General features: G+C 38.8%; 47 protein-coding genes and 1 tRNA gene. 5 read left to right on the top strand and 43 right to left on the bottom strand.

The window, feature by feature from the left end; translation table 11 throughout:
- From DRF67_RS20395 to DRF67_RS20310, 20 genes are all read right to left on the bottom strand, one after another.
- A partial coding sequence (locus DRF67_RS20395; protein WP_228435873.1) for a DUF6443 domain-containing protein occupies nt 1-531 on the bottom strand: 531 nt, incomplete at its 3' end.
- 5 nt (nt 532-536) lie between these two features.
- Nucleotides 537-3,917 carry a hypothetical protein gene (locus DRF67_RS20390; protein WP_115930139.1) on the bottom strand — a complete coding sequence of 1,127 codons (3,381 nt, stop codon included), beginning with the start codon at nt 3,915-3,917 and terminating at the stop codon, nt 537-539.
- Nucleotides 3,918-3,919: 2 nt separating this feature from the next.
- Nucleotides 3,920-4,840: a T9SS type A sorting domain-containing protein gene (locus DRF67_RS21875; RefSeq protein WP_228435872.1), complete on the bottom strand. Its 921-nt coding sequence runs from the start codon at nt 4,838-4,840 to the stop codon at nt 3,920-3,922.
- The gene (locus tag DRF67_RS21870; protein ID WP_228435871.1) at nt 4,731-5,558 is read right to left on the bottom strand and encodes a hypothetical protein; all 828 of its coding nucleotides are present in this window, start codon (nt 5,556-5,558) and stop codon (nt 4,731-4,733) included. The genes DRF67_RS21875 and DRF67_RS21870 overlap by 110 nt, the downstream gene beginning before the upstream one ends.
- A 297-nt stretch (nt 5,559-5,855) precedes the next feature.
- Complete coding sequence (hisIE, locus tag DRF67_RS20380; RefSeq protein WP_115930138.1) at nt 5,856-6,443, bottom strand: bifunctional phosphoribosyl-AMP cyclohydrolase/phosphoribosyl-ATP diphosphatase HisIE; 588 nt, start codon at nt 6,441-6,443, stop codon at nt 5,856-5,858.
- Nucleotides 6,440-7,192: an imidazole glycerol phosphate synthase subunit HisF gene (gene hisF, locus DRF67_RS20375; RefSeq protein WP_115930137.1), complete on the bottom strand. Its 753-nt coding sequence runs from the start codon at nt 7,190-7,192 to the stop codon at nt 6,440-6,442. Before hisF ends, hisIE begins: the two co-directional genes overlap by 4 nt.
- Complete coding sequence (gene hisA / locus DRF67_RS20370) at nt 7,185-7,907, bottom strand: 1-(5-phosphoribosyl)-5-[(5-phosphoribosylamino)methylideneamino]imidazole-4-carboxamide isomerase (protein WP_115930136.1); 723 nt, start codon at nt 7,905-7,907, stop codon at nt 7,185-7,187. Before hisA ends, hisF begins: the two co-directional genes overlap by 8 nt.
- A 2-nt stretch (nt 7,908-7,909) precedes the next feature.
- Nucleotides 7,910-8,488, bottom strand: coding sequence for an imidazole glycerol phosphate synthase subunit HisH (hisH, locus tag DRF67_RS20365; RefSeq protein ID WP_115930143.1), 579 nt, complete (start codon nt 8,486-8,488; stop codon nt 7,910-7,912).
- A gap of 2 nt (nt 8,489-8,490) precedes the next feature.
- Nucleotides 8,491-9,585, bottom strand: coding sequence for a bifunctional histidinol-phosphatase/imidazoleglycerol-phosphate dehydratase HisB (hisB, locus tag DRF67_RS20360; protein ID WP_115930135.1), 1,095 nt, complete (start codon nt 9,583-9,585; stop codon nt 8,491-8,493).
- Nucleotides 9,582-10,613 carry a histidinol-phosphate transaminase gene (gene hisC / locus DRF67_RS20355; RefSeq protein ID WP_115930134.1) on the bottom strand — a complete coding sequence of 344 codons (1,032 nt, stop codon included), beginning with the start codon at nt 10,611-10,613 and terminating at the stop codon, nt 9,582-9,584. The genes hisB and hisC overlap by 4 nt, the downstream gene beginning before the upstream one ends.
- A 220-nt stretch (nt 10,614-10,833) precedes the next feature.
- Complete coding sequence (gene hisD / locus DRF67_RS20350; RefSeq protein WP_115930133.1) at nt 10,834-12,108, bottom strand: histidinol dehydrogenase; 1,275 nt, start codon at nt 12,106-12,108, stop codon at nt 10,834-10,836.
- 10 nt (nt 12,109-12,118) lie between these two features.
- Nucleotides 12,119-12,976 carry an ATP phosphoribosyltransferase gene (hisG, locus tag DRF67_RS20345; protein ID WP_115930132.1) on the bottom strand — a complete coding sequence of 286 codons (858 nt, stop codon included), beginning with the start codon at nt 12,974-12,976 and terminating at the stop codon, nt 12,119-12,121.
- A 248-nt stretch (nt 12,977-13,224) separates the two neighbouring features.
- The gene (locus DRF67_RS20340) at nt 13,225-14,322 is read right to left on the bottom strand and encodes a glycosyltransferase family 4 protein (protein WP_115930131.1); all 1,098 of its coding nucleotides are present in this window, start codon (nt 14,320-14,322) and stop codon (nt 13,225-13,227) included.
- Entirely contained in the window at nt 14,319-15,095 is a 777-nt protein-coding gene (locus DRF67_RS20335; RefSeq protein WP_115930130.1) for a polysaccharide deacetylase family protein, read from the bottom strand. The genes DRF67_RS20340 and DRF67_RS20335 overlap by 4 nt, the downstream gene beginning before the upstream one ends.
- Before the next feature lies 1 nt (nt 15,096).
- Complete coding sequence (locus tag DRF67_RS20330; RefSeq protein ID WP_115930129.1) at nt 15,097-16,026, bottom strand: glycosyltransferase family 2 protein; 930 nt, start codon at nt 16,024-16,026, stop codon at nt 15,097-15,099.
- 6 nt (nt 16,027-16,032) lie between these two features.
- Nucleotides 16,033-17,202 carry a glycosyltransferase family 87 protein gene (locus DRF67_RS20325; RefSeq protein WP_115930128.1) on the bottom strand — a complete coding sequence of 390 codons (1,170 nt, stop codon included), beginning with the start codon at nt 17,200-17,202 and terminating at the stop codon, nt 16,033-16,035.
- Nucleotides 17,203-17,232: 30 nt separating this feature from the next.
- The gene (locus DRF67_RS20320) at nt 17,233-18,045 is read right to left on the bottom strand and encodes a 2,3,4,5-tetrahydropyridine-2,6-dicarboxylate N-succinyltransferase (RefSeq protein ID WP_002979694.1); all 813 of its coding nucleotides are present in this window, start codon (nt 18,043-18,045) and stop codon (nt 17,233-17,235) included.
- Nucleotides 18,046-18,128: 83 nt separating this feature from the next.
- A complete protein-coding gene (locus tag DRF67_RS21865) occupies nt 18,129-18,314 on the bottom strand; it encodes a methyltransferase family protein (RefSeq protein WP_228435870.1) in 186 nt (61 codons plus the stop codon).
- 2 nt (nt 18,315-18,316) lie between these two features.
- Entirely contained in the window at nt 18,317-18,736 is a 420-nt protein-coding gene (locus DRF67_RS20315) for a hypothetical protein (protein ID WP_228435869.1), read from the bottom strand.
- Nucleotides 18,737-18,912: 176 nt separating this feature from the next.
- On the bottom strand, nt 18,913-19,761 hold the full coding sequence (locus DRF67_RS20310; RefSeq protein ID WP_115930142.1) for an AraC family transcriptional regulator: 849 nt from the start codon (nt 19,759-19,761) through the stop codon (nt 18,913-18,915).
- Between the two features lie 88 nt (nt 19,762-19,849).
- Here DRF67_RS20310 and DRF67_RS20305 point away from each other — a divergent pair, with 88 nt between their 5' ends.
- Complete coding sequence (locus DRF67_RS20305; RefSeq protein ID WP_115930127.1) at nt 19,850-21,037, top strand: MFS transporter; 1,188 nt, start codon at nt 19,850-19,852, stop codon at nt 21,035-21,037.
- Nucleotides 21,038-21,198: 161 nt separating this feature from the next.
- Here the strand turns inward: DRF67_RS20305 and DRF67_RS20300 are convergent, their stop codons facing one another.
- The 3 genes from DRF67_RS20300 to DRF67_RS20290 form a co-directional block, all read right to left on the bottom strand.
- Nucleotides 21,199-21,570: a DUF2255 family protein gene (locus DRF67_RS20300; protein ID WP_115930126.1), complete on the bottom strand. Its 372-nt coding sequence runs from the start codon at nt 21,568-21,570 to the stop codon at nt 21,199-21,201.
- Nucleotides 21,571-21,679: 109 nt separating this feature from the next.
- Nucleotides 21,680-22,009 carry a LytR/AlgR family response regulator transcription factor gene (locus DRF67_RS20295; RefSeq protein ID WP_185142134.1) on the bottom strand — a complete coding sequence of 110 codons (330 nt, stop codon included), beginning with the start codon at nt 22,007-22,009 and terminating at the stop codon, nt 21,680-21,682.
- 14 nt (nt 22,010-22,023) lie between these two features.
- Nucleotides 22,024-22,596, bottom strand: a complete 573-nt coding sequence (locus DRF67_RS20290; protein WP_115930140.1) for a C40 family peptidase — start codon at nt 22,594-22,596, stop codon at nt 22,024-22,026.
- 143 nt (nt 22,597-22,739) lie between these two features.
- Between DRF67_RS20290 and DRF67_RS20285 the strand changes: the two genes are divergently transcribed.
- The gene (locus DRF67_RS20285) at nt 22,740-23,375 is read left to right on the top strand and encodes a hypothetical protein (RefSeq protein ID WP_115930125.1); all 636 of its coding nucleotides are present in this window, start codon (nt 22,740-22,742) and stop codon (nt 23,373-23,375) included.
- A 39-nt stretch (nt 23,376-23,414) separates the two neighbouring features.
- On the opposite strand, the gene DRF67_RS20280 is transcribed toward DRF67_RS20285, so the two are convergent.
- Nucleotides 23,415-23,783 (bottom strand): hypothetical protein, encoded by a 369-nt coding sequence (locus tag DRF67_RS20280; RefSeq protein ID WP_115930124.1) that lies wholly within the window; start codon nt 23,781-23,783, stop codon nt 23,415-23,417.
- A gap of 393 nt (nt 23,784-24,176) precedes the next feature.
- Between DRF67_RS20280 and DRF67_RS20275 the strand changes: the two genes are divergently transcribed.
- Together DRF67_RS20275 and DRF67_RS20270 are read left to right on the top strand one after the other, a co-directional pair.
- A complete protein-coding gene (locus DRF67_RS20275) occupies nt 24,177-24,860 on the top strand; it encodes a hypothetical protein (RefSeq protein ID WP_115930123.1) in 684 nt (227 codons plus the stop codon).
- Nucleotides 24,861-25,060: 200 nt separating this feature from the next.
- Nucleotides 25,061-25,432, top strand: coding sequence for a winged helix-turn-helix transcriptional regulator (locus DRF67_RS20270; protein ID WP_115930122.1), 372 nt, complete (start codon nt 25,061-25,063; stop codon nt 25,430-25,432).
- Between the two features lie 139 nt (nt 25,433-25,571).
- On the opposite strand, the gene DRF67_RS20265 is transcribed toward DRF67_RS20270, so the two are convergent.
- From DRF67_RS20265 to DRF67_RS20245, 6 genes are all read right to left on the bottom strand, one after another.
- On the bottom strand, nt 25,572-25,943 hold the full coding sequence (locus tag DRF67_RS20265; protein ID WP_115930121.1) for a DoxX family protein: 372 nt from the start codon (nt 25,941-25,943) through the stop codon (nt 25,572-25,574).
- Between the two features lie 256 nt (nt 25,944-26,199).
- A complete protein-coding gene (locus tag DRF67_RS20260; protein ID WP_123912798.1) occupies nt 26,200-27,942 on the bottom strand; it encodes a hypothetical protein in 1,743 nt (580 codons plus the stop codon).
- 808 nt (nt 27,943-28,750) lie between these two features.
- Entirely contained in the window at nt 28,751-29,635 is an 885-nt protein-coding gene (locus tag DRF67_RS20255) for a hypothetical protein (protein ID WP_115930119.1), read from the bottom strand.
- 181 nt (nt 29,636-29,816) lie between these two features.
- Nucleotides 29,817-30,605, bottom strand: a complete 789-nt coding sequence (locus tag DRF67_RS20250; protein ID WP_115930118.1) for a helix-turn-helix domain-containing protein — start codon at nt 30,603-30,605, stop codon at nt 29,817-29,819.
- A gap of 111 nt (nt 30,606-30,716) precedes the next feature.
- The gene (locus tag DRF67_RS21380) at nt 30,717-30,896 is read right to left on the bottom strand and encodes a hypothetical protein (protein ID WP_123912796.1); all 180 of its coding nucleotides are present in this window, start codon (nt 30,894-30,896) and stop codon (nt 30,717-30,719) included.
- Nucleotides 30,897-30,987: 91 nt separating this feature from the next.
- Nucleotides 30,988-31,061, bottom strand: a tRNA-Ala gene (locus DRF67_RS20245).
- Between the two features lie 578 nt (nt 31,062-31,639).
- Here DRF67_RS20245 and DRF67_RS20235 point away from each other — a divergent pair.
- Nucleotides 31,640-34,249, top strand: a complete 2,610-nt coding sequence (locus DRF67_RS20235; protein ID WP_115930116.1) for a TonB-dependent receptor — start codon at nt 31,640-31,642, stop codon at nt 34,247-34,249.
- A gap of 145 nt (nt 34,250-34,394) precedes the next feature.
- On the opposite strand, the gene DRF67_RS22065 is transcribed toward DRF67_RS20235, so the two are convergent.
- The 13 genes from DRF67_RS22065 to DRF67_RS20175 all read right to left on the bottom strand — a co-directional run bounded on the left by DRF67_RS22065 (nt 34,395) and on the right by DRF67_RS20175 (nt 47,877).
- The gene (locus DRF67_RS22065) at nt 34,395-34,550 is read right to left on the bottom strand and encodes a bacteriocin-like protein (RefSeq protein WP_449384856.1); all 156 of its coding nucleotides are present in this window, start codon (nt 34,548-34,550) and stop codon (nt 34,395-34,397) included.
- An 85-nt stretch (nt 34,551-34,635) separates the two neighbouring features.
- Nucleotides 34,636-35,115 carry a MarR family winged helix-turn-helix transcriptional regulator gene (locus tag DRF67_RS20230; protein WP_115930115.1) on the bottom strand — a complete coding sequence of 160 codons (480 nt, stop codon included), beginning with the start codon at nt 35,113-35,115 and terminating at the stop codon, nt 34,636-34,638.
- A complete protein-coding gene (locus DRF67_RS20225; protein WP_115930114.1) occupies nt 35,112-35,603 on the bottom strand; it encodes a GNAT family N-acetyltransferase in 492 nt (163 codons plus the stop codon). Before DRF67_RS20225 ends, DRF67_RS20230 begins: the two co-directional genes overlap by 4 nt.
- 245 nt (nt 35,604-35,848) lie before the next feature.
- The gene (locus DRF67_RS20220; protein WP_115930113.1) at nt 35,849-37,264 is read right to left on the bottom strand and encodes an efflux transporter outer membrane subunit; all 1,416 of its coding nucleotides are present in this window, start codon (nt 37,262-37,264) and stop codon (nt 35,849-35,851) included.
- Nucleotides 37,265-37,358: 94 nt separating this feature from the next.
- Nucleotides 37,359-40,505 carry an efflux RND transporter permease subunit gene (locus DRF67_RS20215; RefSeq protein WP_115930112.1) on the bottom strand — a complete coding sequence of 1,049 codons (3,147 nt, stop codon included), beginning with the start codon at nt 40,503-40,505 and terminating at the stop codon, nt 37,359-37,361.
- The gene (locus DRF67_RS20210) at nt 40,505-41,692 is read right to left on the bottom strand and encodes an efflux RND transporter periplasmic adaptor subunit (protein ID WP_115930111.1); all 1,188 of its coding nucleotides are present in this window, start codon (nt 41,690-41,692) and stop codon (nt 40,505-40,507) included. The genes DRF67_RS20215 and DRF67_RS20210 overlap by 1 nt, the downstream gene beginning before the upstream one ends.
- A gap of 1 nt (nt 41,693) precedes the next feature.
- Nucleotides 41,694-42,149: a transcriptional regulator gene (locus DRF67_RS20205; protein WP_115930110.1), complete on the bottom strand. Its 456-nt coding sequence runs from the start codon at nt 42,147-42,149 to the stop codon at nt 41,694-41,696.
- A 116-nt stretch (nt 42,150-42,265) separates the two neighbouring features.
- Nucleotides 42,266-42,778, bottom strand: coding sequence for a GNAT family N-acetyltransferase (locus DRF67_RS20200; RefSeq protein WP_115930109.1), 513 nt, complete (start codon nt 42,776-42,778; stop codon nt 42,266-42,268).
- A 212-nt stretch (nt 42,779-42,990) separates the two neighbouring features.
- Entirely contained in the window at nt 42,991-43,221 is a 231-nt protein-coding gene (locus DRF67_RS20195; protein ID WP_115930108.1) for a DUF2007 domain-containing protein, read from the bottom strand.
- Between the two features lie 61 nt (nt 43,222-43,282).
- Entirely contained in the window at nt 43,283-44,608 is a 1,326-nt protein-coding gene (gene lat, locus DRF67_RS20190) for an L-lysine 6-transaminase (protein WP_115930107.1), read from the bottom strand.
- 111 nt (nt 44,609-44,719) lie between these two features.
- Nucleotides 44,720-46,270, bottom strand: coding sequence for an L-piperidine-6-carboxylate dehydrogenase (gene amaB / locus DRF67_RS20185; protein ID WP_115930106.1), 1,551 nt, complete (start codon nt 46,268-46,270; stop codon nt 44,720-44,722).
- A gap of 472 nt (nt 46,271-46,742) precedes the next feature.
- Nucleotides 46,743-46,931 carry an Arc family DNA binding domain-containing protein gene (locus tag DRF67_RS20180; RefSeq protein WP_115930105.1) on the bottom strand — a complete coding sequence of 63 codons (189 nt, stop codon included), beginning with the start codon at nt 46,929-46,931 and terminating at the stop codon, nt 46,743-46,745.
- 79 nt (nt 46,932-47,010) lie between these two features.
- Nucleotides 47,011-47,877 carry an SPFH domain-containing protein gene (locus tag DRF67_RS20175; protein WP_115930104.1) on the bottom strand — a complete coding sequence of 289 codons (867 nt, stop codon included), beginning with the start codon at nt 47,875-47,877 and terminating at the stop codon, nt 47,011-47,013.
- Nucleotides 47,878-48,696 lie beyond the last annotated feature (819 nt).

Below are 48,696 nucleotides of genomic sequence, written 5' to 3'. Positions count from 1 at the left end.
TCTGTTCTCTACCCAGGTGGTTGTGGTTTCGTATTTCCTTACGTAGTCTACATGCACATTGACGTCATACTGAAACTTCACCGGTTTGGTATCCCAGGCCGTTCCCACCTGTTTTTGTTCCAGGATCCGGTCCAGGGGAGAGTTTTCAAGAGTTTTTTCAGCAAAAATCTTTTCCTGTCCATAAATACTTGGCTGAGTAGCATTGGCTAAAGGATTGGGAACGATGGCCCCGTTCAAGGTATTAGATTGGGGAACCGGTAAATAATCTTTGACCTGTCTTCCAAAGCCATCATAAACAATCGGAGTGACTACATCACGTCCAAGAGGGGATGCTTTGACATTAACGATTTGCTTTGGTCTTCCCAATCCGTCAAAATACTGAACCGTTTCAGCAGATTTGGTAGGGGAACTCCCATTGTAATCAAGATAGGTCTTGGTCTGGACATAGTTTTCCGTGTTGGCAAGAGGGCTGAGCTGTCCCTTTACTCCTCCCATCAGCAGTACTCCTACGGGAATCATTATTTTTTTCATTCGTTTTAGTTTTTATAGTTGTATCTGAATTCTTTTAACAGCTTCCCTGATACATTGTTTTCTCTTATTTCTTTCAGTCTGTTGGCAGTATCATAGAAATAAGCCTCCCTGATACCGGATGGCGGAGTGATACTTCTTACTCCGATCAATGGATCATAGGTATAGGTGGTGACCAGCGGCTGAAAACGGTCTATATTCATTTTAGTTCGGAATGTTTGCAGTACAGATAAAAAGGCCGTTTCATCATTATTAATTCCGGCATTCGCATCGATATCGGAAGCATTAACGATTTCTGTAGTGTCAGGATAATGCTCCTGTAACCATGCATAGGTGATTCCTTCCAGTTTGGCGATAGGCAGTTTTTTCTGATACCCCCAGATGATGACCGTTGGAATTCCTTTTGTAGTGTATTGAATCAGATTTCCATTGGTATCAAATTTATCGTAGGTCACTTCTGTTGAAGGTGCGTTATTTTGCAGGTTATAGGACACCAAAGATAAGGGCAGTACAAGGCCTGCGCTGTTATTTGTAATTTCAGCAGGTATTTTAGGATAGATGGTTTCTGTTTTTGAAATCGTTTTTGTACTGTTTCCAATAGTTTGGGTTGATATGCTCTCTAATGGTATCCCTATCATATTTTTACTCAGCATCAACTGATTATTCTTTTCGTGGGCATAGCTGTACAGCGTTTCATTAACACTCAAATCTGGGAAAGTGGTTTTTTGTGATGTTGTCTGATAGTGATTGGGGTTATTATTCAGGTATTCTACGGTTGTCTTTGCCGTTCCATTGTCAAAATTTTCTTTAGTGGTTACTTTTGACAGGTGATAATCATGGGAGATAAATTTGTACTGAAGAACTTCTCCAAACATACTAAGGTCCAGAGAAATAAGATAGGGAACAGGATCATTTACAGATTTTCCATAACAAGGATTATAACCTGTATTTTGTCTGATAATATCAGCAGCTGTACATTTGTACGTCTTTTTACTGATCATCTGAGGACTTCCATATTTAATTCCGGTAAAATTTAAAAATTCTTCTTTCTTAGTAGTATTATAGGAGTACTCATTTGTCACCTCTTTCAGGGTGCTTAACGTACCGTTCCTAAGCATTAGATCCTCGGTGCTTTTGACAAAGCCTTTATTCCAGCTTGAATTGGTGAAGTTTCCACCCCTATAGTTTCCGTTTCCAAAAATATTTGAAGCAATAGGATCATTCCCTGCCTGATAGTTGGTAAATCTTCCGCCTTTTTCAAAGTTGGCTCCGCCAAAGCTTTTGGTCACATACTCATAGCTTACGTTCTGAGATTCATTTCCAAAAAGAGGAATTAAACTATTTGAAAAAATGCTTACATACTTGTACGGAGTATATTTATAGAGCATTGGGTTGAGGTCAGTTGGAGGACAATAATGTACTCCATCTGTATATTTCCAGATTACCGGTTTGAAAGGACTTATCCCTGAGGATTTGTTGAGCTGATTTTTATGAGCATAATACCATTTTTCTATTTTTGGTGATGAAGAAACATTATCATAATGTTCTATTCGCTCTACCCTGTTGCCCCCCAAAGGAAGATTGGTCTCGACAACCATATCCGCGGCATCAAAATATTCAAAACGGATTCCGCCTCCAAAGCAGTTTCTCGATACACTTATTAACACCTGATATTCTGCTGAAGCATTTGCGTCAAGATAGAAGGCGTCAGGACCGCCAGGATAATAATAAGGACTTGGTTCATTTACATACCCATTAGAGGTGAGCCGGGTTAAACTCACATTTTGTCCCGTTGTAAGATTTTTAACTCGTATGTAGACCCGAACCTGATGGGTCATTGCGGAACAATCCTGGTTAAAATATGCTCCTCCTCCAAATTTTATTTTTTGAGATTTTCCAGAGTAGAAAGTTTCGGTAGCAGTTGCATTCCACGTATCACTGTCTGTAAGAACCGTCATGGTCTTTGATTTTAAAACAGCTGGTATGGCTTTTGGCCCCCATTCTGTATGGGGTTCATAGAATATTTTGCTGTATCCTTTGGTAGGATAAGTGATTTTTGACAGTAAGCCGGAAGGAGAAAGATTGATATTGAGACCCCTGTGAGCAAAAGAAAAATTGCTGTTTTCCAAAGCGGGACTGCTTATTCTTCCGATCAAATGTGAATTATAAATAGCGCCATTGTAATATCCCCAAAAGTCCTGTGCATTTGATAACCGCTTAGGGAGCACCTCGGGAGTGAGATACTCGAACGTATGTTGTTTTTTATTGATTTCAGAGTATACTTTAGTTAGAAATACCCTTTCATTAGGGGTAGCCAGATAATCCAGCTTATACGTCTCTATGACCCGGGGTGTAACACTGCTTTCGATCTGGCTGATCACTTCCTTTAAATAAGAACCGCGATTTGCCGAAATACTTCCTACGCCGCCATAATTAAATACCAGGACACTCTGGTCAATATTATTCCGTATTTTTTTCAGACGATGGCTGTTATAGGTTACCACATTAGAAGTCTGCCTCATTCCTGCTATTCCTACCAGTGGCGGTTGGCCCTGATCTGCCGGACAATTGATGGAATAAGAATTCTCAAAAAAACTGTACACATCGTTATTATTGACTGTGTACGTAAAAGCTTCCGGTTCGTATTCCAAAAAAACAGTATTATTCTTTGTATCTTCAATTCGGGTTAGAAAGTAAGCGGATTCATCAATCAGTTCCGGGGGTGATGGTGTGCTTCCGTGAACCCTGCTTTCGCTTGATTCGATAAGCGTAAAATGATATTGTATACCCTGAGGAGAGATGATTAAAAATCCTTGTGCCGTTTTTTGAATTTTAAAATCACTTTTCTTGTCCTGAATCCAGGTATTCACTCCGTGTTGTACAAACGAGGTAGAAAATACGTCAGGTATATTTAATCTGTACAAATCTTTTTCTGTATCAAAATTCTCGCTTAATGCAGTATGTTCAAAAAAGTTGAGTTGAAGACCCTTATATCCTGAAGCTGGATCAACCGTGTCATCATTTTGCCATAACGCACCATTTATCCTATCCTCCTTATCTCTTGCAATTCTGGAAATAACGCCATTGGCACTCAACGTCCATCCTAATCCGGCAATGGTGGTGTAATCATCCACTTTAATCCCATTGCTCGAATATTTCAGGGAAACAGGTACCTTGATATCCCCGATTGAATATTCGTACAGCGGAATATCCTGCATCATAGTTCCTGTATATTCACCGATGTTAATGTTTCCGTAGGTTCCTAAGCTGTAGGCATCCGGTGAAGATGGGAAGACTTTTAATGTGGCATCGCTATTATTATTGGAGGTTTGAGAATATCCGTTTAGGAATGCGGATAATAACAGTAGGGTATAAATTTTCTTCTTCATGGTTATTTTTTAATCAGTTTAGCATTTGCTGTTTTATTCGTATCTGTTTTTATGGTCACCAGATAAGCCCCCTGCACCAAAGCCTGGGTATTTATTTTCGTGACTTTATTCTTGGTCTTCAAATTCTGAAGCTGTCTTCCGCTCATGTCATACACCAGGATGTCTGCTTCTTTAAAATCGAAGCCGATTTCTACGTAGGCATAGTCGGATACAGGATTAGGATAGATTTTGATGTCATACTTAACGATCAGGTCATTGACCTGTTGATCACCCAGTTTCACGATCTTCCAGTTTTCTTTACCCAATTCTTCGGCACTGGTGCCGGCCAAAATAATAGAACCGTCACGGTTTAATTTCAGGTCTGAAAGCCTCTCTTCTCTTTTTCTGGACTTGCCGCTTACGTGTTTTCGCCACTGCTCGTTTCCGTTTCCATCCACATACAGCATCCAGAACGTCTCATCATCTTTTTCTATTCTTCCTTCTGCCTGGGTATAGCCGCCCAACAAAATCCCTTTTGTTAAGTCTTGGTTCCTGGTGCTTGTATCTTGACTCTGAATTACACTCATCCCCATCAGGATATCCCTGTTTTTGAAATTGTAGGATTTCTGCCACTGCTCCTCACCCCGTTCATTTAAGGCCATCACCCAAAGGTCGGTGCCTTCTTCGATGCCTACGGATTTATTGCCGGATCTTTCGGATCTGGATTCACCACCGATGACAAAGCCGCCAGGGGTTAAAGCTAAAGTTCTGATATGGTCATCTCCTTTTCCGCCATAGTTCTTTTCCCATTCTACTTTGCCGGTTTTGTCCAGCTTAACGATCCAGTAATCTCCTTCGCCATAGTTTTCTGTAGTTTTTTGTACTGATGTAAAATGTCGGGTGTCGGGTGTCGGGTGTACCTGAGTTGCCGGTACTTTGTACATTGGACATTGTCCCTTGTACAGCCGAGCTCCTCGAGTAGATCCCTAACAACGCTCCGCCATCTTTTGTGGGAATCATTTTCTCCACTTCATCAAGTCCTTTTCCTCCTAAAACTAATTGTGAAAGTTCTTTTCCATCCTTGTCAAGCCGGGTAATCCATACATCTTTGGAGCCATAGCCCTGGGCTGAGTTTTGGATATTTCCGGCTACAAAGAAACCAAGGTCTGTGGTTTGGATAACGGCTTTGGCTTCTTCATCGGCAGTGGAGCCTAAGGTTTTCTGCCACAGTTCATCTCCGAATTCATTAATTCTGATGAGCCAGATGTCGGATCCGCCTTTGGAATCATCTTTTTTATCAAGCCCCTTCCCTGAATACGAGGTACCGGATACCAAAAATCCACCGTCCTGAGTGGTTACGGTAGCGGAAAGAAAATCGTGATTCTGACCTGCGAAATATTTTTCCCAAACCTGTTCTCCCTGCTGGTTCAGCTTGACAAGATGAAAGTCATAGCCGTTGTTGGGCTTACTTCCCGCTTCCATTTTCCCTTTTCCTGACTGGATAGAGCTTCCTGTGATTAAATATTGCTGGTCGATGGTGGCGGTCACCTGGCTTAGAAAATCCTGGGTCGAGGATTCGATATCCCGCTGCCAGAGAATTTCCTGGGCATAGAGTCCCAAAATAGTGCATACCGTGTAAGCACCCATGTAGAGTTTTTTCATGATTTATGTTTTTAAAACGTTGGAATTTAATACTTTTTAAACATACCAAACAATATCACAATGAAGTATAGTGAATATTGATAATTACACAATTTATTTTAAGATATAATTTCAACCTCTTTTTTATTTAGCATTATTTATTAACAAGCATTTTAACAAAAAACCTTTGAATTTCTTCAAAGGTTTTAAACATATAGTATATTATTACTATTTTCTTTTGATAATTACAATTGAGGGAAACCGTAATCACCTACCCATTTCCACTTATCTATTCTGAAAAACTAATCATTTAAAAGTTTAGTGATCCCGTTCCAAAAGGGTCTGCTCAATATCCTGCAAAGAAAATTCTTTGGCTTTTAATAAGATCAGAAAGTGATAAAGCAGATCTGCGGCTTCATTTTTAAAAAGATCGCTGTTGTCATCTTTAGCCTCGATTACCAATTCTACAGCTTCCTCTCCTACTTTTTGAGCCATTTTATTGATTCCCCGCTGATAGAGTGAGTAGGTATAAGAGTCTGCTACTCTGCTGTCAATTCTCTGAGATACTTTTTCTTCCAGTTCATATAAAAAACCTTTAGAAACTTTTTCTCCAAAGCAGCTGAAACTTCCCGTATGACAAACTGTACTTCCGGGAATGGCCTTTATAAGGATCGTATCCTGGTCACAATCCAGAGCGATGCTTTTCACGGTAAGAAAATTGCCGGATTCCTCTCCTTTTGTCCAGAGTCTGTTTTTAGACCGGCTGAAAAAAGTAACAATTCCTTCTCTGCTTGTTTTTTCAAATGCTTCCTGATTCATGTAGCCCAGCATCAAAACCTGTAAAGTTCTCTGATCCTGAATGATGACGGGAACAAGGCCATTATCTTTATTAAAATTGATATTCATCGTATTGGGAGTTTTTGATTTTTTAATTGTTGTTTTAATTCCGGAATACTGATTTCATTAAAATGGAATATACTGGCTGCCAAAGCTCCGGTAGCACGGGTTTCATTGAAAACTTTGGTAAAGTCATCTCCGGTTCCGGCTCCTCCGGAGGCAATCACAGGAATCGTGATATTCTCTGATACGGCTCTGGTTATCCGGAGATCAAAACCAGCCTTGGTACCGTCTCCGTCCATAGACGTAAGCAAAATTTCGCCGGCTCCCAGAGAAGCTGCCATTTTTGCCCATTCTACGGTTGTCAGTTCGGTCGCCTGCCTGCCGCCCCTGATGTGTACAAGGTCATCATTGCCTATCTTCTTCGTATCAATAGCCACTACGATACACTGGCTTCCGAACTCTTTAGCCAGGTCGGAAATCAACAGCGGGTTTCTGACAGCAGAAGAGTTGATGCTGATCTTATCGGCTCCTGCTTCCAGAAGTCTGCGCACATCTTCAACAGAAGAAATTCCTCCTCCTACCGTAAAGGGAATGCTCAGCTCTTTGGCAATATCCTTTACCAGCTCTACAAACGTCTTTCTGTTTTCAACCGTAGCGGTAATGTCCAGAAAGATAAGTTCATCCGCACCTTCCCTCTCATACTTTCCGGCAAGCTCTACCGGATCGCCCGCATTTTTTAGGCCTTCAAAATTGATTCCCTTCACTGTACATCCGTCTTTTATATCCAGACAAGGGATTATTCTTTTTTTAAGCATTTCCTATAAAGTTTTGAAGTTCCTGTAAGCTGATATGTCCCTCATAAATAGCTTTTCCAATGATGGTCCCGGAGCAGCCCAGGGCTTTCATGGCATACACATCCCGGATTCCGGAAATACCACCGCTGGCGACCAAATTAACAGAGGTTTCGGCAAGGATTTCGCGATACAGTTCTATAGAAGGTCCTTCCAGCATCCCATCTTTGGCAATATCAGTACAAATCACCTCTTGGATTCCTTTTTTCCTATACCGCAGGATAAAATCAATGACATCCTGATTAGTCTCTTCCTGCCAGCCGGAGGTCTTAATTTTCCTGTTGTCGCAGTCTGCCCCCAGAATAATCTTTTCGGCACCGTACTGCTCAATCATAGCGTAGCAAAATTCTGGATCCTGTACGGCAATACTTCCTAAAGTAATCTGATTTGCCCCTGAATTGAATGCCGTTTCTATATCTTCCCGGGTCTTCAGCCCGCCTCCAAAATCAATGTGGAGCGAAGTAGCCCCCGCAATATCTTCCAGTACTTTCTGGTTGACGATATGCTTTGATTGGGCTCCGTCAAGATCCACCAGATGAAGATATTGAATTCCACAGCTTTCAAATTCTTTTGCGACCTCTACCGGGGCTTCATTGTATATTTTTTTTGTGCTGTAATCTCCTTTTGACAAACGGACACATTTCCCGTCGATAATATCAATAGCCGGAATTATTTTCATCATTATAAATTTATAAAGTTGCTAACGATCTGATTTCCCACCACTCCGGATTTTTCGGGGTGAAACTGTACAGCATAGAAATTATCTTTCTGCAAAGAAGCACTGAATGGGAGAATGTAATCACAAACCGAAGTCGTAAAGTCTGACAGTTCACAGTAATAGCTGTGAACAAAATAAACATCATTGTTCTCTGCCATTCCTGAAAATAATGGCGAAGTTTGTCCTGACAATGTATTCCAGCCCATATGCGGGACAATATCCCTTGAGGGAAATTTTCTCACCTTACTATCAAAAATTCCCATGCCTTCAGTATCTCCTTCTTCATTTCCCTCACACATCAGCTGCATTCCCAAACATATTCCCAGAACCGGCTGGGTAAGGCTTGGAATCAATACATCAAGTTCCTTTTCCTTCAATAGTTTCATTGTTGATGAAGCTTCTCCAACGCCAGGAAAAATCACTTTATCGGCTTTTAAGATCTTTTCCGGGTCATCGGTAATCAAAGAATCGATATTCAGCCTATTGAGGGCATTCTGAACAGAATTGACGTTCCCTCCGTTGTATTTTATTATTGCGATCATCATTATAAACTTCCTTTTGTAGAAGGTAAACTGTAATTGGCATCTGATTGGTTTACTGCCATTTTAACGGCTTTTGCAAATGCTTTAAAAACTGATTCAATCTTGTGGTGCTCATTGTCACCTTCAGCTTTGATATTAAGGTTCGATTTTGAAGAGTCGGTAAAGGATTTGAAGAAGTGGAAAAACATTTCTGTAGGAACATCTCCAATTTTTTCTCTTTTAAATTCAACATCCCAAACCAGCCATGGTCTTCCCCCGAAATCAATAGCCACCTGAGCCAGACAGTCATCCATTGGAAGAAGAAAGCCATACCTTTCAATTCCTTTCTTTTTTCCTAACGCTTTTGAAATAGCTTCACCCAATACAATTCCGGTATCTTCTATGGTATGGTGCTCATCTACATTAAGATCTCCATTCACTTTAATCTTCAGGTCCATATTTCCGTGTCTGGCGATCTGCTCCAGCATGTGATCGAAAAAGTGTAATCCGGTGGAGATCTCAGCGATTCCGGTGCCATCGATATTCACTTCAATTTCTATATCCGTTTCATTGGTTTTCCGGGCTACTTTAGCTTTTCTCATTCCTGATTTAAGGAACTTGTAGATCTCAGCCCACGAGGTAGTAGTAAGCTCCGAATCGATATTAAAGCTTTCATTAATATAAATAGCCTTAGATCCCAAATTTTTAGCAAGTTGCACATCGGTACTTCGATCACCGATTACATAAGAATTTTTAAGATCATAGTTGCCGTAGATATATTTCCCAAGCATTCCGATGCCCGGTTTTCTGGTAGGCAGATTTTTAGATTCAAGGCTTTTGTCAATAAGGATATCACTGAAACAAATTCCTTCATTCTCTAATGCTTTCAACATTTTTTCCTGAGGTTTTATAAAGTCTTCTTCAGGAAAACTCTCAGTTCCCAAACCGTCCTGATTGGTTACCATAACCAGCTCGTAATCCAGTTCATTAGCAATTTTTGATAGATTCTGGAAAACACCCGGATAAAACTCAAGCTTTTCCAGAGAATCTACCTGAAAATCTGTAGGCGGCTCAATGATCAGTGTCCCGTCGCGGTCTATAAAGAGTACTTTTTTCATCTTTTGATATTTTTTAAAAGGTTAACCAGTTTTTGATTCTCCTCCCGGCTCCCGACATTGATTCTTATACATCCGGCAATGGCAGGGTCTCTTCTGCTTGTCAGAATTTCGTTCTCAAGCATTCTTCCGTATACCTGATCTATATTTTCCATTCTGATCAGAAAAAAATTGGCATCCGTGGGAAATACTTTTGAAATACAGTCAATATCCCTAAACTGCTCCTGCAGCCATAGTCGTTCTTCTAAAATATTATTCACATTTTCCTGAAGCCTGTTTTCATTTTCCAGTGCCTTTAAAATCAACTCCTGGCTCAGAACATTCACATTATAAGGTGCTTTTACGGTGTTGATCAATCTTATGATCTCCTCAGAAGCATAGGCTATTCCCGCTCTTGCTCCAGCTGCACCCCAGGCCTTGGAAAAGGTCTGAAGGACAATGAGATTAGGATACCGGTCAAGAAGTTCAAGGCTTGATTTTTTTCCGGAAAATTCTATATAAGCTTCATCAACGACTACAATCCCTTTAAAGTTCTGAAGATAAAATTCGATATCATCAACACTGTTTCCGGTAGGGTTATTGGGTGAGCACAAAAAGAATACTTTCAGAGAAGGATCTTTTACCACTTCAGAAAAATCATTTTGTACAATCTCAAATCTGTCATTCAGATCCAGTGTCAGCACTTTGTTTTCGTTGATCGTGGCATAAAAGGCATACATGGCAAAAGAGGGATTCATCATCAGAACAGAATCTTTCTTAGGCTCGCAGAAGATCTTAATAATCAGATCAATCAGCTCATCACTCCCGTTTCCTACAGCAATCTGTGAAGGAGAAAGGTTTTTGAGTTCTGCCAACCTGTTTTTAAGCTTTCTCTGGGTAGAATCCGGGTAACGGTTACAATCCCCGAAAGGGCTTTCGTTAGCATCCAGAAATACCGGTGCGTTAAATTCATTATGATCCCTGAAACTGATGTAGGGTTGTAACTTCAATATATTTTCTCTTACTAAAGTACTGATACTGTTATTTTTCATTATATATTTTTTCCCTTAATGGATTAACTGTTTGTTGTATTGTCGCAAAAGCGCAGAGAATAAATGATTTTAAACATTGATCGTTTATAAACCCGTTCGCAGATTAATGAGATTGTGCCTATTTTTTCTCATGAACATCTGCTTAATTTGCACAATCTGGAAAAGATTTAAAAATACCGCAAACTCTTTTCTCCCGTGCTTTTGCATTGACCAGCATTAATTATTGTAATCGTATAGATACTGCATTTTTGTGGGCAAACAGACCTTCCGCGTCTGCCATGAGTTCAATGGTTTTCCCTAAATTCTGAAGTCCTTCTTTGGAAAGATGCTGAAAAGTGATTTTCTTTACAAAACTATCCAGAGAGACTCCGCTGTAATTCCTTGTATAGGTATTGGTTGGCAGAGTGTGATTGGTTCCGCTGGCATAATCTCCTGCACTTTCGCAGGAATAATTTCCTAAAAAGACAGATCCGGCATTCTGAATTAGTGGGACATACTTTTCAAAATCACCCATCGCCAGAATGAGGTGCTCCGGAGCATACAGGTTACTGAATTCCACGGCTTCTTCCAGAGAATTGACGATGATGAAAGAACTGTTCTCCAATGCTTTTTCCGCAAGTCCGTTTCGGGGTAAAGCTTTGATCTGTTGATTAACAGCAACGATTGTCTCATCCAGCACTTTAAGGTTTGTCGTGATAAAAATAACCTGGCTGTCACTACCGTGCTCAGCCTGTGATAAAAGATCAGCAGCACAAAATTCCGGGATAGCCTGCTCATCGGCAATGACGAGAACTTCACTGGGACCTGCCGGCATATCGATGGCAACACCGAAACGCTGGGCATATTCTTTAGCTGCTACGACAAACTGATTTCCGGGGCCGAAAATTTTATAGACCTGAGGAATACTTTCCGTTCCCAGGGTCATGGCTGCAACCGCCTGAGCCCCTCCTGTTTTAAAGATCAAAGATACTCCGCAAAGCTTAGCTGCATATAAAATTGCCGGATTGATATTTCCGTTCTTATCCGGTGGTGTGCAAAGGACAATTTCCTTACATCCTGCCAGATTTGCAGGAACAGCAAGCATCAGCACGGTAGAAAATAAAGGGGCTGTTCCTCCTGGAATATAGATGCCCACTTTCTCTACCGCCCTGTTTTCTCGCCAGCAGGTGACCCCTTGTGTAGTTTCAATCTTTTGAATTTCCTGTCTCTGGGATGCATGGAATGCGGATATATTTTCTTTAGCTTGTTGAATGGCATTCTTTAAATCGGTACTCATCAGGTTGGCAGCATTTTCAATCTCCGCTTCTGTTACCAGAAGGCGCTCTGTTTCGCACTGATCAAATTTCCTATTGAATGCCATCAAAGCCTGATCTCCGTTTTCAGCGACTTCGCTGAATATGTCTGCAATGAGTTTTGAAATTTCCTGTTGTTCAAAAACCGGACGCTTGATCAGGTCTGACCAAATTTCTTTCGTTGGGTATCTGTATACTTTCATTGTGCTTATTTTAAATGACCATTTTATCGATTGGAATGATTAATATATCCTGGGCTCCTTTTTCTTTCAGCTCATCAATCACATCCCAGAACCTTTCTTCGTCAATCACGGAATGAATACTGCTCCAGCCTTCTTCTGCCAGCGGAATGACGGTAGGACTTTTCAGAACAGGAAGCACACCGGCTATTTCCTGTATTTTATCATTCGGAACATTCATCAGAATATATTTTGAATTCTTAGCCTTCAGAACAGCTTTGACCCGGAATAAGAGTTTCTCCAGAACAGCTTCTTTTTCTGTGGATAGCCCAGTATTTTTTGCTAAAACCGCCTCCGATCTGAGCAAGGTAACCGTCTCCCTTAATCCGTTCTTAAATAAAGTGCTTCCGGAGCTTACGATATCACAGATGCCGTCTGCAAGACCAATATTCGGAGCAATTTCCACAGATCCGGAAATCACGTGAATATCTGCAGCAATTCCCTTTTTCTGCAAAAATGTTTGAAGGGTATTGGGATAGGAAGTGGCAATTTTTCTGCCTTGAAAATAAGCGGGATCATCGGTTTCAATTTCTTTTGGAACAGCGATGGATACCCGGCATTTTGAAAAACCAAGCGGTTGAACAATGGTGATGCTTTTTTGTTTTTCTACCAAAAGGTTTTCGCCCACAATAGCGACATCCACGACCCCGTCTTCCAGGTATTGCGGGATGTCTGAATTTCGGAGATACATGATCTCCATCGGAAAGTTATCTACCGAAACTTTAAGCTGGTCTTTACCATTATTCACGAAGATTCCGCAATCTTTGAGAAGCTGTAGAGATTCCTCGTACAGCCGGCCGCTTTTCTGGATCGCAATTTTTAATTTACTCATTTCGTCTTTTTTGAATCTGAGCAAATAAAAAACTGATTTATTGGAATTTCTGAGAAGAATTCAGGAAACAAAAAAACCGCCTATTTACTCAGACGGTTTTAAATATTTTTGATTTTAGCACAAACATATATCAATCAATTCCGCCTAACAGAGATGATGATGATAATGATGTAATGCTAAAAAAGTTGGTTTCATTGTATTGAATTGTGATGCAAATGTAGGATTTATTTTTAATATGCAAAGATTTTTCAGATAATTTTTTGATAAAAGTTCATCAGTTCCTTTGCAATAGGTTCATCATTAAATTTCTGAACAAAGTCAAAACCCTTGTCTTCACGGCGTCTTCTTTCAGACTCATTGTCCCAGATAAATATGAGCTTAGCCTTCATATCAAGATCATTATGAGGATCGATATATACGGAGTCTTTACCTCCGGCTTCAGGTAAGCAGCTGGTATTGCTGGTCACGACAACCGTTCTGGAGAAAAGGGCTTCAATAACAGGGATACCAAAGCCTTCAAAGAAGCTCGGGTATACAAAAATATCCGCCAGTTTATAGATCGCAGCCAGCTCATCCATAGAAACACCTTCCAGGAACAGCACCTGCTTTTCCATCTTGTTTTTTTTAATGAACCTTTCTATTTTCTTGTAATATTGGGTCTTCCTTCCGACCACTACGAGAGGAATAGCGGTACCACAGATTGCTTTTACCACGCTGAGAAGATTTTTACGGTCTTCAATCGTTCCAACGTTCAGTATAAACCTTTCAGGAAGTGTATATTGAGTTTTTACCGCTTGCATAAATTCTGGAGACTGCTGTTCCTTAAAAGCCTGATGACACCCCTGGTAGATCACGTCAATCTTAGACTCCGGAATCTTTAAATACTGAACAATATCTCTTTTGGTCTGTTCCGAAATGGCAATAATTTTATCAGCCATCTCTGCTGCTTTTTTAAATTTCCAAAAATGAATTCTTCTGTCAAAAAAAGAATAGTACTGCGGATATCGTACAAAGATCAGATCATGAATCGTCACCACTTTCTTAATAGGCTTTGAATCCCATTTCAAAGGAAGCTCACCGGACAGTCCATGGAAGATGTCGGCACCGTGCTTCTGGGCATCTTTACCCATTTTGAGCTGACGTGAGAAGTTTCCCTTTGAGGTTTCAATAAACTGAACATTCGGATAGCTCAGGATTTCTTTTCCGCGCTCTGATTTGTTTTTATTAAGTAAGAGATACTCGTTATCAGGGGCATACCTGGAAAGTATTCTTACCAGGTCCCTTGAATAGTTGCCCAAGCCGGACGTATTATGGAAAAACCGTTTTGCATCAAAGGCAATCTTCATCGTTGTATCTGTTTTTGAAATTCCTGAAATGTCCCGAATGCATATCCTTTTTCTTTAAGCCACCCTACAAACGAATCAAATCGTTCTACCATATCTTTCCCTGAATTTTTCACAGTAAACCCGGGGAGTTTAAAGGCCGGATCTTTGATCTCTGCAAATTCCCACGGATGGAAATAAATATTGAGATAATGGTCTTTTTTCAAGGTATCAGCAGCCAGCTTTTTGTAGAAAGATAGTGGAAAATTATGAAAACTTAACCAAAACAAAGGAATTCTGAAATTAGGGGATACAGAAGCAGGAACCTGCATCACATTTCCTTCTTTGAAATAGGTTCTGGATACTTTCAAATTGTTATATCTTCCCGGTAAAAACGTGGGATTGACAGATGAATTGTAGGAATACCCTGCCCTTTCGACTTCTTTTTCGTCAACAGGCATCATTCTTGGCATCCTTAATCCGGTTACTTTTGTAGAAAATAGGTCTTCCAGTTTTTCTCTTGATTCCTTCAGGTGCTTATTTTCAAATTCTGAGTGGAACCAGGTATGAGAAGCCAGTTCATGACCCTCGTTTAATAGTCTTTCGATAAGAGGCCTGCTGTTTTCTGCAAAAACTACCGTAGAAAAAAAAGTAGCTCTTGCTTTATATTTTTTAAGGATGTCTAAAATCCTTTCCAATCCTGTCTGTGAAATTGAAATCTGCTTTTCAAAAGGTATTTCACCCTTATATTCTAACGGCATATCAAATTCCTCAATGTCAAAACTCAATAATACCATTCTAAAAATTTTTATTTTTAACTATATAATTAGGTCTGTCTTTCACCTGTTTAAATATTTTCCCTAAGTAAATTCCCATAATTCCTAAAATAATCAGCTGAAGCCCACCAAAAAATACAATCGTCATAATAAGCGAGGCCCATCCTGATATTTCGGTTTTGGCGATAAATGAATGGATGACATACGTTCCATAACCGACCACTGAAAGTGCCGAGAATAAAAAGCCCAGATAAGCCGCCAGATACAACGGTTTTACACTGAAAGCTGTAATTCCCGTAAAGGCAAAAGTAAACATCTTTTTGAGGTTGTAACTGCTCTGTCCTGATAATCTTTCGTTGGCTTTAAATTCAATTCCGGTTTGTTTGAACCCCATCCAGCTTGTCAGCCCGCGCAGGAATAAATCGTCTTCATTAAAAGTCCGCATGACTTCTACAGCTCCCGCATCCAGAAGTCTGAAATCTGATCCTCCTCCTTTAGTAAGATTAACATCTGAAAGGCTTGACAGGATTTTGTAGAAGAGATCAGATGTTTTCCTCTTAAAATAAGAAATCTCTTTGGGATAGGTTCTTACCGTAAATACAACATCATAGCCTTCTTCCCATTTTTTTATCATTTCAGGAATCAGCTCAGGGGGATGCTGAAGATCACCATCCATCGAGATCACCGCATTTCCGTGAGCGTTGTCCATTCCAGCTTTTACAGCGGGCTGGTGACCGAAATTGCGGGAGAATTCTATGAATTTCACTTCATCATATCGGCTGGATAGTTCTTCCAGCTTTTGCTGCGTATGGTCTCTGCTGCCGTCATTTACAAAAATGATTTCAAAGTCATAGCTGCTGAGACCATCAAAAACTTCTTTGATTTTCTGATGAATCATGGCAACGTTCCCTTCTTCGTTATAGGCGGGAATTACAATTGAAATTTTCTTCATAGTGTATTAATTCAGGCTGTAATTTTTCTCAAAATCTTTAGTTAAAAGCTCATAAACCACTCTCAACCAGACCACAATACAAGGTACTGCTTTTAATGAATATTTAATAATATAATTTTCTTTTATAAATTTCGGAAACAGATCCGATGTTGAAAAACAAGTGAAAACAATAACAAAGACAAGCAGTCCCGTAATCAGCGGGGTCCTATCCTTCTGAAGGAAAAACCATATTAAAACACCAACAACGGCAATGATATACGTCGGTGATTCTGAACTCGAACTGAACAGTACTAAGAACAATAATGTAGAAGCCAGAATCATCAGTTGGAAAGCGTAATGCTTGTATTGTCTAATTCTGATATACGGCAATGCAAAAAGGGGCAATCCAAAAGCTAAAAATACAAGATTGGAAATGGATGCATCCCCTAAAACTCTTCTTACAAACCCCATTAACGAAATATCCTGCATATTCCCCAGAACCTGGTTTTCGTTGTTCTTTTCCACGATAGACTGAAACCAGTCTGTATAGCACTGGATCACAAACTTCGGACTTGAATACGCCATAGGAAGTACAAAAAACAGTACGGCAATGGCAATGCCGGAAAGAATGAATTTAGCCTTGTTTTTAATAAAGAAAAATTGGGTAAGCCCTACAATTCCGTAGATCTTTACAAATACACCTATTAAAATCGCAGTTACTGACTTTACTTCCTTTCTTTCATAAATATACGTTGCAGATAACAGTAAAAGACCGGTCAACGCCACATTAAATTGTAAGCTTAGCGCTGCTGTGATATATTCCTGCAGACATAGCAGTCCGAAAATAGCTTTCTTGGAATCGGAAAACGGCAGTTTATAAATCCCGTAGATGAAGATAAACGTATTGGCAACATTCCACAGGGAGATGCCCAGCCAATCCGGCATCATCGCAAACGGTGCGATCAGTGCACTGAAAAAGACCCCGTAATGATTCAGATCAAAATAGAGATCGGGATAGTGAATGAACAGGTTTTTCTGATTCACGGTATTAAAGAATACATTTTTGAAAATCAGATAGTTATTGATTGCATAATCTCCTCTCAGATATTTGGAAATCGCCGTAACAACCGATATAATAAGATAAACCCCAAATATATATTTAGGGTTTAATAGTATTTTAAGAAATTTTTCTTTCAAGACTGTGGTATTTAGCTTTATATACTAATCTTATACAGCTACATTATTGTCTCTCAATGCATCATTCAGAGATGTTTTCTTATCTGTAGATTCTTTTCTCTGACCAATAATCAGTGCACATGGAACCTGGTATTCACCTGCAGGATACTGCTTTGTATAGCTTCCAGGAATTACGACTGAACGGGCAGGAACTCTTCCTTTGATTTCAACAGGTGTATCTCCTGTAACGTCGATAATTTTTGTAGAAGCTGTCAATACAACGTTTGCACCCAATACCGCTTCTTTTTCTACATGCACTCCTTCTACAACAATACATCTTGACCCGATGAAACAGTCATCTTCAATGATTACCGGTGCTGCCTGTAATGGCTCCAATACGCCACCGATACCTACACCACCGCTCAGGTGAACGTTTTTACCGATCTGAGCGCAGCTTCCTACCGTAGCCCATGTATCTACCATCGTTCCAGAGTCTACATAAGCTCCGATATTGACGTACGATGGCATCATAATAACTCCCGGAGCAATGTAAGCTCCTTCTCTCGCCACTGCATGTGGTACAACTCTTACTCCTTTTTCAGCATAGTTTCTTTTCAAAGGCATTTTATCATGAAACTCAAACGGACCTACTTCAATAGTTTCCATTTTCTGGATAGGAAAATACATTACGACAGCTTTTTTCACCCATTCATTTACCTGCCATCCATTTTCTGTAGGCTCAGCAGTACGAAGTTCACCTTTATCAACTAAAGAAATAACTTCTCTGATCGCCTTCTGGCTGTCTTCATTTTGTAATAGATCTCTATTATCCCAAATATTTTCAATAGTTTGTTGTAACGACATGTTTCTTATTTAAATTAGTTTGAAAAATTATACCGGCCAAAGATACAAAAAAGTTCAGCAAAACGGTTTTTAACATCGTGCTTTTAATGAAGGCTAATCATGCGTCCCACCTTCTTTTTATAGGCCTTATATATTTCACCATGCTGCCTGAGAAGATACTCCTCTTCCAGCCGGATCTGAATCTGCATCAAAATACTACCGATAATGAACAGACATAAGGCAATTACAGTAGGAAAAGCAAAGAAAAATCCGGCAAGACTCAGGCTCATCCCTAAAATATAGGATTTCTTGAAAATTGGAATAATCCGGATGTAACAAGTTCTGTTTTCATATGTTCATCAATACCTATCCGCCAGGAATCTTTCATTTGAAGCTGGGCGATAACCACCCAGATAAAGGCAAAAATCATCAATCCCGCTCCAAAGTATTGAAACAGCTCGGAATCTAACATCCGTATTTTAAAACTCTTTGCTACGCTTGGAACGAATAAGGGTAATGTTGTATAGATCCATAAAACAGCTAAGATCAGCTTGAAATACCAGCCAACCAATGCATAAGCAGAATCGTCTTTTGGCAAAACATTAGGGTTCTTTCCGATCTTCCTGGCTACAGCAATGCTAATTCCGAGAAACGAAACTGCAAAAAACAGGATGAAATAAAACGGGATAAAAAATCTGATAAAATCTGCCATGGTTGGTTTTTTGCGACAAATTTCAAGGATTTTACGATGCAATGCTATTGCAACATTCCCACTAACTTTCGGCTAAGCCAATGCTATTTGATTTTTTATGCAAATAGACTTCATTCCGCCTCCATTGAATGTATTGTAATTTAATTCCATCATTTACAATACAATACGAAAGGCATCTAAACTACAGATTTAATAGAAGCTTTTGTTTTTTTAAACTCTGTAAGACTCATTTTATGCTGTTTTTTAAAAAATTTATTCAGGTGGCTTTCATCTGAAAAGCCAAATTCGGTGACAATTTCATTGATTCTCATATCGCTGAAAAGAAGGCGGTGTTCAATCAATCTCAATTTATAATTCAGGATATAATGGGTAATGGTTTCTCCGCACTGATTTTTAAAATAGCTGCCAAGATAGGTTTCGGAAAGTCCGAATTTCTGAGCAATTACAGAGACTTTTAAAAGTGCCGGATCATGAATATTTCCCTGGATATAGTTAATAATATCCACTATTCTTTTATCTGTATTGGATGCTGCATGCTCAACCCGCATCTTTGAAATATTTCTTGCTGCGATCACAATTAAAGCATTCACATAATGCAGCGTTAATTCTTCCTGATAAAGATCCGGATGATTCAGACCATGAAGCAGTGAAGTAACAATAGAATCTACCAAAACAACATCCGTCCTGTTCTGCAAAATGCACCCGGAAAGATAAGAAGCGCCATACAACAGGCATCCTATTGAGTTAATGTTATTCCATTTGTAGTCCTTTACATAACGTTCACTGAACTTTACAAGTAAAAGCTCCGTTTTTTGTTCTATGTTCAGATGGTGTTTATCGTCAGGAGTCAGCAATATCAAACTGCCTTTACTATAGGAAGCCATATTATCGTTGATTTTAAAGGAACCTTTTCCGGAAATAACATATATAATCTGAAAAAAGGAATATTGATTTCCTTTTAAAGGGCAATTTTCGGTGGTATGGTATTCAACTTTTACCAATTGATCTATATTCTCTCTTTTCATGAGGTAAAAGTACTCATTTATCATTAAAATATACTGATTTTTTACAATTTTTCTGTCCAAATTTGCTATATCAAAATTTTTAGAATCTATGAAAAGATCAATCTATGTCCTGGCATTGGGAGCTTTCGGCATTATTACTACTGAATTCGGAGTGGTGGGTATTCTACCTACGATCAGCAGGGAGTTCGGTGTATCAATTGATACGGCAGGATGGCTGCTGAGTGCTTTTGCCATCACCGTTGCTGTTTCTTCTCCTTTTATCACGTCTTTCACCAGCAAAATAAACCGCAAGTTTCTTTTATGTCTTGTCATGAGCATCTTTGTGCTTTCAAATCTTATTTCTGCTTTTTCTACAAACTTTACCATGCTTATGTTTGCCCGTATATTTCCCGCCATACTGCATCCACTTTTCTGGAATATCTCCATTGCCATAGCATTCAAAGAAAAGGGAGCAAAAGGAGTTTCCACGGTGATGCTTGGGCTGAGCCTTGCCACCGTTCTCGGTATTCCGATGACAACGTATGCAGCTGATCTTTTTCATGACTGGAAAGCTTCATTCTTTCTGAGCAGCGCTATCAGTCTCATTGCATTTACCGGGTTATTGTTTTTTATTCCCTCCATTCCCGCGGAAAAAGAAAAATCTGAACAGAATCAATTCAGCATATTGAAAAATCCCTTTTTGTGGATGAACCTGATTTCTACTATTGGAACTTTAGCTGCTATGTTCTCCAGCTATACCTACCTTACTGCTTATCTTGAAGAAATCACAAAAATGAATGGCACCCAGATCAGCATTATGCTGCTTCTTTTCGGGGGAATGGGAACGCTTGGCAACTGGCTTATGGGACTGGCTTTAAGCCGGAATGTAAAACTTACCACAAGATTGTTTTTGCTGCTTTTAATGTCGGTTCAAATTCTGGCTTACATCATGGGAGGAGTTTTTATCCCCATGGTGACGATCGTGTCATTCTGGGGTATGATTCATACCGGAGGCTTTTTGGTTTCAAATATCAGAACCACGCAAAATATTCCACATCATGCGCTGGAATTTGTGAACAGCTTACTTACATCATCTTTTAATATTGGAATTTCATTAGGTGCTTTTTTGGGCGGAATTGTCAGTTCCTATTATGGGGTTCAACATGTTCTTTCGGTAAGTGTCCTACTTCTTTCAGCTACTTTTTTATTGAGCTTCTTTTCCTTTCCTAAAGACATTGCAAGCGATGAAATAAATGAAGAAAAAGAGCTTGCGGCAACTGCTTGTGAACATTTTTAATTCATTTTACATATTTAAAAAGCAACCCTTATTTCAATGGGTTGCTTTTTTATTTAGCCTAATGCCGATTGACAGAGGATTCCACTGCTTTTCCACTTCTATGAATAGTTTATATCTTTTTTTTCCGGATTGAAAAGCATCAAGCATACTTTTAAATCTATTTAATCCCAAATAATAAATTCCATTGTTTTGGCCATATGTTTTTCACGAATAATTCCTTGTGAATAAGGAATATTGTGACCTGTATTGTATTTGGCCAGGTATGCCTGATTAATTTCATTGGCAAGATCATTGATATCTTCGGGAATAACAGCTTTTATAGGATAAATAACTTCGCCACACCGGATCTCCCCTGACGGATCTTCTAAAAAGGCAGTGTACCAGCTTCTTTCAGCGAGCCCCCATGATCTCGCAAATATCCTGTTCCGGACCTCGACCATCCAAATTTCCAGAAACTCAGATCTCTGTTGTCCTGCTTTAACTCCGATAATAGTATTGGTTTTGATGTAATGCAATGCATTGTCTTTATTCATTATGTAAGTTTTTGGGTAAAACTAGAATAAGAAAACAGGAATAAAAACTTTTTTATGTACACGGTAAGAAATAGGATGTGGGTGGCTCTTTTTCTGATGTTGATGAATTTTAAAGCATCATATTACCAAGAGCGGAATGAAGACATTCTTTATAACTTTTGGCCACGGTAATTTTCAATTCACCGCATATCAGGTGATTGTCTTCAAAAGATTCTATATGGGTAAGATTGACGATGTATGAATTATGAACCCGCATAAATTCGTCTGGCAAGGTCTCTATGAGGTCTTTAAGTGTTTTGTAGTAAATATATCTTTTATGGCCTACGGTATGAACTTCTACATAGTTCCCCAACCCCTTGATGACATTGATATCTTTAAAGAAAAGCTTGACGAGCTTTTTATCAGTTTTAATGAAGGCAAATGTCCGGTTCTCTATCATTTTAAAAGATATTTTTACAGAACTCTTTGGGCGTGAAGATATGCCTTATTCCAGTATTTTTCGTTTAATGATGAAATGATCACTCCTTTTGAAGTGGAAGCATGAATGAATTTCACTTCTCCATCCACTCCGATATCATGAACAATTCCTACGTGAGAAACCCTGCTTCCTCCGGCAGTGGCAAAAAAAAGCAGATCTCCGGGCTTTACATCCTTAATATCAATATTCTTTCCGGCATCAGCCTGATCAGAAGATCTTCTCGGAAGATTAAAATCATTTTCTTGAAATACTTTCACCGTAAATCCGGAACAGTCAAATCCTGATGATGTATTTCCGCCGAACTTATAAGGAGTTCCAAGGTATTTTTCAGCATCTTTTAAAATGGAATTGATGGATCTGGGCACGTTTCCATCGAATTTAGAATCAAGCTTTCTGAGATTTTCAGATTTTGTGATTGTTTTACTCCCTGATTTTTTATGAGCAGTGGCACTTTTTGATGTTCCGCAAGAAACGACAATAACAGACGCGATCAATACAGCAGACAATTGCTGTACTCCCATTCTTTTTCCAAATAATCCCGGTTTCATATTCATCTGGTTTATACTTGATTAAACAAATATACATTTAATATTTTAATTATGGTATAACTATACTACAACTATATGATAAATATATGTTAAAATTTAATTTTTATTTATTTATTGGTATATTTGGGTTCAATTCTGGCAATATGGCAACGTACGAAAGTCTAATCAAGATCACAGGCGCTGTGGGCGACCTTGTTTTTTATAACCTGAACGGAAAGAATGTGGTTCGGAAGAAAAGCGGGTTTAACAAAGCTGCATTTAAAAAAAGTCCTACTTATGAGAAGGTGCGGCAAAACAGTTCAGAGTTCGGACATTGTTCCAGGGTCGGAAAAACAATAAGAAAATGTCTGACTCCCTATATCCAGGCAGCAGGAGATCCCCTCCTCTACCAGAAGTTTGCCAAACTGATGACTGCCATAAAAAATAGGGACCCTCTCTCGGAAAGAGGAAAACGAACCGTTGAAAACGGATTAAAAACAGAAGAAGGAAAAAAGCTTCTTCAGGAATTCCAGTTCGGAACTATAGAGAACACAAAGGGTGGTATTGTGATTGATAATCACAGCCTATTTGCTGCCAAAGATTTTCCGGCCGAATATGTTGTAATCGTCACCATTTCAATGGATTATGAAAACTATATTGCCGAATACGAAGAAGAAGTTGTTTCGCTAAAAAAAAAGGAAGTTCTTCTTCAAAAACATTTTTCGGGAAAGGAAGGGCTGCTCTATTTTGCAGCGTTGAAAAATAATCATGATAAAATTACCCATATGGGGTTTGTATAAAAAAATAAAGTCTGCAGTACGCTGCAGACTTTATTTTTTTTATTTCTTATCTCCTTTCCAGGTTCCTGCCTGTGCGGGAGTAGGAAGTGCATTGGACCAGTTTCCGCTTCCTTTTTTATCTGTATTCAGTTTTCCTCTGAATTCTCCTTTTGATGGAAGTCCGACTACTGCGTTAAGATCTCCTGAATTGCTTACATTACCGGAAATATTATAATTGTCATTATTAACGTCGGAATGCATCGTTCCGGATACTTTTCCTTCGGTACTTATCACAAAATTCCAGACTCCTTTATCACTACCCTCATAGGTACCAGACCATGTTCCTACATAATCATGAATGGTTTCGTCATCAGAACTGCAGCCGATAAATAAAAATGCCGTTAATAAAAGTAAAAAAAGTTTCTTCATAGTTTCAGTAGTTTTATAACCTAAAAATCCTGGTATTCTCTCATTACATCTGTTGTAAACAACGTCCTGTATAGAAAATAGAGCTTAAATATATTATTTTTTGTTTTGTGCAAATCTAATGATTTTTTCATTCAGATTATCTGAATTTTAACCAGTGGGCGATATGTTTATTAAAAATCAACAAATTCCGGCTAAAATACAAATATTTTCCAAATCAGTTTAGCATAAAAAAAATGAATTTGATTTCAAAAAAAAAGCGCTATAAAATTTTCTTCTATTTCGTCATTTTGCCTTCCCTATTGCGTTGATAAGTATTTTTAATGAGTTTATTTTTCTCTTCCCATCTATATTTCCTATATTAGTGAAAAATTAAACACATTCAATTTTAATAACATGAAAACAAAAAATTTTTTTTGGGCAGCATTTGCTTTTTATGGAAGTTTGAACGCTCAGGTAGGGGTTAACACATCGTCTCCAACCAATACTCTGGACGTTAATGGGTCAGTAAGGGTAAGAAACCTGGCAAACACTGAAAAAAAAATTGTTACGGCAGACTCACAGGGCGTTTTGTCGTTAATTTCACCGGAAGAGATTTTTTCACCAAAAGCGATCCTAAATACCTCTACCACTGCTACTGAACAGAGAGCCACGATCTATGAAGGAAAATGCTTCCTGCCTACGGATAATGCATCTTCCTGTACCGTGGTCGTAAACCATTACAGCTCATGTGCCGGCTTTACCAATGCTGTAGATACTCAAATTGTGGTCGGTCAGGGAATTAATATCAATAATGGTCAGTTTTTGGGAACATGGAATGCGCGCTATATTGATAACAAAGGATTTGCAGGTATTGCTCCGGTAGCAAATCAGACGCCTCCGGACTATCCGAGAATCTCTTATCCCTCAGCCAATGTCGCTAATTATTTGGGAAGTGCCAATTTCAATGGCCCGTGTAGTACTGATATTGTTACAACCATCACACAGGGAACCGGTGATGTGAAAATAGAATCTGTTAAGCGAAGCATGTTTGCCCATCTGATCTATCTGATTTCTGTATCCCGATCAAGAAGCTTATAACAAGTAAAAATAGTTAATTTGATAAAAACCCAGCTGCAATATGTATTGAAGCTGGGTTTTATAATATCATATATAGATATAGAATATCAACAGCTCTGCTTCTGTTTTGTACATTTGCTTTTACATATTGATATTTAAAATAATACGTAATGATAGCGTTAAACAAATGAACAAAATCATTAAAATTTTGCACAAATCCAATGACAGACAGAAAAGAAAACTCAACAAACAGTCTCAACGAAATATATTGGAAAAATAATTGCGGACTTTCTGTGACCTTATCCATGATCGGCGGAAGATGGAAGATTAACATTCTCGCCTATCTGCTGAATGACCAAAAGCTGCGTTACTCCCAATTGAAAGAAAAACTCGTTGGAATTTCTGAACGTATACTCAGTTCCAAATTGAAAGAACTTGAAAATGATGCTTTGATCGAAAAAATTGAGTACGAGGGGTTTCCACCCAAAGTGGAATATATGCTGACCAAAAAAGGAAATTCCTTAAAAGAACTCATTGATCTGATGAATCTCTGGGGAGATCAGCTGAACGATAAGCAAGATATAAAACTCTGAGTATATGAATTAATTACCGAAAAATTGAAAAACCGGATTGACATCATTGCTTTTAGCCACCAATACTGCAATATAAATTTGGTACGTTCATGCTGAAATCTAAAGATTTCAATATTGAGATCATCTTTTAAGGTTTTACTTACACCACTATTTTGAAATTTTTATCGAGAACAAGCAAAACAACTGAAATAATGCACATCCATAAAGAGTTGTAATAATGATTGTATTCATGGTGTGCCATGTGAGTAGTGAACGCGCCAACTGCGAATGGGAATAAATATAATGCTGCAATATTTCTAAATTGAGGTTTAAACAATCCCAGCACCAGCATCATAACGCCTAATAATTCCAGGACTCCTATAAGAATCGTCCAGGTCGTATTAAATCCCAAAGAATTCATACTTTGCATCATGGATGTTTTCTGAAATACTTTATACAAAGATGCATAGCCAAAAACATATAGGTAATACGCATACCCTATCCAATAAATAACGGTTTTAATAGTTTCCATTTCTTTTTTTTGACAAATTTCATTAAAAAAAAGCTCTTTTTCTTTTACTTACTAAATTGTAGGAAAAGAGAAATTGCTCCGTCCTTCATTACGCTGACCAAATATCAGCACTACTGACGAAAAGATTAAAATTAAAAAGAGCCGCAATAATGGCGGCTCTTCAGTAGATGTATTGTCCGGACAAAAAAACCGAACGGCATCAGTAGTATGCTACAATATCAATAAGAACAGAAGTAGTGTCGGTTCTATTTATTGCTTAATCTGTCCAATTGGCACTGTTGCTTAAAACAGTTTGCGCATAGCCAAATACATCTCCCAGCATTGGCTCTGTGCTGTTGCTATACAGACTTTCCAATCTTCCTTTCCATTGATCCAGGGTACGGGATGTATTTAGCGCGGTCTGTATCTGCGCGAGGGTATATCCATATACTCTTTCATTGGGAATGTTGGGATTATTCAATACCAGACTCTGATTGAAATTATCTACCAGATCAATAACCAACGGTGTGTACGCGTTCATATCAGAAATCGACTGATGCTGTCTGAGTCCGTTCCAAACCAGTGTAGAAGCATGGGTACCTCTTGTGCTGCTTCTGTAAACTCCATATCCGTTTGAGCTGAACATACTTGTATATCGATCATTGGTAACGATCGTTTCTACCCCTTCTGCCCAGGATTCAATCATGAGTTTACGTTGTTTGTTTCCACTATACAGTAAACTGAACATCCCCGGATCCATTTTTCTTTGGCTGTTGTGGGTCAGCTCATGGACTGTAGTGGCATAAATCCCATCGCTTCCTCTATAAAATCCACTGCTGGAACGTGATACTCTTATCGCTGAATTAAACGGATACCATTGTGCTCCTGAATTGGAATTGGAACCATAATACAGTGCTGTAATATTAAGCTTACCCGGGTTATGAAGTCCGAATTTACTTAAGCAACGGTTGTAATAATCGTAAGAAGCATTATGAACCAACGCAAAGAAATGATAGTGGGATAATGGTCCGTCTTTCATAAACGTGATATTCAACGGTGCTCTTTTATGTTCCCCTGAGAAATAATCTGCCGTATTGTAGAAATTCCCTTCTTTAACAGTCACATAATCATGCTTAAATTTCACTTTATAATGAACATTTTTGGTATAGGTAGTCCCGGTAGAAAAATATCCGTTTCCGTCCGTTGTCCCCTGCTCTACCTGCAGCCATCCCCATTTGAGGACATTTACAGTAGCTCTTTTTACCCCTTCATAATGGTTTTTGCTGCTGTTGTTGGTCCGTACAATGTCTTCCTCCACCCTGATATTTCCGGAAGGTCTCCATTTCTTTGCAAACAACCTGCTGGCAGCTCCACTGCCGTTGTTTTTATCCTGAATACCTTCTTCATAGTTCATATATCCTTCATTCAGCTCCTCGTCATCCAGATGTCCTGCAATTTTTCGCGTTTCATACATCAGATTCTGTTTAAACTCGATCTCATCGTAATTTGCCTGCATGTCTTCCAGCCTGTCCTCATCTGTAAAATGCAGTTTCGCAATTACATCATGAGGAACATCAGGAACAGCCGCGTTGTACTTTGCTATTCCGTAATATACAGGTATTTCATCCTCAACGGGATCCTCTGTACGTTCTGTACGGCTGAACTCCAAAGGACTGGTAGTAAGCTGCAACACATCTTCAGCCTCCATCAACCTGGCCTGCTGAATGCTGTCCTGCGGCATAAATTTGTAATACACATGGGTAGGCTCTACCTGATAGTGGGCAAATTTTTCCGCCACAATGGGCCTGTTTGTTCTGTAGTAGGTGAGAACGATGGGTAAAGCAGCCTGCACATTGTCTACGGTAAAAGGGATCAAACCCTCTACCATACGGGATTGTGACTGATTTCTTTGGTGGGTCTTACCTTCTTCCTGTGCGGACTGCAGCAGATCTTCCTGCTGACACCCCACAAGCATAGAGACTAAAAGGACACAAGATGCCCAAAAAGTAGTTGTTTTCATGGTTTTTGTTTTTTGTTGTTATTAGGTAGGTAAATATATATAAAACAAATCACTATTCAAAGAATTAGATACCTTCTATGCAAAAAACTTATTATTTTTTTTAATTATAATTACATTATTAACGAATAAATTAAATTAAAATATTAGATAAAGTGAAACACAGCAGGAATGCAGGTTTATTTTACTCCTATGCAAAAGTGGTGAAATTTATTTTTTGTTTTATAACAAAGTAAGACTGTTCAAAAGTGAAATAATCCTTAAACAAAATGAATCCGGACTACGAAAACGCGTAATGGATTCCTTCTGGTTTAGCGCTCTATAAAAAGATACCACAAAAATACACATTTCATGAAATAGTGATGTATTTGGCATTAACATTGTTGATTTTGTCACAACTATTAAATAATAGCTATTAAGGGAACTACAATATTCCCGTGTTTGCACGGGAATATTTTTCACTGACCATCACATCACATAACTTATAATTTATTTTGCACTTTTACCTCCTTCGGGAGGTTTTTTTATGACCCAACTCATAAAGGAATTATTCCCAAACATCGTACTTTTAATAAGAATTTTTCATCACCCGTTTATTTAATTTGTACCCCGGAATTTCCGGGGTTTTCTGTTTCATACATATAAGAAGTCTTTAGTTCTTAAACTTATTTTGCCATGATTTTTTATTACTATTTGAATCAGCGAACCCGCTGAAAAATACAATACTCCCTGAAATTATCTAACTTTCAGGGAGTATTCTTTATTTACATACCTAAAGATCTCTGGATGGTTTCGATACTTAGCGGATGATTTAAGAATTGCAGTTATTTTCTTTACGTGCTGACGCTAAAATAAAAAATGTTAAAACAAAATAGAAAATTAGATTGGCAGCGCCTGCAAAATTGAAAATAATGGTCAGTCCAACACATAGCATCATAAAAGTTAAACATGTTATTACCATCGCCATATTGAACCAAGGTTTAGCTTTACCCCATTTAAACTCCCCTTTCACCAGGCTGATAATTAAAAGAATTGGAATGATAAGTTCAAGTATTCCTAAAAAATAGATCATAAAAGGAGTTCCGCCAGGTAAATCGGCTACAAAACTACCCGCGAACATTCTTTCATATTTTTCGATCACCTTTGCATGACCAAATAATTTTGCCCATCCCGGAAGACCCATTGTATAAAAAAGGGTAAAATAAACAGGTAATAGATACATTTCTTTTAGGATAAATTTTGATACCTGTCCATATTTTTTTTCTATCAAACGTAGAGAAAGGTACAGAAGTATGGTAAAAAAATAAATATTTGCTGCTCCCTGCTGATTGCCAACACTCCTTATTAAACCTCCGAATAGCGACAGTCCCACAATTGAAGTAAAAGCAGCCCATTCCAGAAAAAAATAACGACGTTCTGAACCTACTGCCTCAACAGTGCAGAGGGAAATGAGATAAAAAACAGCAGCAATTCCCAAAACAAATCCTATCATCCTAAAAATCATAACCTGTGAAAAAGAAATTACAGCCAAGGGCTCGCGTGAGTATATATTTAGATATTTAAGATGTGTATCATTATTTCCAAAAAACATTCCTGATGCATTGAAAATAAGAAAGAAAAATAGTAAAAGAGACAATAACAGAATCGCTACCATTACAGGGTCCGTTTGAATTCTTTTAATAATTGATGTTTTCATTTATTGAAATTTAATCATGAAATTTTGTAATGCAATATTAAAAGCAATAGCGTTCAAAAGTATTATAGATAAAGGTAATTAAATTATAAAAATGCGAAACTAATGTGTTAAACGAAGCCTGAAATCCGCTGGTGTAAACCCAGTATTCTTTTTGAAAAAGCTGATAAAATTCGATGTTTCTTTAAAGCCCATATAGTAAGGCGACTTCACTAACGGACATGGTTTCGTAGGTCAGTGTCCTTTTGATTTCAAGTACGAGTCTTTCTGTAAGCCATCCTTTTGGTGTTTTATTCTCAGATTCTGCAAAGGCCCCCTGAAGCGATCGTGTCGTTACATTGAGAAGAGCTGCATATTGCTCAATAGTATAATGATTAAAAAGATTTTTATTTACCAGTCTTTTAAAATCGTAAACTAGCAGCTGATTTCGGGAGGGTAATCTATTTTTCTCTGTTGGATTATAAAGCCGCTCTGCGGTCAGCAACACATTGAAAAGATAGTTATGAAGAATCTCCGTTTGATTCTCATCAGGTACATTTTTTAATTCATCTACAATGAATTGATAAAGGGTTGTAAAAACATTATAATGTACACCAGAATCAAAGTAAGCGAGGCGTAAAGGGTCATTGAAAAGTGCCGTCCGATTTAGAAAACTTCGATGGGCCTCGGATCTGCAAAAAAAATCTTCTGTAAAAACAATGGTTTTTCCATCATAGGTTTCTAAAGGATCAAAATGGTGCACCTGCCCTTTGCTCATAAATAGAATATTTCCGGGAATAACCTCAACATCATTAAAATCTACAGAGTGTATTCCTGTTCCATCTGTAAAAAGATAGATCATATAAAAATCCGTCAGATGAGGCTGAAACAGCTGATGTGGCTTTCGGCTTAGCCGTTCTACAATCGTTGTTGCATTGATCTTTTGGATAGGATTAAAGGTATGTAAAAAAGGATACTGCTTCAACTTTTTCATACATCTTAATTTAAGGAGTTTTTTACATTACCCATATTACGGATAATTTCTGTTCAAATTACAAATACTCCTGTAATATAAGAATTTATCAAGAAAAAGGAGTCATCTGCTTTAAAAGCAGCTTTTCGATTTGCTTTCGTTCTTTCTCATCCTTAAACTTGTTAAGTCTTCACCGATAAGTAATGGTTTATCTCTGTCAGCCTCATAGAAACGGGACTGTACAAACCAATTATCTTTTAAATTGGTCACTAGAAAGTCGGATCTCTTGTATCCGAAGTTTAAATTTTTCATGCGTATTAATTGTTACTGATTTTGTTACTGATTAATACGCTTCCAAAAAGTCTAAATCTGAAAAAAGCCCCGTGGAAGGGCTTTGTCGTTGTGGAGAATACGGGATTCGAACCCGTGACCTTTTGACTGCCAGTCAAACGCGCTAGCCAACTGCGCCAATCCCCCTTTTTTGAAGCGGTACAAAAGTAAGTATTTAATTGATATCTGCAAATTTTTTATCAATTTTATTAATATAAATTTTATACTTATGTCAGTGGCTGATTTAATAGACGAGCCGGCTAAGTCTATTCTCTTTGAACTATATCGTATAAATACCCCAGCCCTTCATCTATTTGCATTCTCAGAACTTTTAGAAAAGTTTTATCATTTGATATTACTGACCATTCAATTAATCTATATTTCGCATCCTCAAAAACAACAACAACCCTGCTGAAATTTAAACAGATAGCAAGATTTTGCTGGAACAAACTGCAGAGGTAACTTAAATATCCACTGCATTGATCTAAAGAAGAAAAAGAAAGTTTCTAATTATACGCTCTCTAAATAAATTCCTTATCTACCCTACCTCCCATCTGTAATGAACTGTAAATTAAAAAACTATATGAATATCATATCATCAATATAAAGAGCAAACTGCTCTCTATTTTCTTTTCATAAAGCACCTTCATTAAGATTTAACACTCAATTCAAAAATAAATAGTCATCTTTGCAGCCTTAAAAACTTAAACACGCTAGTTTATTTCATGAGCATTATTTTTAAAAAGCGCATCCTTATAGCGCTTGTATTGCCTACGGCAGCCCTGTACTACGGGCAGAGTACGAAGGATTCTTTAGAAAAATCCAAATCTATTGATGAGGTGATGTTGGTCGGAAGAAATCTTTCCCAAACAGCCAAAGAAAGAAAAACTCCTGTTGCAGTTTCCACGATTAAGGCAGCGGAAATTCAGGAGAAACTGGGAAATAGAGAATTTCCTGAAATTATGAAGTCTACACCTTCTGTTTACGTTACCAAAGTAGGTGGTGGATTCGGAGACAGTAGAATTAACATGAGAGGTTTTGATGGTGCTAACATTGCGGTTATCATCAACGGGCAACCTGTTAACGACATGCAGGGAGGCACTGTGTACTGGTCTAACTGGACCGGTCTGGCAGACATTGCAAGCTCCATTCAGATTCAGAGAGGTTTGGGAGCTTCCAAATTTGTAGTTCCGTCCGTAGGAGGAACCATCAATATCACGACCAAAGCTACCGATTCTGAACAAAAAGCTATGATAAAGGCGGAAGCCGGAAACGACAATTATTCCAGATTATCAGCAATGTACTCTTCAGGATTAAAAAACAAATGGGCAACAACTGTATTGCTTTCCCGCTGGCAGGGTGATGGTTACATCAACGGGACCAAAGGGGAAGGTTATTCATGGTTCTTCTCTACAGGATTTAAGCCTAATGAAAAACATGCATTCAATTTAATTGCAACGGGAGCACCACAGGTACACGACACAAGAAGGTCTTCCGCTACCGGAGCCAATGTAGCGACCTTGCGCCAACTTGATGCCTATGGAAGAAGATACAATCCACAGACAGGAATGCTGAACGGCTCTCAATTCAATCTAGCACCTAACTTTTACCACAAGCCAATCGCATCATTAAACTGGGACTGGTCCATCAATGACAACCTGAAACTATCTACTGTAGTGTACGGTTCATGGGGTCGTGGCGGTGGCGGTACCGGACTTAACGGTTCCATTAAAAACGCTAACGGACAAACCATGAACTTCATGAATTATGGGCAAGGCGGAGACGGTACCATCAACTGGGATATGATTTACCGCTATAACCAGGGAGGTATGGTAACAGATTATAATGGAAACAATTTCCAGAAAGGAACCTTTACGGCACCTGCAGGCTCCCCGGGTGATTACAACGGAATGTATGTTGCTACTCTCAACGGAACCAATGGTATCGTAAGAAAACAGAGTATTAATGCACATGACTGGTACGGAGTGATTGCAGATCTTAATTACAAAAAAAACAACTGGACTTTCAACGGGGGTATTGATCTAAAAACGTATAAAGGAGCTTTGTATGACATCGTGACCGATATGTTGGGATCCGATGCATTATTTGTTTCCAGTACTGCAAATTCTCCAAAAGGTTATTACATTGATCGTACTGTAAAGCCGGAACCTCTTACCAAGCTGAATAATGCTCAAAAAGTATCCCTCCATAATGAAGGTTTGGTAAAATGGGCCGGTGTCTACGGAATGATAGAATATAGCTCTGAAAAATTAAGTGCATCCGTTCAGGGATCGGTTTCTGAGCAATATTATAAGAGAAGAGACTATATGCTGTATAATCCCGGAAATCAGGAAACCAAGTGGTATCATAAAACCGGGTATATTGTAAAAGGAGGAGCCAACTATAATATTGATGAACATCACAATGTATTTTTCAACACAGGAGTGATTTCAAGACAACCGTTATTCAATGCGCTGTTCCCATCTAACCAAAACATCTACAACGATGCAAAGAATGAAAGAATATTCTCTGTTGAGTTAGGATATGGCTTTAAATCCCGTTATATCGATGTGAATATTAACGCGTACAGAACACAGTGGGATGACCGGTTTATTTCCAGAACATTCAATGCTACTGCCGCGGATGTAGCGAAATTTTCACAGTTAAGCTTAGGAAATGCTTATTTCTATAACGCACTGAACGTAGGCCAGGTACATCAGGGAATAGAATTGGAAGCAAAAGCAAGACCTTTTGCCAACCTAAGATTGAGAGGGATGTTGTCTCTCGGAAACTGGAAATACAAAGGAAATGCAAACTTCAATATTCTTGATGTTCAGAATAATCAGGAAATATCCGGAGCCACAGGAATGATCAACATCAAAGATCTGAAAGTTGGAGATGCAGCACAAACTACAGCAAGTCTTGGGGTTGACTATAACGTTACCAAAGCTTTCAGTGTTGATGCCAACTGGGAATATTATGACAAGCTATATGCGCAGTTCAATCCGATCAATTTCCTGACTGCTGCAGATAGAGAAAGAGGAATCGTAAAATTGCCGAGTTATCACTTATTTGACGTAGGTGCTTCTTATAAATTTGTAATCGATCAGAAAAGATCTTTAACATTAAGAGCGAATGTATACAACGTATTCAACAAATATTATATTTCTGAATTAAGCTCCAACATTTTCGCCGGTGACAAAATTGCCAATGGCCCGGATGCCGGAAGAACGTACCAGGAAGCTGGCAGAGTTTATCAGGGTGTTGCTGATGGGAATACAGGATTCCTTGGCTTTGGAAGAACCTGGTCTGTTGCAGCGACTTTGAGATTCTAATAAAATCTTATTTAATAATGAATCAATTGAACCCGCCAATACTGGCGGGTTCTTCTATGGTATACAGTTGATTTATGATCTTTAAAGTGAGGTATTCTCTCACTAAGTAAAAACAAAAAATCCCTCAGGTTGAGGGATTGTATTTTTAAAAGTCAGGACACTCTAATGTCAATTGATCGGAATAACATTGAGGTATCGGGCTGTTAGGGCAATGCATCTGTTTCCATCCCTGAGGACATATTTTTTGTCCACCGTTTACCTGCTTTAATTGATTTCTTGAAACTTTTTTTAAGTTTTTCATGGTTTTGAATTAGTTTGTTAGATTGCAAATATAACAACAAATCTTCCCACAGTGATTTAACATAAAAAAATAACAGGCTTATTTATCAGTCGCTCTTCTTAAGCTGCATTGCTCTCTGATAGAAAGACTGGCTGGCAATTTTTTCTTCCGTTTCATTAATGGCTTTCAGGAGGTTATTTTCATTATCCGCGATCTCACTCAAAACGATGGCAACCAATTCCCAGACAGGTTTCATTTTTTCAACCAGCTCCATACCTTTAGGTGTTAACAGAAAGAGCCTTTTACGCTCATCACTGATATCTTTTTTCCATTCTAAAATTTTGAGTTTCTCAAGTTCTTTAAGCAGAGTTATGGTAGAAGGATGGGTATATCCAATTTCATTAGCAATTTCAACCACACTTGCTGTTTCTTTCTTGTATATGGTAAAGATGACCGGGAACCATTTGAGTTCAAAATCTATCCCAAATGCTTTGTAAATCATCGCTCCATCTTTCCTTAATTGTTCACTCAGACGGTGCAGCCTGGTAGAAATAGCAAGTATTCCCGCTTCGTTGATCACATTCATAAAGTGGTATTTAAATGATAAAAAATATCGTCAGAACCCATTAATGGAAATTGAGCCGGAAGCTTTTCTTTCTCAATCTTTTCAAAGTTGTTCCGTTCGTAAAAACGCTGAGCAGCTTTCAATATTGTGATGGTTCCCAAATATACATTATCTATTCCGTTTTCCCGACAGAAAGAAAGTAAAATCTCCAGCAGTTCCTGTGCGATATTCAGCTCTATTCCCCGGAAATCTTTTTTCACAAACATTTTTCTGATCGCTCCTTCCCTCTTATCAAATTTGAGCAAAGCAATAGTTCCTACCAGTTCTCCCTCTATAAAAGCGCCCCAAAAGTTCCCTCCAGCTTCGGTATAAAAACTTTCAATCTCAAGAAGATCCGGCTGATCATGGATTGTAAGCGGAACATTAAACTCTTTTTGCTGAATCGTAAGAATGAGATCAATGGCCTGTTCCGAATAAGAATTTCCTATAGGATGTATTTGTAATTTCATAGTGTTTAAATTTTAAAGTATAAAACTACGTAGTTAAATACATATATACAAGTGGAATTTTATTTTTAACACTTTTAAAAAGATGGAAGTCAGAAGCCAGAAGCAGGATGTTACTATTTGACGCAAGGCTTCTGACTATTTTCACCCTCAACTATAATAACTTTCCTCCCCCTACCTCCAGCCTCCAACAAAAAAACGCATGCCCAATGACATACGTTTTTATGATATTAAATGACAAGATACGGTTACTTCCAGCCACCACCCAGAGCCTGGTAAAGCTCAACAGCGGCTTTCATTTTACTGTATTGTGCATTGGAAATATTAAGTTCTGCATTCAATGAATTAACACTTGCATTCAAAACTTCAAGATAGTTTGCCATACCGTAATTCACAAGTTCCTGGGAATAATCCACCGACTTTTTGTAGGCATTCAGTTCTTTCTGTTTCAGTTCAATGAATGAATCCTGAACGGAAAATACTCTGATGGCATCGGAAACTTCTTTCCCTGCTGTAAGCACTGTCTTTCTGAAATCCAGATAGGCTGTCTCCTGATTGGCAAGGCTCACATCGTAATTGGTTTTGATTGCCCTTCTGTTGAGAATAGGCTGCGCCAGTCCGGATACCACATTGGCAAACAATGAATTGACACTGAAAAGATGATCAATATCTACGGATTGTACTCCTCCTGAGCCTGTGATCTTGAAAGTCGGATAAAACTGAGCTTTTGCAGCATTGGTTAGTTCAAAGGCATTCATCAGATTAAACTCTGCTCTCATCACATCAGGACGGTTAGCCAGTAGTTGTGCAGGATATCCAAGCTTAAGATCTATAGGAAGTTTCTGACCTTCCAGGGTAGATCTCTGTATACTGTGTGATGAATCTCCCATCAGAAGACTCATGGTATTTTCAAGCAGCTGAATCTGCGTATCAATGTCAATCAATAGAGATTTTGCATTGAAAACAAGTGCTTCACTCTGCTGTACCGCCACTTCTGTAAGAGATCCTGAAGTTTTTAAAGCTTTGGTCGTTTCAAGGTTTCTTTCTCTTATTGCAATGGTTTCTGTAATAATTCTTTTCTGGGCATCAAAGGTCAGCAATTGATAATATGCAGAGGCAATTGAAGATACGAGACTGCTTTTAACGGCTTTATGGGCAGCAACAGTCCCCAAATAGGTAGCCAGCTGTGCTTTTTCCTGCGCCCTCAATTTTCCCCAGATATCAGCTTCCCATCCAAGAGTCGCTGTAATATCAAACTGGTTAACATACCGTCTTTCTCCAATGATCTGCCCAAACTGTGTGTTGATGGACTGAGTCTGGAAGGTATAGTTGGGACCAATGGAAAGTGTTGGCTGATAAGCAGCTTTACTTTGCTTCAGGTAAGCTTCAGCAGAGTTAATGCTCTGCAGGGCAATTCTGATGTCCAGATTGTTTTCCAGCGCTTTGGAAATATGTCCCTGAAGTATTGGATCGGTAAATATCTCTTTCCAGGAAATATCTGCGATATTGGTGCTGTCTGAAGGAAGCATATCTGTACGGAACAGCTTTTCGTCTACGACGTTCTTCGGTCTTTCATATTCTTTCCTGGCCATACAGGATGAGATGGCCCCCAATATGAAAACTGAAAAAGTGATTCCTTTTATGATGTTTAATAAACTCTTCATTATAAAAAATTAGAAATTAGATGTTAGAGGCCAGAAATTAGATAGGTGTTGAGAGTAATCTCTACTATCTAACTTCTAACTTCTCTAATTAATTTTATTCTGCTAAATTGATATCTTCTTTTTTAATAGGTTTGATCTTCTCCTGCAGTGTTTCGAAAATCACATACAATACAGGAATCACGAACAGCCCCAGGATGGTTCCGATCAATAATCCGATAGCAGCTCCGGTAGCAATGGACCTGTTACCTACCGCTCCGATTCCACTTGCCAGAACCAATGGTAAAAGACCAAAGATAAAGGCGAAAGAGGTCATTAGAATTGGTCGTACCCTTGCTTTAGCTGCATTGATGGCAGACATGACGATCGTTTCACCATGATGCCTTCTTTGAACGGCAAATTCGACGATAAGGATCGCATTTTTCGCCAGTAGTCCTACCAACATGATCAGTGCGATCTGGAAGTAAATGTTATTTTCCAGACCCATCACCTTCTGTCCCAGGTAAGCTCCCATTACCCCTAAAGGAAGAGAGATGACAACAACCAGCGGAAGGATATAACTTTCATACTGGGCCGAAAGAATAAAGTAGACAAAAATTAAACTCAATGCAAAGATCAAAAGCGTCTGAGATCCGGAATTTAACTCTTCTCTCGTCAACCCTGTAAATTCTACTGCGTAATTTTGATTCAGCGTTTCATTGGCCACCTGCTGTACAGCGGTAATGGCATCCCCGGAACTGTATCCTTCAGAGTTCGCTCCCGTTACTTTCACAGAGGTAAACAAGTTATACCGGCTTACAGATTGTGGTCCGTACGCTTTGGTAAGGGTTACAAATTGTGAAATGGGAGACATGATACCTGAACCAGTTCTTACATAAAGCTCGTTTAGGTTTTCTATATTCTTCCTGTTTTCAGGAAGTGCCTGAACCATTACCCTAAACTGTTTACCATATTTGGTAAAGTCGGCAGTATAAATACCTCCAATATACCCCTGCATCGTGGCCAGAATTTCATTTACAGAAACCCCAAGCTGCTTGCTCAGAGGAACATTAATCTCCATTTGATACTGAGGATATCTGGTGTTAAATGAAGTTTGAGCAAATTGAATTTCCGGTCTCTGCATCAGCTTACCGATGAATTCATTGGTTTTGGCATCCAGTTCCGCATATTCACCTCCGGATTTATCAAGCAATACCATTTCAAAACCTGCACTACTCCCAAAACCTGGTACACTTGGAGGTTGGAAGAATACTACTTTAGCATCCGGAACAGCTCCCACAATTCCGAATAATTTTTTGGTGATATCTTCAGAAGTCTGGCCATCTTTTTTTCTTTCTTCGAACGGTTTCAGCTTAACAAAGGCCAGACCGTTATTGCTTCCGTTTCCGGATAAGAATCCTCTTCCGGTAGAAATCGTTACATTCTGTACACCAGGAACTTTCATTGCTTTGGCCTGAAGTGTTTTCAGGGCATTGTAGGTTCTTTCCATTGAAGCTCCCGGAGGAAGCTGAACATCTGTAAAGATGATCCCTCTGTCTTCGGTAGGTACAAATCCTTTCTTCATGCTGCTGCTTGCCCAGAATAAGATCCCTCCGGTAACAGCAAAAATAATAAGGGTAACCCATTTGTGTCTTAACAGGAAAACAAACCCTCTTCCATAACGTTCAGTGGTTGTTTTAAAAGCAATATTAAACTTATAGAAGAACTTCTGTAACAGGTTTAAATTCTTATATTCTGCATGATGTGCTTCGTGAGGTTTTAGGAATAATGAACATAACACAGGACTCAACGTTAATGCATTAATCGCAGAAATGATGATCGCAATGATCAGTGTAATCCCAAACTGCTGGTAGAATACCCCTGTAGGCCCTGTAATAAAGGTAACGGGAATAAATACCGCTGCCATTACCAAAGTAATTGAAATAATCGCCCCTGTAATCTCATCCATCGCTTCCACGGTGGCTTTCTTGGCATCCGAAATACCATGCTCCATCTTGGCATGAACGGCCTCGACGACGACGATGGCGTCATCCACCACAATACCGATGGCAAGTACCAATGCAAACAGGGTGAGCAGGTTTAATGAATATCCGAAGAGATTCAAGAAGAAAAATGCCCCTACAATAGATACCGGAACTGCGATGGCCGGAATCAAAGTAGATCTGAAATCCTGAAGGAAGATATACACTACAATAAATACAAGGATGAAGGCTTCAATCAGGGTATGTACTACCTTTTCAATAGAAGCTTCAAGGAACTCGTTCGTATCAAAGTTAAAAGTGTATTTTATTCCCTGCGGAAAAGTACTTTCTGCAGACTTCAGATAATCTTTGATATTCTTAATAATCTCCTGTGCATTAGATCCGGGAGTCTGGAAGATCCCCATACTGATGGAAGGGTTATTTCCGTTTTCCCCAATACCGGAATAAGACTGTCCCGCCAGTTCTACCTTAGCGACGTCTTTCAGCATCAGGTTTTGTCCGCTTGCAAGAGATTTAATGATGATATTATCATACTGCTCCTTATCGTTGAACTTTCCTACATATTTGATGATATATTCAAATGAGCTTCCGCTGTTTTGGCCAATAGAACCCGCAGCAGCTTCTCTACTCTGCTCGTTGATGGCATTGGTAACATCTGTGGGAGTTACACTATAGGCAGCCATTTTTGCCGGATCCAGCCAGATTCTCATCGAGTAGTTTTTACCCCCGAAAACGTTGGCATCCCCTACACCATTTACCCTTTTAAGATTGGGAATAATATTAATATTCAAAAAGTTCTGAAGGTATACATCATCAAGGTCTTTATTTTCAGAATAAAAAGACATATACATCAGGGCACTGGTCTGCTGCTTCTGGGTAACCACTCCCGATCTCGTTACTTCGGAAGGCAAAAGAGGTGTTGCTCTGGCCACACGGTTTTGTACGTTTACCGCTGCAATATCCGGGTCTATTCCCTGTTTGAAGAATACCTGGATCTGGGCAGAACCGTCGTTTCCGGCACTGGAAGTGATATAATCCATTCCTTCCACCCCGTTGATTTGTTCTTCTAAAGGCACGACTACACTTTTCATCACCGTTTCAGCATTGGCTCCTGTATAGTTTGCAGAAACACTCACTGTAGGCGGTGCAATATCCGGATATTGGGTAACCGGTAACGAGATCAGTCCTAAAATACCGAGAATCACAATCAAGATTGAGATTACGGTAGATAAAACCGGTCTGTTAATAAAGTTTTTTATCATTAGAATTTCGGTTTTATTGATTGAACAAGACTATCCATTTTGATGGGTTTCGGTTTTACTGCTGTTCCCGGTTTCAGACCTCCGATTCCTGCTGCAATAACCATTTCCCCTTTATTTATTCCGGATTTGATAAGGGCAAGGTTGTCGATTCTGTCAATGACATTTACCACAACGTTTCTCGCCGTATCTCCTTTATCTACTTTGTATACATAAACAATACCCTGTTGCTCATAAGTAGCACTTTCCGGAACAACAAGAACATTATCATAATTCTGAGGGAATCTGATCGTTCCGCTATTACCATTGCTTAGTAATTTTTGAGCATTGGAGAATGCAACTCTGAACTGAATTGTCCCTGTTCCAGGATCAATCTGACCTGTAATCGCTTCAATTCTTCCCTTTTCAGGGTATAGGCTGCCATTGGCCAATTGAAGCTCCACCATTGGAAGGTTTTTAATTTTTTCAGGCATAGTAGCTCCGGGAGCTTTTTCAAGAAAGTCAAAGTATTCCTTCTCATTCATCGCAAAGTAAGCAAAGATCTGAGAGGTATCGGAAATCGTGGTCAGAGGAGTCTGATCAGACGGTCCTACCAAGCTTCCTACTCTCAGTGGAAGTTTTCCAACCACCCCGGAAATAGGAGCACGAATGATAGAATATTCAATATTAGCCTCGACTCCTTTATAATTGGCAACCGCCTGTTTTTTAGCGGCGGTAGCCTGCTGTAGCTGCGCCTGGGCCTGAGCCAGCTGAGCCTGAGCAGTTTGCAGCTGCACATTGCTGATAATATTTTTCTGAACCAGAGGCTTTAGCTTATTCACTTCTACCTGAGCCGCATTTACTGAAGCCTGCGCAGCAGCAATGGTAGATTCTGCAGCACCGATTCCGGCTTTGGAAGCAGCAGCGTTTTCATTCAGAATATTGGTTTCCAGACGGAACAAAGGCTGTCCCTTGGTAACATACTGTCCTTCATCTACCAATAGCTGGGTGATATAACCCTGGATTTTTGCACGTACATCATTGTTTACCCTACCCTGCATGATAGCTGGAAACGTCTGATAACCCACTATGTTTTTCAGCTCCGCATTCACAACAGGATAAGGCTTGGCACCATCCTGCTTCGGAGCTTCTTTTTTGCAGGCTGTCAGTGAAACCGCTGCAATTGAAAGTATAACTAGCTTATTAATCATTTTATAGTTTATTAAGAGATTCCTGAATATTTTCTATGTTTTTATTTAAGAGTGCTTTGTAAACTTCTATTCTTTCGTTGTATCCATCGTCTTTACTTTTTTTAAAATTGTTTAAATCATCTAATAGTTTAAGTTCGTCCTGCATCTTCTGGACAATTTTTTCGAATCGGATTTTTTTGTATTCATCATTAATGAAAAAATATCGCCTTCGCTCATCCATTTTATTATGGTCTACAATAAGCTGAGCATTCAGGAGTAATGAAATACTTGTGGAAACAGAGCTTTTGCTTGCTGAGAGCACTTCAACAAATTCGTCAAAAGTAATTCCTACTTTCTCATAATCAAAAAGAAGGTAGGAATAAATTTTTGAAGCTAAAGGTGGTAAGCTGAACACAGTACCGTAAAATTTTACGGCATCCTGAAAAATTTTTTCATCAATTTCTATACTTTGGTGCATACTATAAAAATTTGAACAAAAGTAGAAATTAGTTCAGAACCAAACGAACAAACCTGATAGAGTTTATAAATACACAGCGTTTTAAAAATTCAATGAAATTAGATTTAACCTTTTGCCTAAATTATAATCTTTTCAAAAGCCTTTCTCATGCCGTCCTTCAAAAGAACCTCACCGCAATAGGAATACCCTTTACCTTCAAGGATCTTTAGCATCGCGATATTATCATGATTGGTATCTACCTTAACACTTTGAATTCCATGAGATTTTGTGAATTCTTCAATATGGTCAAAAAGCTTTTTGACCATTCCCTGGCCGGCAAATTTCTCATCAACCGCTACCCTGTGAACAACCACAAATTCTCCATCACTCAACCATGCTCCTTCGATCGTGCTGTATGCAGGTTCATCATTTAAAATCAGGGCAGCATATACAGCGATCTCTCCATCTACGGTAAGAACATATGCAAAACCTTTTGCTATATCGCTTTCTACCGTTCCCAGATTGGGGTATCCGTTCTGCCATTGCGTGCTGCCATCCTGCTTTCTCCTTTCAATAGACTGCTGGATAATTCCCCAGATAATATCTCTGTCAATTGTTTCTGCTTTTCTAAGTGTGATCTCTGAATTCATGTTTGTAAGATTTGTCTACAGATTGAACAATTAAATAGAGCCGGAATCAGAATGGTACCATCGTGTCATGATAAGTAAGCATGGTTCTGATATCTTTTATTATTGAATTTTCAATCCTGATTCTAATAGTTTTTAATTCATCAAAAAAACCGAAAATTAATTAAAATTAATTTTCGGTTCGAAGTAGTAAAATTTAAAATTATGAAATTGTTTTATTGATTTTCACTTTGTTGAAGGTAAGCATCAATAATACCAAATGCTTTATTTTCATCTTCAAGATCTACCATTACTTTCAGCGATGTTGCTGTAGGAGTGGTGGTAAATGTAAGATACCCATTTTCAACAGTGTTTGTAATTTGCGCATCATCCAATTTAGACTTAACCAACTGAATTTCTGAAGGGTTATCACTTTCATACACTGATACTCTCGTGCTTCTTTCCATATTCTAATTGTTTGAGTATCTAAATTTACGATATTTTTTTGAAAATTACAAATCGTTGGTTTTAAATTTTATTAATATTGCTTTCGATTTTATCCAGTGCCAGCTGAATTTCTTCCTGTGTTACATTCAGATGGGGTCTGAAGCGTAAAGACTGGTCTCCACATGGCAGAATGATCAGTCCGTCATTGAACAATTCGTTCATCAGATGATTTCTCTGAGCAGTAGAAGGCAGATCAATCGCACACATCAATCCTCTTCCTCTGGCGTTTGAAATTTTTTCCGGGTATTTTTCAGCAAGGGTTTTCAGGCTTTCCAATAAGAAGTCTCCTACTACTCTTGCGTTCTCCACCAGATTTTCTTTCTCTATTACTTCCATTACCAATTGGAAACGGAGCATATCGATAAAGTTGCCTCCAAATGTAGAATTGATTCTGGAACTTTCCTTGAAAACGTTGTTCGGAACCTGATCAAACTTTTCTTTATTGGCCAGTACACCGCATACCTGCGCTTTTTTACCGAAAGAAATGATATCCGGTTTTGCTGTGAAATGCTGGAATGCCCACATCTTTCCTGTAATAGCGATCCCCGTCTGCACTTCGTCAAATATTAACAAAATTTCGTTGTCATCACAGATTCTTCTTAAGCCCAATAAAAATTCATCTCTGAAGTGATTGTCACCACCTTCTGCCTGGATCGGCTCAATGATGATGCAAGCTACTTTATCAGGATTCATCAGAATAGCCTCTTCAATCTGTACCAAAGCAAGCCTTTCATTTTTGATGGTTTCTTCAAGATTTTCTTCCGTGATAGGGAATGTCAGTTTTGGGTTGAGGATTCTCGGCCAGTTAAACATCGGGAAATATTGATATTTTCTTGGGTCCGAAGTATTTGTTAAGCTTAAAGTATAGCCGCTTCTTCCGTGGAAAGCCTGTCTGAAATGGATGCATATTCCAGCTTCTGTCTGAAGGCCTTTTTCAAAGTTTTTGCGGGTTTTCCAGTCGAAACATGCTTTCATCGCATTTTCAACCCCTAAGGTTCCACCTTCGATAAAGAAAGCGTATTGCAGCTCCTGAGGAATAACCACTCTCTCGAACACTTCCAAAAAGTGCGCATATTCTTCAGAGTATACATCTGCCAAAGTGGGTTTGTTCACCGCCATTCTTCCCAGCCATTCTGATCTTTCTACCAGATAAGGGTGGTTATAACCGATAGATGCTGACGCGAACATGGAGAACATATCCAGATATTCTCTGTCTGTAAGTTTGTCATAAAGCCAGGATCCGTGGGATTTTTCTATATCCATCACGAAATCGAAACCGTCTGCCAAGACATGTTTTCCTACCGTTTCTTTTACTTTATTTGCTTTTATATCTAATGTTTGTTCCATAATAAATTTGTTGTGTGATTTAATAAATGAATGATTAAAAGATCAAAGAATAGAATCTTTTAATCATTCAGGTTATTAAGTTTTTGTTTTTTTGTGGTTAAAGCAAGGCTTCTATAAATCGAATTTAATACCTTGTGCTAAAGGAAGTTGAGCAGTATAATTTATAGTATTGGTTTGCCTTCTCATATAGTACTTCCAGGCATCTGATCCGGATTCTCTCCCTCCGCCGGTTTCTTTTTCACCACCGAAAGCTCCGCCAATTTCAGCACCTGAAGTCCCTATGTTTACATTCGCAATTCCACAATCTGATCCTGCATGAGAAAGGAACAATTCTGCCTCTCTTAGGTTTTGGGTCATGATGGCAGAAGAAAGTCCCTGCGGAACATCATTCTGTATCGCAATCGCCTCCTCCAGTGTTTTGTATTTGATAAGGTATAGAATAGGGGCAAAGGTTTCATGCTGTACAATTTCATACGCATTTTTCACTTCTGCCACACACGGCTTCACATAACATCCTGACTCGTATTCATTCCCGGTTAAAACTCCGCCTTCAACAACGAATTTTCCACCTTCTTTTTTACATTTTTTAATCGCTTCCTGGTATTGGTTGACAGCCTGTGTATCAATAAGCGGTCCCACGTGGTTCTTTTCATCCAGAGGATTCCCGATCTTTAGCTGACCGTAGGCCTTTACCAGTCTTGTTTTTACTTCGTCATACACGCTCTCATGAATGATCAGTCTTCTCGTTGAAGTACATCTTTGTCCTGCAGTTCCTACCGCTCCGAAAACAGCTCCGATAATAGACATATCGATATCAGCTTCTTTCGTAATGATAATTGCATTGTTTCCTCCAAGCTCAAGAATAGATTTACCAAATCTTTCAGCAACCTTTGAAGATACCATTCTACCTACTCTTGTAGATCCTGTGAAAGATACCAGGGCTACTCTCTTGTCATCAACCAGCTTCTGTCCTATTTCATGATCCGCTACCAGTACACTTGAAATTCCTTCAGGCAAATTATTTTCCTTCAACACTTCAGCCATAATGTTCTGGCATGCAACAGCACAAAGCGGAGTTTTCTCAGATGGCTTCCAAATAGTAACATTCCCGCAGATCCATGCCAATGCTGTATTCCATGACCATACGGCTACCGGAAAATTGAAGGCAGTAATGATCCCGACAACCCCAAGCGGATGGTACTGCTCGTACATCCTGTGTCCCGGTCTCTCCGAGTGCATGGTGTATCCCTGAAGCTGTCTGGAAAGACCTACTGCGAAATCACAGATGTCAATCATCTCCTGTACTTCCCCTAAACCTTCCTGCAGTGACTTACCCATTTCATAAGAAACAAGCTTCCCAAGATCATCTTTATATTCTCTTAATTTCAAACCAAGCTGCCTTACCATCTCCCCTCTTTTTGGAGCCGGAATCAGCCTGAATTCCTGAAACGCTTTTTGAGCCGTCTCAATTACTTTGTCATAATCACTTTCTCCGGATGTCTTTACTTTAGCGATTAACTTTCCATCCACAGGAGAAATGCTTTCTATCACCTTTCCTGAAGCAAAATATTTTCCGCCCACTGAAGTCCCTTTGTTTTCTTCTTTAATACCAAGGTTTTTAAGTGTTTTTTCAATTCCGAAATCCTTTACTTTTTTTGACATAAAATCTTACTTTTCGTTCTCTCTAAAGATAAAAATATTATGCGAACCTCAAAACTTAAATTTTTAAACAGTTTTTTATTTGGACTAATTATAAACATGCTTATCTTTGTAGCGTAATATTTTTGACATTCGCCGATGGAAAATTCACAAGAAAATAACTCAAAGCTTAAAAAGTGGTTCAAGCGCGTGGGATGGGCTGGACTGGCCTTCTTTACGATTAAAGGTCTCGTTTGGCTCGTCATATTTTATTTTGGCGCCGATACCCTTCAAAGCTGTATGAAATAAAAAAGCAGAGAACCCATCTCTGCTTTATTTTTTATAGTAAGGACAAGGAATTATTATTTTTTCATTGACCAGTTAAAAAAGCCTGTTGTTTTTATGATTTCTGTAATATAGAAAAGAAAAAAGGAATAGTTTAACTGATAAAATCTCCCGGTAAAAGTCCATTCTCTTCTACAATCAGCATCTTCAACTAGTCTTTCTTCTTTCTTCCCGAATTGACAAGACTCTGATGCAACAGATATTCGATCTGTCCGTTTACACTTCTGAATTCATCATTCGCCCACTGTTCAAGAAGCTTATAAGTAGACTCATCAATTCTGATGACAAAAGATTTTTTGCCTTTGTTTTCTGAAGAGGTCTGAGCTTTTTCTGATTTCATTTCTAAATTTCTCTTACGTGATTATCTTTTACTTTCACGGTAAAACTTACCCTAAAATGTAATTATTGATTCTTCATTTCTAATTATAAAGTGTCCCTGCATTCAATACAGGTGTCGCTGCTTTTTCGCCACAAAGAACCACCATTAGATTGCTTACCATGGCCGCTTTTCTTTCGTCATCCAATTCTACGATATTATCTTCAGACAATTTCTTCAGGGCAAGGTCTACCATGCCCACGGCACCTTCTACAATTTTGGTTCTTGCCGCTACAATAGCTGTAGCCTGTTGTCTCTGAAGCATAGCCCCTGCTATTTCTGAAGCATAGGCCAAATGTGAGATCCGAGCTTCCTGAATCACAATTCCCGCTTTTGAAAGGCGGTCTGTAAGCTCCTGCTCCAGAATGGAATTGATTTTATCGCCTCCTTCTCTCAATGTAATCGGAGCATGATCATCTTCCAAATTATCATAAGGAAAGCTCATCGCCAGATGTCTTACTGCTGCTTCACTCTGCATTCTTACAAAATCAGAATAACGTTCCACATCAAATGCAGCCTTATAGGTGTCTCCTACTTTCCATACAATCACTACCGCAATTTCTATCGGATTACCCATTTTATCATTTACTTTCAGCGTCTGGCCCTGTAAATTTTCAGAACGCAAAGACATTTTTTGAGATGAATACAAAGGGTTGATAAAGAACAATCCGTTGTCTTTTACCGTTCCTACATATTTTCCGAAGAAGTTTAATACCCTTGAATGGTTAGGCTGAATAATCATTAAACCCTTCAGGAAAAAACAGGAAACCAGGAAACACAACATTGCTAGAATCACAAAGGTAATGCTCTGATCTACTCCACTTACGAAGAAATAAATAGCAGCTATAAACAGAATGAGGCAGATCACTAGTGTTATATAGCCAGACATAGGTTTTAAAATCTTTTCCATATACGATATAGTTTTTAATTTGATATTATTTTGATATCATAAAGATACTAATGAATTTTGAATTGCAACGATTAATTTTATCTTTTTTTGATGAGATAAATTAATTAAACGCAGGGTTCGCAAGGTTAATGGGTTAGTGTGCGCTTTATTTTTGTTCGCAAAGCCACTTCGTTCAGCTAAGAGCGCATCTTATCCTTGCTGAGTGAAGCACTTTTACGAACAACGTTTCACCACCCTATAAACCATTGCGAACTTAGCGTTTATAAGATATCCACAGCAAAGTTAAGAACAACATGAACAAAAAATCCCGGAAAAATAAACGCAGGGTTCGCAAGGTTAACGTGTTAGTGTGCGCTTTATTTTTGTTCGCAAAGCCACTTCGTTCAGCTAAGAGCGCATCTTATCCTTGCTGAGTGAAACACTTTTACGAACAACGTTTCACCACCCTATAAACGTTGCGAACTTAGCGTTTATAAGATAACCACAGCAAAGCAGTTAGGAACAACATGAACAAAAAAGCCCGGAAAATAAACGCAGGGTTCGCAAGGTTAATGTGTTAGTGTGCGCTTTATTTTTGTTCGCAAAGCCACTTCGTTCAGCTAAGAGTGCATCCTATCCTTGCTAAGTGAAACGCCTTCGCGAACAACGTTTCACTACCCTATAAACCATTGCGAACTTAGCGTTTATAAGATATCCACGGCAAAGCAGTTAGGAACAACATGAACAAAAAATCCCGTAAAATAAACGCAGGGTTCGCAAGGTAAATATGTTATTGTCTGCTTTATTTTTGTTCGCAAAGCCACTTCGTTCAGCTAAGAG

Source organism: Chryseobacterium pennipullorum (assembly GCF_003384725.1).
In the GTDB taxonomy this organism is placed as follows: Bacteria; Bacteroidota; Bacteroidia; order Flavobacteriales; family Weeksellaceae; genus Chryseobacterium; species Chryseobacterium pennipullorum.
This window is presented reverse-complemented; position numbering and strand designations above follow the sequence as displayed.

Bases quoted from the DNA above. Each gene is read 5' to 3' on its own strand.
- DRF67_RS20390 (WP_115930139.1), bottom strand. From the start codon at position 3,917: ATGAAGAAGAAAATTTATACCCTACTGTTATTATCCGCATTCCTAAAC.
- DRF67_RS21875 (WP_228435872.1), bottom strand. From the start codon at position 4,840: ATGTACAAAGTACCGGCAACTCAGGTACACCCGACACCCGACACCCGA.
- DRF67_RS21870 (WP_228435871.1), bottom strand. From the start codon at position 5,558: ATGAAAAAACTCTACATGGGTGCTTACACGGTATGCACTATTTTGGGA.
- hisIE (WP_115930138.1), bottom strand. From the start codon at position 6,443: ATGAATATCAATTTTAATAAAGATAATGGCCTTGTTCCCGTCATCATT.
- hisF (WP_115930137.1), bottom strand. From the start codon at position 7,192: ATGCTTAAAAAAAGAATAATCCCTTGTCTGGATATAAAAGACGGATGT.
- hisA (WP_115930136.1), bottom strand. From the start codon at position 7,907: ATGAAAATAATTCCGGCTATTGATATTATCGACGGGAAATGTGTCCGT.
- hisH (WP_115930143.1), bottom strand. From the start codon at position 8,488: ATGATCGCAATAATAAAATACAACGGAGGGAACGTCAATTCTGTTCAG.
- hisB (WP_115930135.1), bottom strand. From the start codon at position 9,585: ATGAAAAAAGTACTCTTTATAGACCGCGACGGGACACTGATCATTGAG.
- hisC (WP_115930134.1), bottom strand. From the start codon at position 10,613: ATGAAAAATAACAGTATCAGTACTTTAGTAAGAGAAAATATATTGAAG.
- hisD (WP_115930133.1), bottom strand. From the start codon at position 12,108: ATGAAAGTATACAGATACCCAACGAAAGAAATTTGGTCAGACCTGATC.
- hisG (WP_115930132.1), bottom strand. From the start codon at position 12,976: ATGAGTAAATTAAAAATTGCGATCCAGAAAAGCGGCCGGCTGTACGAG.
- DRF67_RS20340 (WP_115930131.1), bottom strand. From the start codon at position 14,322: ATGAAGATTGCCTTTGATGCAAAACGGTTTTTCCATAATACGTCCGGC.
- DRF67_RS20335 (WP_115930130.1), bottom strand. From the start codon at position 15,095: ATGGTATTATTGAGTTTTGACATTGAGGAATTTGATATGCCGTTAGAA.
- DRF67_RS20330 (WP_115930129.1), bottom strand. From the start codon at position 16,026: ATGAAGAAAATTTCAATTGTAATTCCCGCCTATAACGAAGAAGGGAAC.
- DRF67_RS20320 (WP_002979694.1), bottom strand. From the start codon at position 18,045: ATGTCGTTACAACAAACTATTGAAAATATTTGGGATAATAGAGATCTA.
- DRF67_RS21865 (WP_228435870.1), bottom strand. From the start codon at position 18,314: ATGAGCCTGAGTCTTGCCGGATTTTTCTTTGCTTTTCCTACTGTAATT.
- DRF67_RS20315 (WP_228435869.1), bottom strand. From the start codon at position 18,736: ATGGCAGATTTTATCAGATTTTTTATCCCGTTTTATTTCATCCTGTTT.
- DRF67_RS20310 (WP_115930142.1), bottom strand. From the start codon at position 19,761: ATGAAAAGAGAGAATATAGATCAATTGGTAAAAGTTGAATACCATACC.
- DRF67_RS20305 (WP_115930127.1), top strand. From the start codon at position 19,850: ATGAAAAGATCAATCTATGTCCTGGCATTGGGAGCTTTCGGCATTATT.
- DRF67_RS20300 (WP_115930126.1), bottom strand. From the start codon at position 21,570: ATGAATAAAGACAATGCATTGCATTACATCAAAACCAATACTATTATC.
- DRF67_RS20295 (WP_185142134.1), bottom strand. From the start codon at position 22,009: ATGATAGAGAACCGGACATTTGCCTTCATTAAAACTGATAAAAAGCTC.
- DRF67_RS20290 (WP_115930140.1), bottom strand. From the start codon at position 22,596: ATGAAACCGGGATTATTTGGAAAAAGAATGGGAGTACAGCAATTGTCT.
- DRF67_RS20285 (WP_115930125.1), top strand. From the start codon at position 22,740: ATGGCAACGTACGAAAGTCTAATCAAGATCACAGGCGCTGTGGGCGAC.
- DRF67_RS20280 (WP_115930124.1), bottom strand. From the start codon at position 23,783: ATGAAGAAACTTTTTTTACTTTTATTAACGGCATTTTTATTTATCGGC.
- DRF67_RS20275 (WP_115930123.1), top strand. From the start codon at position 24,177: ATGAAAACAAAAAATTTTTTTTGGGCAGCATTTGCTTTTTATGGAAGT.
- DRF67_RS20270 (WP_115930122.1), top strand. From the start codon at position 25,061: ATGACAGACAGAAAAGAAAACTCAACAAACAGTCTCAACGAAATATAT.
- DRF67_RS20265 (WP_115930121.1), bottom strand. From the start codon at position 25,943: ATGGAAACTATTAAAACCGTTATTTATTGGATAGGGTATGCGTATTAC.
- DRF67_RS20260 (WP_123912798.1), bottom strand. From the start codon at position 27,942: ATGAAAACAACTACTTTTTGGGCATCTTGTGTCCTTTTAGTCTCTATG.
- DRF67_RS20255 (WP_115930119.1), bottom strand. From the start codon at position 29,635: ATGAAAACATCAATTATTAAAAGAATTCAAACGGACCCTGTAATGGTA.
- DRF67_RS20250 (WP_115930118.1), bottom strand. From the start codon at position 30,605: ATGAAAAAGTTGAAGCAGTATCCTTTTTTACATACCTTTAATCCTATC.
- DRF67_RS21380 (WP_123912796.1), bottom strand. From the start codon at position 30,896: ATGAAAAATTTAAACTTCGGATACAAGAGATCCGACTTTCTAGTGACC.
- DRF67_RS20235 (WP_115930116.1), top strand. From the start codon at position 31,640: ATGAGCATTATTTTTAAAAAGCGCATCCTTATAGCGCTTGTATTGCCT.
- DRF67_RS22065 (WP_449384856.1), bottom strand. From the start codon at position 34,550: ATGAAAAACTTAAAAAAAGTTTCAAGAAATCAATTAAAGCAGGTAAAC.
- DRF67_RS20230 (WP_115930115.1), bottom strand. From the start codon at position 35,115: ATGAATGTGATCAACGAAGCGGGAATACTTGCTATTTCTACCAGGCTG.
- DRF67_RS20225 (WP_115930114.1), bottom strand. From the start codon at position 35,603: ATGAAATTACAAATACATCCTATAGGAAATTCTTATTCGGAACAGGCC.
- DRF67_RS20220 (WP_115930113.1), bottom strand. From the start codon at position 37,264: ATGAAGAGTTTATTAAACATCATAAAAGGAATCACTTTTTCAGTTTTC.
- DRF67_RS20215 (WP_115930112.1), bottom strand. From the start codon at position 40,505: ATGATAAAAAACTTTATTAACAGACCGGTTTTATCTACCGTAATCTCA.
- DRF67_RS20210 (WP_115930111.1), bottom strand. From the start codon at position 41,692: ATGATTAATAAGCTAGTTATACTTTCAATTGCAGCGGTTTCACTGACA.
- DRF67_RS20205 (WP_115930110.1), bottom strand. From the start codon at position 42,149: ATGCACCAAAGTATAGAAATTGATGAAAAAATTTTTCAGGATGCCGTA.
- DRF67_RS20200 (WP_115930109.1), bottom strand. From the start codon at position 42,778: ATGAATTCAGAGATCACACTTAGAAAAGCAGAAACAATTGACAGAGAT.
- DRF67_RS20195 (WP_115930108.1), bottom strand. From the start codon at position 43,221: ATGGAAAGAAGCACGAGAGTATCAGTGTATGAAAGTGATAACCCTTCA.
- lat (WP_115930107.1), bottom strand. From the start codon at position 44,608: ATGGAACAAACATTAGATATAAAAGCAAATAAAGTAAAAGAAACGGTA.
- amaB (WP_115930106.1), bottom strand. From the start codon at position 46,270: ATGTCAAAAAAAGTAAAGGATTTCGGAATTGAAAAAACACTTAAAAAC.
- DRF67_RS20180 (WP_115930105.1), bottom strand. From the start codon at position 46,931: ATGAAATCAGAAAAAGCTCAGACCTCTTCAGAAAACAAAGGCAAAAAA.
- DRF67_RS20175 (WP_115930104.1), bottom strand. From the start codon at position 47,877: ATGGAAAAGATTTTAAAACCTATGTCTGGCTATATAACACTAGTGATC.